Raw genomic sequence first — 57671 nt, forward strand, 5'->3', positions numbered from 1 at the left:
GTTCGAGCGCGAGCACCCCGGCCTCGACCGGCAGGTCCTCGAAGAGAACGGGTTCGACGCGCTCGCCGGTTTTCCTGGTGGCGACCCAGACCTCGTCGGCGAGCGCCATCGCGACGTCGTACTCGAGCTGTGAGGCCAGCGAGCGCGCGGCGCTCGCGTCGAGGTCGGGTTTGTTCTCGACGGCGACGATCCGCTCGAGCCAGTCAGGGTAAGGCCACCTGCGACGGATCTGGATGCGGTTTCCGTCTCGACGCGTCTCGAGGACGCCGCGATCGTCGGCGCGGTGGATCGCCTCGCGGACGTACCGCCAGGGGTAGCCCGGGTGGGGCAGGGCGTCGCGGTAGTACGTCCACTCGTCGGGCGCGTTCCGGACGACGTGTAACAGGTCGCCGTCGAGGCGCTTCGGGCCGAACTTCGAGCGGGCGCGAAGACCCTCGAGGTCGCACTCGAGGACGAGCGTGTCCCAGCGGCGGCGTTTCGTGCCGAGCTGTCGGGCGACGAGGACCGTCCGGTCGCCGTCACCGTCGGGTGGCCACTCGCGTTCGGCCCACCGACACGCTCGCAGTTCGAAGTGGAACTCGGCCGAGTACCGGGTCACGGCCGAGTTTGGACGTCGAGCGAAAAAACGCGTTCGATCAGATCGGCTGCGCTGCGCCCGTCGAATCGGATCGCGTCGTCGGACTCGTTTTCGCGAAGGCGAGACCGAACATCCTGCAGATCGCCACGTACGAGTAGAAATACACCACCGGAACGAGCACTATCCCGACGATAGTCATCGTGAGAAGCGCCATGACGACCCAGGCGATCACGGCGATGACGATCGGCAACAGCACCGCCAGAAGGTACTCGAAGCTCAGGACGACCGACTTGATGACGCCGAAGTCGAACGCGCCGTTGATCGAACCCGTGTGCGCGTAGTTCGTCAGCGCCGCGGGGACGACGTAGTAGATGACCAGCATCAGCGGGATGAACGTCAGCATGGTCACGAATCCGAGCCCCGCGAGTACGCCGCCGCCGTCGCCACCGATCACGCCACCCGCGCCGACGAGGGTGAACACGACGACCATGTAGATTACGAACGGGACGAACGAGTAGACGATACTGATGACGGTAGCGACGAGACCCTTGACGAAGAGATCTCCCCACTCTTCGAACTCCGGAGGTTCGTCCGCGCCGTCGACCGTCGTCTCGAGGACGCGGACGAGATAGCCCGCCACGAAGAACGCGGGTATCAACAGAAACGACAGGAGTCCGAGGACCGATCCGATGATCATCCGCCCGATCCAATCGCCACGTACTGGGTAGGAAAGTCCATCTTCTAGCATGAGTGTACGATCAACCGAGGATACTGTATACTATTAAAACTATTTATGTTGGTAACTTAACCCCCTGGAGAGGACGTCGAAACGGCGTTCCCGACGACTCGACAGCTGACGAGAGCGGTGACGAACGCGAGCGCCGGCACCGCGAGCGTTCCGACGACGGTCAACAGGCTGACCACCGCAACGGCGAGAAAGACGAGCGGAACGACCTGGAGAACCGCGAGCGCGAGGAAGTACTCGCGGCCCACGACGGTCGAAACGAGCGCGCGACGGTCGAACGCCGCGCGGAACCGTCCGGTTTCGGCGTATCGCGCCAGCGCCGCGGGGAGTGCGTAGTAAAGCGCACACGCGAACGCGACGACGGCCAGCGAGACGAGCGCGGCGAACAGTGCGGCGACGATGCTCACCCCCCATATCAGCGTCTCGTGGCCGCCGATCGCGGGGGCCAGTCCGGACAGCCCGTAGTACCCACCGACGCCGAACGCCACTGCCAGCGCGCCACCCGCGATCACCGGAGCGAGGAGGTAACACAGCGTGATCCCCAGCGCGACCAGCCCCGTCGTCGCGAGCCCCCGCCAGGTTCGAAACGCCGGGGGCTCCGATCGTCCCTCGAGCGTCGCTGCGAGCGTTCGAACGCAGTATCCGGCGAGAATCAGTCCCGGGACGACGAGGATCGATCCGAGAACGAGGACGCTGCCAATTGCGGTCCGCTCGAGCCACGGGCCTCGAGTCGGATACGAGAGCGGGTCGTCGAACATCCGAACGTCTCGAACGTATGGTTACAGACGGCCCCGATAAACGCTTCGAGGTCCCGTCGCGATCGTTCTCCGGGCGGTCCGGAGCGGAAAGTCGCCGAACCGACTCGAGCGATCGACCGCCGCGATCGGTTCGAACCCGACAACCGCTCCGCTGTGAGAACGGCCGCCGTCGACGCCGCGCTACCCGCGAGAAGTGTTAGTCGTCTCCCTCCTCGCGTTCGTCGAGAAACTCGTGGGCCTGCTCTAAGATCTCTCGCGGGCCGTCCTGGGTGACGGTGTTCACCGCCTGTTCGTAATCGCGCCACTGCAGGTCGCGGTGTTCGTGGGAGAGTTCCGCGCTCGCCTCGAACGATTTCGCGATGAAGAGGTGAACGGTCTTGTGGATGGTCGTTCCGTTCGCCTCGAAGACGTAATCGTAGTCCTCGCGAAAGCCGTCGAGTAACCGAAACTCCTCGATTCCTGCCTCTTCCTTTACTTCGCGGATAGCCGTCTGCTGTAGTTCTTCGTCTCCTTCGACACCGCCCTTCGGAAACTCCCAGTCGCCCGGGCGGCTCTTGAGTAGAAGATACTCGCGCCGGCCCCGCGTGTCGCGGAAGAGGATCGCGCCTGCGCTCGTAGCTTCGACTGCCATTAACAGGACTAATAGATACGACGTTAAGAGAATATCGGACTGTTCGTCATCCGTATACTGCTTCCCGAGGAGAATTACACGAATTTATCAATTGGCGGCTCGAATCCGACCGTTGACGAACGGACGGCGACGGCTTCGGTCGCCGGCGGCTCGCGCGCCGGCAGAGTGGGGGGACTCGCCGTCACCGTCGCCCCATCTCAGCAACTTTTTACGCGCCGACCGTGGACGTTGGACAACGAATCCATGACCTTCGTCACCCGTCTCACGCTCCAGAGCGGCGATCGAGCCGCGCTCGACGGCATCGTCGACGACATCAAATCCACCGCGGAACGAAAGGGGGCGGCGCTGAAGGGACCCCACTCGCATCCACCCGAGACGATCTCGGTTCCCCAGCACTGCCGGCTTCACGGCGACGACGAGCGTCGGTTTTCCTCCTGGCAGTACACCGTCTTCACCCGCGAACTCGAGATTCACGGCCACGACAACCTCGCGCGGAACATCGCCTCCCAGAACTTTCCCGACTCGGTCCACATCGAAGCCGAGGTCGAACAGATTCACGGCGCCGGCCGCAGCAACTGACGAACGTCCGTCGGATCGACTCCGGCGCGGGTTCGACGGTTGAGTCGGTTCTTGCGGCAGCGTCGATCCGCGTTTCGCGTCGATGGCGTTACGTGTCAGGGCCGCGTCCGTCCCGACGATGACGACCGACGATCTCGTCTCGTTTCGCCGCGATCTGCACCGACGACCGGAACCCGCCTGGCGGGAGTTCTACACCACGGCACGGATCGTCGAGGAACTCGAGTCCAGACTCGACCTCGACGAACTCCACGTCGGGCCGGAGGCGATCGCGACCGACCACCGGCTGGCCGTTCCCGACGACGTCGAACTCGACCGGTGGTACGAGCAGGCCCGCGAGACCGACGTCGACGAGGCGATCCTCGAGCGCCTCGAGGGGGGATATACGGGTGCCGTCGCCGTCCTCGAACGCGGCGACGGACCGACGGTGGGGCTGCGCGTCGACGTCGACGGACTGCCGCGCGAGGAGTCCGACGATCCGGACCACCTGCCCGCAGCGGAGGGGTTTCGATCGGAACACGAGGGGGCGATGCACGCCTGCGGACACGACGCCCACGCGACCATCGGCGTCGGCGTCCTCGAACGGATCGCCGACGGCGATTTCTCGGGCACGCTGAAAGTGTTCTTTCAGCCCGCAGAGGAGGTCATCGGCGGCGGCAAGGCGATGGCGAACCGCGAGCACGTCGCCGACGTCGACTACCTGCTCGCGGTTCACGTCGGCCTCGACCATCCGACCGGCACCGTCGTCGCGGGAATCGACGGCTTCCTCGCGGTCTGTCACCTCGAGGCGGAATTTTCCGGCGAGCCGGCTCACGCGGGCGGCCACCCCGAACAGGGGAGAAACGCGGTCCAGGCGATGGCGACGGCGGTCCAGAACCTCTACGGCATCCCGCGGCACAACGACGGCAAGACGCGAGTCAACGCGGGGGTCGTCGAGGGCGGCAGCGCGGCAAACATCGTTCCCGAGCACGCTCGCATCGTCGCCGAAGTGCGCGGCGAGACGACCGACCTCATGGAGTACGTCCGCACCCACGCCAAGCGGATCGTCCGAAGCGCGGCCGAGATGCACGACTGCGAGGTCTCCTTCGAGACGGGTGCGGAGGCTCCGAGCGCGACGAGCGACGAGGAACTGGTCTCGCTCGTCGCCGACGTCGCGGGCGAGACGACCGGCGTCGAGACCGTTCTCGAGCGCGACGAACTCGGCGGCAGCGAGGACGCGACGTTCCTGATGCGCGAAGTACAGCAAAACGGCGGTCACGCGGCCTACGTCGGCGTCGGCACCGACCACCCCGGCGGCCACCACACCTCGACGTTCGACGTCGACGAGGAGAGCATCGGTCAGGCGGTCGACGTCCTCTCGAAGACGATCGAACGGATCGATCGGGAACGACCCTGACGGTCGTCCCGTTTCAGCGGGTCGGAACCGAACCGGCGGACGAACGCTGCGGTCCGGAGTCGTCGTTCGATCGGATACTTATTTTTCCATCGAGACGAGTCGTTCGAACGACATGCGTTCCCCGCAGCCTCCCTCCACCCCGTACGAGCCGCGGCGACTCGAGGTGGGGTCGCCGTGACGTCGATCCGCACCCGCGCCGGCCTCCTCGCCCGCACCGCCATCGCCGCCGGCTGCTGTCTCGTCCTCTCGAGCGCCGTCGTCGGCGCGGCCCTGCTGCTCGTCGCCGTCCCCGTCTACGCGGGAACTCGGTACGGCGTGGAGACCCTTTCGTCGCCGGCGTTCCGGCCCGACACCGACGCCGGCCTCCTCGCCGAACCGCTCGCCGGGGCGTTCGTGGTCGCGATCGCGGTCACCTGCCTGGTCGCCGTCGAACTGTCGCTTCGAACCGTCCGCACCGCCCGCGAGCGCGGAGCGCCGGCCGGCGCGCTCGCACAGGGGGCCGTCGAACTCGCGTCGTACGTGCTGTTGCTCTCGTCGCTGCTGCTCGCGCTGGCCGTCCTGCCGTTTTTGCGGTCGACGCTGCCCGAGCCCGCGTTCGCACTCCTGGTCCTGTTCGGCTCGTTCTACCTGCTGACGGTCGGTTACGCCTGGGCCGCCCACGAGTGGCTCCGCTCGCGCGACGCGGACGACGAGCGAACGACCGGCGGCGGCTACCTCGTCATCGGCGTCTTCGCCGTCGGCTACCTCAGCGCGGCCTACTGGTCCGGGTTCGGCTGGCTCGTCGTCGTCGCGCTCGGCTGGCTCGTCCTCGGCTCGGTCCTCGCTCCCGACCACGTCGACCGGGTTCGAGACGCCGTCGAGCGCCGCGCCGCCGAGAGCGCCGAGGAGGAACCCGTCGATCCCGACGACGTCTACGGCTTCACGGACGAAGTCGAACGGATTCGCGCTCGGCTCCGGCGGGCGCGGGGTCCGCGACCGGCGGTCCTCGCGGCGGTCGGTGCGCTCGTCGTACTGGGCGGGGGCTACTGGGCGGCGACCCGCGTTTCGACCGGGGCGCTCGCCGCCTCGCTGGCCGCCGTGAGCGCCGTTTCGCTCGTCGGCGTCCACGCCGGCGGCGCGATCCGCGCGGAGTTCGCCGGCGACACCGCCGTTCTCCGCGAACTCGAGGGTCGATTCGACCTCGAGGCGCTCGCGGCGGGCGAGCCTGCGGATCGGACCGTCGGCGCGAGCGGGCCAGCCGATGCCGAACCGACTCGCTCGTCGCTGGCGTCCGTCGTGACTCGACTCGCCGGGCAAGCCGATCTGCCGGCCCCCGAGATTCGGGTGCTCGAGCGCGACACGCCGGTCGCGCTGACGGTGGGCTACCGACCGGCCGCGTCGACACTGGTCCTCTCCCGGGGGCTGATCGAGACGCTCGAGAGGCGCGAACTCGAGGCCGTCGTCGCCCACGAACTCGCCCACGTCGCCAACCGGGACGCCGCGGTGCTCACCGCGCTGTCGGCACCCGGAGCCGTCGCGCGGCTCTCGCGCAGCCGGTACGGCTACAACCCCGTCGTCGCGCCGCTCGCCGCGTCGGTTCGGCTGGCGAGTCGCTGGTACGTCGCCCTCGTCGCCCGCGGGCGGGAGTACGCCGCCGACGACGGCGCGGTCGCGATCACCGGCGATCCGGCCGCCCTCGCCGGCGCACTCGAGACGCTGGACGACGACCTCGAGCGTCGTCCGACGACGGATCTCCGCGAGCGGGATACGGCCGCCGCGTTCGCCATCGTCCCGCCGCCGTGGGAGGAACACCCCTTTTTCGACCGGACGCGACGGTTCGTCGCGCGAACGATCTTCGGGACCCATCCGCCGACGAAAACGCGCGTCGACCGGCTGCGGACTCGAGTGTGATTCGGGCGTCCCGATACACTCGAAACAGGTGGCCAGGAGGGGCGGTCGCCGCAACTCGCGGCGACCGTCGTGACTCGGGGGAGGGCAGGCGGTCGGCCGATAACGACCGCGAGCGAGTAAAACGAGCGAGCGGGCCGACGACCGATGTGGAGGACGCTACGCGTCCGGAACGGAGGGAGGAGTGCTTTTGATCGACATTTTGCCGAGGGACGGCGCGTGCGATGCGTTCGTCGCTCGCGCCAGACCGCAGCGCAAAAGGTCGGTTCTAGTACTTCGGATCGGCACCGGTCGTCTCGTAGACGGCCTCCATCAACTCGTCGCGTCGGTCCTGCCAGGCGGCGAATCCGTCGGGACTCGAGGGGTAGTCCTCGTAGTGTTCGAGCAGGTCGTCCGCGCAGCGTTTCGTCTTGTAGAGGTTCCAGATGGTTCCCCAGTGACCGCGGCTTTTGAGCAAGGCCTCGAGTTTGAGCTTCAACCCGACGTCCGTACTCCCCGAGTAGAGCGCCTCGGCGAGTTTGTCGCCGGGCATCGCCGCGAGCAGCCCCATCAGGTCGTCGACGTCGACCGCGGTCGAGAGGATGTTGTAGACGTCGAGTGCGGCGTAGCGCGCCCCGAAGTGGTCCATCACGCGCTCGTTGTACTCCCAGAGAACGTCTTCGCTCGGATCGCCGGACTCGATCGCCTCGACGACGCGTTCGGCGGCGTACTTGCCGGCGTAGGCCGCACCGGCGATGCCGCCGCCGGTGGTCGGATTGACGTGGCCCGCGGCGTCGCCGACGGCCACGTACCCGGGGTGGACGGCCGAGTCGTACGGTCGTCGCGTGGGGAGCGCGGCGCCGAGTTTGTCGTCAACTTCGGCTCCCTCGAACTCCGGCCGGTTCTCGAGGTCGCGTTTGAGGTCGTCGACGAGTTTCATCGGCTCCTCGGTCATCTGAAAGCCGAGTCCGGCGTTGATCTCGGTCTCGGTCCGCGGGAAATACCAGAGGTAGCCCGCCGCGCGCTCGGTCGGCTTGAACACGAGGGCGTCGTGCCACTCGACCGGCTCTTTTACGTGAACGATCTCGCGGTAAGCCGAACAGAAGTGGGAGTAGGTGACGTTCGTGTCGAACGTGGAGTGCTCGAAGTCGACGTGGTCCTGAAGCACCGACAGCGAACCTGCGGCGTCGATCACGACCTCGGCCTCGTACGCGATCGGATCGCCCTTGCGGATCGCCTCGACGCCGGTCACGCGGCCGTCTTCGGTCTGGCGGACGTCGGTGACGACCGTGTCGTAGTGAATCTCCGCGCCGGCGTCGGCCGCGCCGTCGATGATGCGGCGGCCGTACTCCCAGCGATCGATGACCGCGAGTTCGCCGGGGACCGGAATCTCGAGGACGGTGTCCTCCTGGGGAATCTCGAACCGGCCGTGGTCGACGTCGGTGTTGGTGAACGCCGGTTCGATCCGCGATTTGGGGATCGACTCGGGGAAGGCGTCGGCTCCTTTGAGCGCGTCCCCGCAGGCGATGTGGCCCGCCTGCTCCTCGGACTTGCGTTCGACGACGACGACGTCGTACCCCTCGCGTGCGACGGTCGCCGCGGCGTAACAGCCGGCGGTTCCGGCACCGACGACGACCGCGTCGACCGATCGGGTTCCGGTCGAAGCGGCGGACCCCGACTGCTCCTGTGTACTCATACCCACACTGTCTATACCCCGGGGAGAAAACGTTTTATGGTCGATTCGAACCGTCCGGCCGAGCGGAAACGTCGAATCGCGGTCACGACGTCCCGCGGGTGTGCTCCGTCCGCGTTCGAATCTCGCCGCCCTGCGGATCCGCACTCTCCCCCGAGCGACGCTCGGTTTTCCTCGAGTCTCGGTCACCGCTTTGTTCGGGCCTCGAGGAACGCCGGTCCGTCAGGTTTCAAACGGTTTACTGTACGTCATTTCCGGCGCACCCGCGACACGGGCGCGGGTGCACCGGTACATCGGTACAGTAATCCGTATCAGTCCGCCGGCGGGACGAGCCGAACGACGGGCGCGTCGTCGGCGTCCACCGCGACGTAGAGCGCGCCGGTGTCGGGGGCGGCCGCGACGTCGCGAACGCGCCACCCGCGGTCGGCGAGCAGCGGATCGAGTTCCTCGACGTCCCCGCCGTCGACGTTGAATCTGCCGAGGTACTGGCCGGCCAGATTTCCCACGAAGAGGTCGCCCCGCCAGTCGGGGAACGCGTCGCCGTCGTAGAACGTCGCGCCGGCGGGCGGGAAGCCACCGGAGGTGCACTCCCAGTAGTAGACGGGGTCGACGACGTCCTCGCGCTCGTGGGGTTCGTCGCCGATCGGGTCGGCGGTCCCGTACTCGCAGTCGTACCCCGCGATCGGCCAGCCGTAGTTGCCCCCCGCCTCGAGGACGTTGATCTCGTCGCCGTCCTGCTCGCCGTGTTCGCTCTGCCAGATCTCGCCGGTTTCGGGGTGGACGGTCATCCCCTGGGCGTTGCGGTGGCCGTAGCTGAAGATCGCGTCGCCGGCCTCCGCGTCGTCGTCGAACGGATTGTCCTCGGGGACCGAACCGTCGGCTTCGAGTCGGAGCGTGGTGCCGAGGTCGTTCGTCGGGTCCTGTGAGACGTGATCCGGGCCGAAGTCGTCGAGCTGGCGATCGCCGACGGTCGCATAGAGCGTCCCATCGTCGTCGAAGACGACGCGGGAACCGTAGTGGCCGTCCGAATCGACGAACGGCTCGGCGACGTACAGCACCTCGAACTCCTCGAGGACGCCTTCCTCGCGATCGAGTTCGCCCCGGCCGAGGTGCGTGGTCGACTCGCCGTCGTCGTTCGACGCGGCGTACGTCAGGTAGATCCACGGTTCGTCGGGAAACTCGGGATGGACGGCGACGTCGAGCAACCCGCCCTGGCCGGCGTCGTGGACGGTCGGCACGCCGTCGACGGCCGCGCTCGAGCCGCCCTCTCGATCGACGACGGTCAGTCGTCCCTCGAGTTCGGTGACGAGCAGCCGGGCGTCGTCCGGGAGAAACGCGAGCCCCCACGGCTGGCTCAGTCCGTCGACGACGGTCTCGAGGTCGAATTCGTCGGGATCTGATGGACCCGAAAGGGGAGTGACGCAGCCGGCGGGCACGAGGGAACCGACCGCGACGCCACTTTGCAGGAACGCTCGACGCGTCGGACCGCGGTTCGAGCCGGTCACAGGGGATCACCCGTCACCACTCTTTCGGCGGTGTGGCGCTTGACGGTTGGGGTGGACCGGGGTGAACGATCGCTCTCGAGTCATACGGTCTGCTATGAGTCTGTACCGGCCGATCGCAGAACGGTGGACGATCGACCGGTAATCAGTCATAGCAAACCGTATCAGTGTGTACTCGGCCTCCCCGGCCTCGAGGATGTGCGTTTCGTGAGATGCCGTGATGCGGATCGCTGTAACGAGTTACCGGTGAGGCCGCAGACGAACCGCGGCCCACCGGTACTGACTTCCAGCAGTCAGTATCAGTCGGTACGACGGCCAGATTCGATCGGCGCTGACCGCCGCGGTTCGCCCGCGAACTCGAGCATCCCGCCGGCGGCGACGCAGTCGGGACAGTACGTCCGACCGACGGGCCGGTATCGGCCGGCGAGTTCGGCACACGGCTCGACGACGAGGTGGATCACTCGAGCCTCCGGGATCGACTCGTCACACCGATCACAGATCGTCGTCGGACGATCGGTGTCCGTCGCGTCGCCCGGATCGTGCCGGGAACTCATCGGCGAATCCTCTCGAGGCGCGTGCTGAGGACTGCAGCGGGAGGATGGCCGTTCTCGAGGATCGGTCGGTGGTCGATGGCGATACGACGCTGTCGTGCGAGACCTTTTTGTCTCGGTGGCAGGAACGTAAGCATGGCAACCGGGTGAGAGCTTGGAAGCCACACGCTTCGGGTGTCACGACCACCCGGGGCATTTCGTACGCATGCCCCCGCGTCCGCTTTTGGAGTCGCGCGGCTTCCATCGTGACAGTCGTTCTGAAGGATAATATAATTAGTGGATGTGGTCGGAAGAACACCAATCAAAGAGGGAGACAACGGATAGTAGAGCCGAGCGACGGGGTTCAACGCCGAGATGGTGAATCAACCGTAGACATTTTTCGTCCGAATTTTCGTCCTATCCAACGGGACAGATCCGTAATAAAGAGTTTTAGTCCGCTCTTTCGTACCGACACCCATGACGGAGTACACGATCGAGTTCGTCGGGACGGGCGAAACGATCACGTGTTCGGAAAAGGAGACGATTCTCAGCCGGTGTCTCGAGGAGGGGATCGCCCAGGAATACTCGTGTCGGGTCGGGATGTGTCTGGCGTGTTCGGCCGAAATCCTCGAGGGCGAGGTCACCCAGCCCGCCGCGCGAGCGTTCACGGACGAGGAAGCCGAACACTACGCCCTCACCTGCATGGCTCGCCCGCAGTCGGATCTCAAGCTCGAGCGCGGCGTCTACCCGCCGAGCATCGAGGGGAACCTCGAGGCCGAAGGCGGCGAGACTGCGGCGGCCGACGACTGAGGCGGCGAGACTGCGGCGGCCGACGGCGTCGATCTCGACTTCCGACGGCCGGGTCGTGCGTGAGCGACGCACGACCGCGGTATTCGCTTCTTTGCCGTCGTCGACGACCGCGTATGGACCGACGGCTCTCGAGACGTGGCGCGCTGGCGATCGCGGCGGCCGGAATCGCCGGCTGTCTCGACGGCTCCGACGCGGGTACCGGCGTCTACGACGGAAACGGCGAGGGAAACGCCTCGGCGGCCGAGGAGATGACGGCGACTCCGGACGAGGATTCGATCGCGAACTCGCCGGTACCGATCCGCGACGAGCAGTTGCCCGTCGAGTACGGACTCGAGTCGCTCCGAGAGGCGGTCGTCAGGGGCGTCGTCCCGCGGGACGCCATCCCGTCGATCGACGATCCCGAGTTCGAACCCATCGACGACGTGGGCGACCGGATCCGAGACGACGATCCCGTCTTCGGCGTCCGAAGGGGAACCGATGCGAAGGCGTACCCACAGGCGATCCTCGTCCACCACGAGATCGTCAACGACGAGGTCGGCGGCGATCCGGTCGCCGTGACCTACTGTCCGCTCACCGGAACGGCGATGGGGTTCGACCGCGGTGAGACGACGTTCGGCGTCTCCGGTCACCTGCTCAACAGCAACCTCGTGATGTACGACCGCGCGAGCGAGACCTACTGGCCACAGATGCTCGCCACCGCGATCGAGGGCGACCTCGAGGCGGCGTCGCTCGTCGAGTTCCCGGTCGTCTGGACGACCTGGGAGCGATGGCGGAGTGCGCACCCCGACTCCGTCGTTCTCACCGAGGAGACGGGCTACGCCAGGGATTACGACGCCGATCCCTACGGATCGTACAACCCCGTGACGGGGTACTACGGGGAGGACAGCGACTGGATGTTCGATCCGCTCGAGGCGGACGACGGCCGTCCGCCGAAGGAGGTGCTCCTCTGTTCGCGGCCCGCGGACGGTCCGCTCGCCGTCTCGCTCGAAGCGCTTCGCGAACGCGGCGTCTACGGAATCGATCGCGGCGATCGTGACTACCTCGCGGCGTACGATTCCGAACTCGACGTCGGGTACCTCTACCGAACGGACGACGCCGAAGCCTTCGGCGCGGACGACGGGACGGTGATCGGACCGGACGGCGAGCGTCACGACCCCGGTGAGCTGCTGCTCGAGGCGGTGTACGCTTACGACGCCATGTGGTTCGCCTGGAGGGGGTTCTATCCGTCGACGAGCGTCCATGACTGAGTCCGGGCTCCGGAACGCGACGTGGAGACGCCTCCACGAGACCGCGGCGGCGAGTCTGTTCGCGCTGGGCCGAACCGACGGACTCGTCGTCGCGATCGTGACCGGGACGGGCTACCTGCTGGGATTTCTCTGGGCGACGAACTCGTTGTCCGCCCGCTTCGGAGCCGGCTTCGGCTGGCGTCTCGTCGACGATCCGTTCGCCCGCGCGCTCGAGCGACGGGGGCCGACCTCGTTCGAGCCGGTCGCGGTCGTCGACGCCGGAATCGCGACGGTGCTTCTCGGGCCGGTCGACCTCGCGATCGGGTTCGGACTCTCCGCGCTCGTCGCGCTCAACGTTTCGCTGGCGTATCTCGCGCTCGTCCAGCCCTCGTCGTGCGGAGTCGGTGCCGGAATGGGAATGGCGGCCGCGGTGCCGGCGTTGCTGTCGGGAAGCGTCTGCTGTGTGCCGGTCGTCCTGCTCGTGCTCGGAATTCAGGCCAGCGCCGCGTTGTTGACGGTGCTTCCGTGGCTCTTGCCGCTGGGTGCGGCGCTGTTGGTGGCCAGTCTCGTGTTCGTCGCCGGAAAAGTCGATCCAGGTAATGGACTCTGAACCGAACCACTAGTCGACGAAGTCGATGTCGTCGCCCATCTCGGGCTGGACGGCCTCGCCCTCACCGTCGGGGCGTCCGTAGATCTGGGGCGACTGGACGCCGGTGACGACGATCATCGTGCGCATGCTCCCCTCGAGCGTCTCGTCGATCGAGGTGCCCCAGATGATGCGCGCGTCGGGGTCGATGCGGTCGTAGATCTCCTCGACGACGCCCTCGGCTTCTTCGATCGACATGTCGTTGCCGCCGGTGACGTTGACGAGCGCGGAACTCGCCCCGGAGATATCGACGTCGAGCAGCGGCGACCGCAACGCGGTCTTGACGGAATCCTCGGCTTTGGCTTCCGAGTCGGACTCGCCGAGGCCGATCATGGCGACGCCACCGCGTTCCATCACGGTGCGGACGTCGGCGAAGTCCAGGTTGACGAGGCCGGGTTTCGTAATGAGTTCGGTGATTCCCTTCACCGAGCGCATCAGCACCTCGTCGCTGACTTTGAACGCCTGGCGGACGGGGAGCTTTCCGACCGAATCGAGCAGCCGGTCGTTGGGGACGACGATCACCGTATCCGAGACGTCGCGCAGACGCTCGAGGCCGGCTTCGGCGTTCGTCCGGCGTACCTCGCCTTCGGCGGTGAACGGCGTCGTGACGATCGAGATTGTCAGCGCGCCGGCCTCGCGGGCGGCCTTGGCGACGACCGGTGCGGAGCCGGTTCCCGTGCCGCCGCCGAGTCCCGCCGTGACGAACACCATATCGGAGCCGTCGATGGCCTCGTAGATGTCCTGCTGGCTCTCGAGGGCGGCTTCCTCGCCGACCTGCGGGAGCGAGCCGGCGCCCCGGCCGCCGGTCTTCTCTTCGCCCATCAGAATCTTCGTGTCGGCTTCGATCTCCACGAGGTGCTGGACGTCGGTGTTGGCCGCGACGAGTTTCGCGCCGTGGATACCCTCGTCGTGCATGCGGTTGATCGTGTTCCCGCCCGCGCCGCCGCAGCCGACAACGGTGATGTCGGTCTGGAGATCCTGCAGGACGTCCTCGAGTTCCTCGTCGGTCATCGTCCCCGTCTGTCGGTTCCCGTCGCCAGAAGAACCGTCCGCCGACTGGCCGTCGTCGGGGGCGGCCGTCGGTTCCCCGTCCTCGGCCTCGTCGATGGCGTCGTCGATGAGTGAGTCCATTCTTGCGAGCCTCTAACGGGCGGAGCATAATTACCTTTCCCCTACACGTCAGCCGCGCGTCTGACGTATTATTGAAATATTACCTATCAGATACCATATATCAGTCGAGCGAGCGCACGATGGAGGTATTACGTAATTACCATTCCAACGCAGACAAGTCAGATGGGAAACCGACGCGTTCGGCGCGTGAAAACGCTCCGCGGAGTGATAGTTTCTCCGTCGACGGTGACCGACTCTCCCTCGGCGAGCGCGCCGAACTTCGGCCCCTCCGGGACGCCGGCTTCGCGGGCCAGTTTGGGATCGAACGCGAGATCGTCGACGACGACGGCCCCGTCCTCGCGCGTCACGGTTTCGTACTTTCGCTCGAGGACGGCGGCGAGCCCGTCGACGATCGCCTCCCGCGCCGCTCGAGCGGCCGCAGCCGGGACTGCGGCCCGCGCGCCGACGCGGCTGCCGCCGTTTTCGGTCGCGAACGCGACGCTCTCGCGCTCGACGAGCGATCGAACGCGGTCCGGATCGACGCTCTCGGCCGCGTCGACGAGCTCCGTAGGCAGGTCGACGAGGGCGATCGATTCCTCGCGTCGGTCGCCGAATCGAACGCCGTCGTCGACGGTGCCGAGGTCGGCCTCGACCGCGTCGGCGAGCGAACGCGACCGATCACCGACCTCGCGCACCCAGGTTTCGCTCACGACGCGGTAACCCAGTTCCTCGATAACCCCCTCGAGTCGCGGTCGGTCGCCGTCGAGTAGCGCGATCTCGGCGTCGCTCGTCTCGAACGCCGACTCGATCACCGAGCGGCGCGTTTCGGGATCGCCCATCGCCTCGAGCGACCAGTCGGCCGCGACGTGGCCCACCGCCCACGGCGTCTCGCGGACGACCCGCTCGAACCGCGGAACGTAGTGGTTGCCGCCGAAGCCGACGAGCCGCTCGCGGTGGTGGGAGTCGACGTCGCGGAGTTCGAGGATCGCGCGAGCGACGGCCGCCGCACCGGCCGGATCGTCCCACTGTTCGTCGCCGCTTCCCAGTTCCGCGAACAGCGACGGACAGCCCACGTCGGTCGGCCCGTGGTGGGTACACTCCAGTCCGACATCGTAGCCGTCGGGCGCGTGCCGGTCGAAGGCCTCGAACAACCGGGCGAGCGCGTTCGGGGAGGCGTCCGCGAGGTCGTAGTCGTCCCCGCCGTACTCGGCCGGTCCGAAGTTACCCGTGAAGTGGCCCGTCAGCAGCGGTCCCGTCTCCCCGGAGTGTCGGGACGCGAAGACGAGCAGGTCGGGATCGTCGAACGCTTCCGCGGGACGCTCGAGTTCGAGGTGGAGGTCGGCGAACGAACGGAGTTCGATCCCTTCGGTTCGGTAGTAGGTCCCGCCGCCATCGGCGTCGGCGCGGGCGTCGTCGGTACGCGCCTCCCAGGAGACGAGGTCGCGGAGGTGATCGCAGACGTGGACCGAGGCGCGGTCGGCACGGCTCTCGACGATCGCGAGGTCGCCCATACCCCTGGTCGGACGCCGGGAACCGTGAGGCTATCGACTTCGAGTCCCGGCCCGTCGCCGAGACTTCGAGAAGTGGTTTCGATCCCATAAACACGTGGCGAGAGCTACGGCCGACTATTCCCTCCCCCGGAGCCATACATAATGATAGATAATGGTGGTATTGATGGCCGGATCGCCGTCGGACGGTAACGGGCCGGACGGGGGGTGTACCAACGCGGGGGAAAACGGGCCGCTGGCCGACGTCACGTTCGACGTTCGAAATCTGGTCGGGCTGTTACCCGAGTACGCCGTCGCCGTGCTCGATTCGGACGGCCGCGTCGCGGCGTGGAACGAGAGCGCAAACCGGCTTACCGGATACGACGAGAGCGAAATCGTCGGCGAGCACTACCGGACGTTCTTTCCCAAACACGTTCGGGCGTCGGATCGTCCCGAACGGCTGCTCGAGCGCGCGCGAGCGGACGGTCGGGCCGAAGACGAGGGGTGGCGCGTCCGTCGCGATGGTCGTCGGCTGTGGGTCGTCGAGGTGATCGTTCCCATTCGGAACGAAGACGTGCAGGACGATTCGGACGGTTCAGACGGCGAGATACGGGGGTACGGGTGGTTCGTCCACGACCGCACCGAACAGCGAGAGCGCCGACGCGAACTTCGCGCCGAGAAGGCGTTCGCCGAGAGCGTCTTCGAAGCGCAGCCGGACATCGTCTACGCGTTCGACGCGAACGGGAACTTCCTCGAGTGGAACGACCGCGTCGCCGAGGTGACGGGGTACTCGGACGGGAAACTGGCCGAGATGAACCCCCTCGAGTTCATCGCACCCGATCACCGCGGTCGGTTCGCCGCGAGCGTACAGCGGTTGCTGGGCGACGACGAGTTCGTCACCGCGGAAGCGGACCTGCTCACCGCGGAGGGGGATCGAATCCCCTACGAGTTCAACAGCGCACGGATCGTCGATCCGAACGGCGACGTGCTCGGATTTACCGGGGTCGGACGCGACGTCAGCGATCGAAAGGCGCGCGAACGCGAACTCGAGCGGCTCGAGCGACTCAACGCGGTCGTCCGAACCATCGACGAGACGATGGTGACGGCCGAGACGCGCGCGGAGGTCGAAACCGCAGTCGTCGACGCGTTCGTCGCATCGGACGCCTACCGGTTCGCGGTCATCGGGCGGACGGACGCGAGCGTCGCCGACGGTCGAACGGAGACCGCAACGGCGGTGGATCGATCGATCTGGACGCCGAGGGCGTGGGCGGGGATCGACTCGAGCGCCCTCGACGAACTCGCGTCCTTCGTCGACCCGCCCGACGACGGTCCGGATCCGCCGCCGATCGAAACGGGCGCGGTTCGGCGGTACCGATCGCTTCACGACAGCCCCGTCGATCGGTGGCGGACCGACGCCCGCGAACGCGGGTACGGATCCGTCGCCGTGGTTCCGATCGCCGCCAGCGACCGGACGTTCGGCGTGCTCCTGATCGCCGCCGTCGAGTCCGCGGCTTTCGCCGATCGAGAGCGGGAAGTGTTGCGGGAGTTCGGCGGTACGGTCGGCCACGCCATCAACGCGATGGAGGTCCGCAGACTGCTCTACACCGACACGGTGGTCGAACTCGAGTTCGAATCGACCGACAGAAGCGACGTCTGCATCGATCTCTCGAGCCGAGCGAACTGTCGGCTGACGGTCGACAACGTGCTTTCGCTGACCGACGAGGAGTTCGTCTACTACGTCACCGCCTCGGGGTGCGATCCGGAGCGCGTCGACGAGCTCGCCCGCGAACACGAGGCGATTCGGGAGTTCCGTTCGATCGAAGTGGTGGACGACGAGAGTCACCTGGAACTCGTCGTCTCCGGACCGACCATCCCCGGATTACTCGCGGATCACGGCGCGCGACTGCACTCGCACGTCGTCGACCGCGGCGACTCGGAAATCGTCGTCCAGCTCAGTCCCGGCGGGGAGGTTCGCGGCCTCGTCGACGCGATCACGGAAACGTACCCGGAGACGGCGCTGCGGTCGAAGCGATCGGTCGATCGACCGGTCGAGACGTCCGGCGACTTCCGACGGTCCGTCGAAAAGCGACTGACGACCAAACAGCGACAGGCGCTCGCCGCGGCCTACTACGCCGGCTACTTCGAGTGGCCGACGAGAAACACCGACGCCGGCGACCTCGCGGATCGCCTCGGCATCGCGCGACAGACGTTCCACCAGCACCTCCGGGTCGCCCAGGCGAAGCTCTTTACGGCGTTTTTCGACGCGGAACCGAACTCGAGCGTGTCGCCGCCGGACGGCGGCTAACTCCGGGTACCACCGGCTGGTACCAGACAGCGCTGGTACAGTTCTTACACCGCGCGATCATCTCTAACGTGTAATGAGTTCTCCCCCCGGCGACGAATCGAGTACGACCGTCGCGTTCGACGTCCTCTCATCACCCGTCCGGAGACAGTTGGTGAGCGCGTTGCTCGAGCGGGCGGAGTCGACCGACTCGCGAACGGACGTCGAGTCGACGTCGATCGACGAACTCACGACCGACGTCGCGAGCGCCCACCACGGCCATCCGATCGTCACCGACGATCAGTGGAGCCAAACGCGCGTCTCGCTCGTTCACGCACACCTTCCCCGGCTCGAAGAGCGGGGACTCCTCGCGTGTGAACCCGGCGGCGACGGGATCACGGTCGCGCTCGAGGATCACCCGCTGCTCGAAATCGGGTGGGTTCGGACGCTTCTCGCGGATCCGACGGGGGGATCGATTCGCGAAGAGGGGGTGCTGAACCGGACGCTCGATTCGCTCCGACCGCCTCGCGGCCGAACCACGTGCGCCGCGCTCGCGAAGCGACGCGACGCCGTTCCCGTCGTGGACCTGGCTGCGATGGTGGCTGCGACCGAAGCCGACGCGGACACGCGACTCGTCGACGTCTCCGAGACGGACTGTCGCGCCGTGGCGACGACGCTCGCACATCGGCACCTGCCGGCGCTCGCGAACGCCGGCGTCCTCGAGTACGACCGCGACGACGAAACGGCGGCGATCGACCCCGCCGCGCCACAGTGGCGAGCCGACTGGCTGCTCGATAGCCCGCTCGGTTCGGTCGCCAAGCAGCTTCGACCGGCGCTCGACGAGTCCGGCGACCGATCCGCCGGCGGCGGCGTCGGCCGGAGGACGAACGGCGTTCCCCCGAGCGTCGGCGAGACCGAATGCCGCACGATCGACGGTGCGGTGAACGTCGTCGCACACAGCCAGGAGATCGTCGACGACGCCGACGAGGAACTGTTCGTCATGGCCCCCGACGACGACGTGTTCCAGCCCGGCTGTCTCGAGCGGTGGCGCGCGGCCGCCGAGCGGGGCGTCGACATCTACGTTGGATCGCACTCGCCACGACTCCGGGACACCGTTCGAGCGACCGTTCCGGACGCGACCGTCTGCAAGCCCCAGTTCGACTGGATCAACGTTCCCGTCGAGAACATCCACCACGGTCGGGTCGTCTTCGCCGACCGCCAGCGCGCGATGGTCGTGACGATCGACGAGTCGCGCGGCGACCGACGCGTGACAGCCATCACCGGAACCGGTGAGGAGAACGCGCTCGTCCGGCTCGTGCGAGAGCACGTCGGGCCGCGACTCGATCGGTTACACGGCGGCGGCGAGCAGACGTCGCTGCTACCGATGTAAACGAGGTCGGACTCGAGCGCGTCGCGTTACGGGAATACGGGCGAAAGCCCACGGCTTTCGCCGTGTGGAAGACATCAGGGAAACAGCAGATAGACGAAGACGACGTAGCCGACGATCAGCACCGCCCCGTCGAGTTTCGAGAGCCGTCGTCCGTGGGCCATCATTCCCACCAGCACCAGGGTGAACGCGAGCAGAACCGGGAACTCGAACCGGAGCGTCTCGGGGGAGACCGAAATCGGCGTGATCAGCGACACGATGCCCAGCACGGCGAGAACGTTGTAGATGTTCGAGCCGACGACGTTTCCGATCGCGAACGCGGTCTCGTCGCGAAGCGCGCCGACGACCGACGCGGCCAGCTCCGGCAGCGAGGTGCCAAGCGCCAGGACCGTGAGGCCGACGAACAGATCCGAAAAGCCGAGCGCCGACAGCAGCGTCGTGCCCCCGGAGACGAGCCACCGCGACCCGACGACCAGCGTGACCAGTCCCCCGAGAACGAGGGCGATATCGCGGGCGTCGACCCCCTCGTCCGCCTCCGGTTCGTCGACCGCCGGTGCCGGATCCGCACCGACGTAGTACAGCAGATACGCCGTGAAGCCGGCCAGCACCAGTAGAAAGATCGTCCCCTCGAGTCGACCGATCGTTCCGTCGGCACCGAGAACGACGAGCAGGATGGCCGCGAACACCATGAACGGAACGTGCCGGCGCATGACCGTCTCGCTCACCGAGAGCGGCCTGATGAGCGCGGCCAGACCGAGCACCAGCCCGATGTTCGCGACGTTCGAGCCGAGAACGGCTCCCAGGCCGATGTCCGTCGACACGTCGAGCGCACCGATCGTCGCGACGAAGAGTTCCGGCGCGGTCGTCGCGAACGCGATCACCGTGACGCCGACGGTCGCCGCCCGAAGTCCGATTCCGACCGCGAGCCGGCCGGCGCCGGCGACCAGCAACTCGGCACCGGCGTAGAGGGCAACGACGCCGGCGGCCAGCAGGAACAGCGCGAAACCGACCCCGGCGGACATACGCCCGTCTACTCGAGAGCGTCGTAAATACGGTTCGCTGTCCGACCGCCGGTGGATCGACGCGTCCTCGACCCGCGACCGCTACTCGAAGGTCGCAAACCGGTCGTCGTATTCGAACTCGATGCGACGGCCGCTCGTCGAAGCGCACCGCTCACGGCGAGAGTCGACGACCGCGAGAACTCGCACGATCCCGTCGTATCTACACCTTGTGACCAGAGGCACGTAAACGAACGACGATCGACCCGCTCGTGCAGGGGAAGAATAACGCGTATAATTATATAGTTTTATTTCCGACAACTGAAGGTGAACGACGAGATCGAAACGTGGATCGACGAACACGAGGAGGAACTGATCGACTTCCTCGTCGAGTACATCGGCTACCGGTCGCCGACGGGGGACGAACGCGCGGTGCAGCGAACTCACGTCGAACCGTTTTTCAGAGACGAGATGGCGTGGGACGACGTCTCGATCGTCGACGTCTCGCCCGATTCCGATCGGCCGAACGTCAACGGTTACCTCGCCGGGAGCGGGGAGGGTCCGGCATTGCTCTTCAACGGCCACTCCGACGTGGTCGACGTCAGCGATGAGGCCGAACGCCGGTGGACGACCGATCCGTGGGACGCAGTCGTCGACGACGGTCTCGTCTACGGCCGTGGCGCGAACGACATGAAGGGGCCGAACACCGCGATGATATGGGCGATCAAGGCCGTCATGGAGTCGGACGTCGAGCTTCGCGGCGACCTCACGCTGAGCATCGTCGTCGGCGAGGAGCTCAACGAACAGCAGTACGGTTCGATCCCCGCGACCAACGCGTTGCTCGAGATGGGCCTCGAGGATCCGTTTTGTATAAACGGCGAGCCGACGAGCAACGAAGTCCACGTCGAGAGCGCCGGTACGTTCGACTTCCGGATCGAGATACCCGGCAAGGAGATCCACACCTCCCAGAAGAACCTCACCAGGTATCCACAGCGCCGCGGTCTCCCACAGGGATCGGCCGTCGGCGTCGACGCGTCGATCCACCTGACCGAGGTGCTCGAGAAACTCCGGAAGCTCGAACACCAGTGGAACATGCGCTACGACGCCGGCGTGTACGGCGGCGGCGGAACGCCCGTTCCGACCGACCGGCAGGGGCTCGGGCCGATCGGCATCAACTGCAGCATTATTCGGGCGGGCGAGTACGTCGCGTCGCTTCCCGGATCGGCGACGATCGAGGGACACGTGTTCTATCCGCCGGGCGCCGACGTCGATCGCCTGTGGGGCGAGATCAACGACGCGGTCGAGAGCGTCGCGACGACGAGTGACTGGCTGCGGGACCATCCGATCGAAACGTCCTGGAAAGAACACGTCGACTGGCCGCCGTTCGAAACGCCCCGCGATCACCCGGCCTGTCGGACGCTGGGTAACGCGATTACGTCGGTGACCGGTTCGGAACCGATCTACTCCGGATTCAAGGCGGTCTGTGACAACGCGTACGTTCAGCGCGAGTGTGGCGTCGACGCCGTCAGCTTCGGACCGGGGAACGTCCTGATGGGTGCTCACGGCCCCGACGAACGCGTTCCGATCGATCAGTTGCTCGAGGCGACGAAGGTGTACGCGTCGACGATCGTCGACTACTGCGGCTGACCCCACGACGCGACGGATCGGGGCGTCGTCGCGAACCGCCGGAGCCACCGTTTCCGAAAGGCATAATCGGGCGCTGGCCTCAGTACTGGCAATGAGTCACCAGCTTCCGGACGTGCAGGCGACGTCGCCCGACGTCACCGTCGGCCTGAGCCAAGTCGGCGTCACCGGCGTCGAGAAACTCGTCAAGATCGCCCGCGACGGCAAGCGCCCGCTCGTGTTCACCGCCGAGTTCGAGGTGTTCGTCGACCTCCCGGCCTGGCGCAAAGGCGCCGACATGAGCCGAAATATGGAGGTCATCGACGAAATCCTCGAGGACGCGACCCGCGAGGAGGCCTACCGCGTCGAGGAGGTCTGCGGCGAGGCCGCCGAGCGGCTGCTCGGCAAACACGAGTACACCTCGAGAGCCGAGGTCTCGATGGCCGCCGAGTTCATGCGCCGCGAGGAGACGCCGGCGACCGACCGCGAGACCCAACACACCGTCGACATCGTCGCCTCTGCGACGGCGACCGACGAGGGTACCCGCGAGGAGATCGGCGCGACCGTCACGGGGATGACGGTCTGTCCGTGCTCACAGGGGATGTCGGCCGCGCGGGCAAAGCAGACGCTCGAGGAACTGGGCGTCGAGGAAGAAACAATCACCGAGTTTCTGGATGAGGTCCCACAGCCGGGCCACTCCCAGCGCGGTCACGCCACGCTCACGGTCGAAGCCAGCGGCGACCCGGACGTCGACCTCAACGACGTCATCGACGTCGCCCGCGACGCGATGAGCGCGCGAATCTACAATCTCGCCAAGCGCCCCGACGAGGACCACATGACCTACGAGGCCCACGCCGACGCCAAGTTCGTCGAAGACTGCGTGCGCTCGATGGCTGAGGACGTCGTCTCGGAGTTCGATCACCTGCCCGACGACGCCGTGATCACGATGAAACAGTCGAACGACGAGTCGATCCACCAGCACAACGCCCACGCCGAACGCGTCGTCGAGATGGAGACGCTGCGCGAAGAAGTCGACGGCGAGCAGTAATACGCACCCCCAGAGCGTATTTCCCTGTGAAATAGTCGCTTCCATCTGAAAGCGATCGTGGCGAAGCCGAACTCGGTCTTGCAACTGCAGACGACCACGGCTCTGAGACCGTGTTCAACCCGACGGAGACTGGAACGATCGAAGGAGAATCACGGATACCGTCTCTGGCACCCACATCAACAACGTAACGGTCCACCTCGACAGCGATGACGTCGCCGGACTCGAGTACAGTGAACCCATAGTATAAAGTATTTAACGTGTGACCAACACGCTATTTTATGCACAGAAGAGCCTACTTAAAATCGATCCCTCTTGCAGGTGGCGCATTTGGAGCCGGTTGTTCAATGTCAGATGATTCTGAAATAGACGTTTCAGAAGTCGATTTGAATGAACTAGCCGAATCACGGCTAGGTGATCCATCAACGATCGGAGAGCCACCTTACACCGAGACAGATCTCGAACCCCCAAGTAGTACCACTCCTGCAGTTGCGACCAAAGTGGGTACCGGAAATCTGATTCATAATGTATATATCATTTCAGAAGACTCATCATCAAAATCAGTTGAAAGTGAACTTCTGGTCGATTCTGAATCCATCCACTCGAAATCAGCTGATATTGATATATCCACTTTTATTTTTTACACATTCACACAATCGTCTGATTTTAAAATAGAAGTGAGTTCAAATGACAGTGTGGACACCTTGGATGTGAGAAGAGACTTTGTCGAATCAAGGCTGGCTGGTAATGGCGATCCAACGAACTCATTCCAGTTTTTTGTTATCACGGACAATGGAGAGCCACTAGAAAGCTATTTTGTAGATACCTGATACTGTATCGATTATCGTACTATTGTTCATTCTATTAGATCAATACATATTCTTGATATAATCTTTATCAGATTGTTAGCCAGTTGTTTCGATATGACTACAGGAATCGCTGCCATCACGATCGCTTAGTACTGAACGGTCGGAAAATAAACGTACACTAATCCCACCGGCTAAAGTAATTGATGCGATATTACCATTCACAGGAACATTCTCTGGACAAGGATGCAAAATCCAGAACGTATTGGTGAATGTCAGCTGCAACGGTGAGCATTGCTTCTGCTTGTTCTTCACTGGCAGGAGCTTCCCGGTAGTACACGTCTGCTCAATTTTGAGCCCAGTGCTCGGCTAACCGGTCCCCGAATTCAGGACTGAATAAGTTGACCGCTGCAGCCCTCTTGTATACTTCTGTGTGGCCATATCGAAGATCTTCGGGCTCTGCATATCCTCGCTCCAATAGGAACGCCTGAATGCTTCTTTCAATGGCGACAAACGATGCTTCAATGACAACGGTGTAGTAGCCATTCTGTTCCTGCAGTGTTCGAGCCGCTGTGAGCAATCGGCAGGCCTTTCGAAGCTGAACTGTAGTTTCATCTCGCGTATCAAGCCCAGCTTCTACGTTTTGCCCACGTGTATCTCGAAATGCGTCTTCAGCGGCCGATAATGATTCGTCGACGTAACTATTGTCCATCGGTTAATACCTCATCTTTGATCTCTCGAAGCTTCGGAGAGTCCTGAAGCGTAATCCCCTCAGCAAAGATTTCGTGAAGTCGGTCCCCGTACTGATAGGCGGTGTCGACCGACTCAACGAGTACCTGGAAACTATACCGATCCCCATCGTAGCGCTGATCACGAAGATCATCGACAGTCTCGTGAGCAATTTTTTGTGCCGTCGCTTGGTTTCCCTCAACGAGCACAAAACAATCGATGTCGCTTTTCCGATCAGCCACTCCACGAGCGACACTCCCGAAGATAACGATGCCACAGATATCGTCTATTGCCGCAGTGAGCTCAGCCATCAACTCCCGGACAGGTACATGAAAATCTGGTTGAGGGATAGAAAGAACGGGATCCTCGGGTTTATTGAGCCGATCAGTATTAACACTCACAACTCGTTTTGGGCCTTCGTAAGCAGTCTCGACGAGGTCTAGACCCTCCAAGTCCTCTACTGCTGCAGAGACGTTTTTGTGGGAAGTGTCGATAATCCGGCCTAGCTCCCGAATACCGTAGGCCGCCCACGGTGAATCAGCCAACACAGCGAGAACATCTGCTGTCGCTTTTCGATTAAATGCCTCTGGACGTCTGACCGGAACTGAAATCGATACTGTGGCCCCAGAGTGGGAATTCTTACTATCCATGGGAACTCATAATACCCACGAATAAATAATGCTGCTGATTAAAGGGTTTGCGAGGGAGAATTTACAAGCTCACTAGAAAATCGATATTCTCAACACTCGATCGAAAGACGGAGTGCTCTAGTCGCAGCCACGGGTGAATAAAAGCCATACCGAGGTCCGATCAACGTAAAACAGCGGCTTCTCAGAAACATAGAATCGACTACCAATCGGTTTATAATAGAAATTCAGAAAGCAGTTCTCAGTCTATCCAGAGACTTTTAGAAGAATAGCAATGGTAAATAACTACTGGACGTATTAAAATTCCAACGACTCCGCATCCTCCCACCGGGGAACGAACTCCTCGTGAACGCTCGCGGCGAACTCCGGATCCTTGAGGTCGATCATGCCGAACGCGTCGCCCGACGAGAGCGGGTTCGGTACCTGGATACACACTTCCGCGTCGTCGATGAGGTTGAACGAGCCAGTCACGTCGTCGTTCGTCCGGACGTCGAAGTCGTCGCGCGCCTGGAGCACCGCCCGGTAGCGCTCGCCGACCTTCTCCGAGAGGGACGCCACCATGTCCCGGGTCATCAACACGTCGACCGAGACGCCGCGGTCGAGCGCGTCCTCGAGTTGAGCGGTGACGGCCTCGCTTACGGTCTGCATGTCCCGTTCGGGAACCGGATCCGCGGCGACCATTACGATGTGGTCGTCGGCGGCCGCGAGTCGCTCTAACAGGAGGTCGACCGTCTCCTCGGGACCGACGGCGGCGGTCCAGAACTGCTCTTCGATCGGATCGGCCGCGTCGAGTTCGTCCGAGAGGTCGTCGACGATCGCCTCGTACTGTTCGGCCTTCTCCTCGAGCTCGCGTCGCTTGTCGTCGAGGAGGCGATCCAGCGCGGTCGCGGGCTCGACGGCGACGTACTTCTTCGGTCGACTCGCGGTCTGGCTCCGGACGAGGTTGTACTGTTCGATGCTGTTGAGCACGTCGTAGATCCGTCCCATCGGAACGTCGCTCGCGCGGGACAACTCCTTGGCCGTTGTGGGCCCGGTGTTCAGCAGCGCTCGATACGCTCGAGCTTCGTACTCCGAGAGCCCGAGGTCCCTGAGACTGGCCATACGCGAACGAAGCGACCGGAGAAACATAAACGCTGTGGTAGTTTGATCGTCCGTACAGTTGTCACGGAAGAGGGCCGAAATCACTCGAGAACGGACTGAAGTCGCTGGCTCAACTGCTCCGGAGTTTTGGCCGGGTCCGAGCGCCGGTCGCCGCGCTCGATCAGGGCCGTTCCCGGCTCGACGTCGTCGATCGCCTCGGGTACGACGACCTTCTCGTGATCCGCGATCCGTAGCGCGCCGCGGTGGAGATCCGACCCCGGCTCGTCGCCGACGCGAACCACGAGCGGTCCCCCGAGCAGTCTGGCGGTCGCCGTCGCGTACCGCGCGACCTGAACGCCGAGACGGTCGCTCGCTCCGGCGAAGTCCGCGAGCGTCTCGCGCGCGACGATTCGATAACGGTCGGTTCCCGTGAGCGCCGCCAGATCGATCAGCGCGTCCGCGAACGCGACGTTCGAGTCCAGCGGTCGCAGGGGGCGCTCGAGGAGGCCAACGCCGCGTTCCGGTCCGTCGACGAACGAGTCGCCGTCTCGAAGGCGCTCGATCGTCGCGTCGGCGACCGAAGTCGCGTCCGCGAGCGGTTCGCGCCCGAGCGTGCTCGCGGCGGCGGTCAGGGCGGCGAGAACCCGCGCCTGGTTCGCGAGCAGACAGGGCGGCTCCGACGAATCCGAGCCGTCGGCGTCGGCATCTCTGCGATCGTCCCCGTTCGACGAGCCGACGTCGCCCTCGAGCGTTCCGTCGTGTGCGTGGGCAACCACTCCACCTTCGAGGAGGTCGGTGCGCAGCGTCTCGAGCGCGCGTTCGGCGTACCGACGGGCGCGTTCGTCGTCGGTGTAGGCGTAGTAGGTACACAGCCCCTCGATCGCGAGCGCGTTCGGCCCGGCGAGGACGACGTCGTCGACCGGCGGCTGCGCGGCGGCCGCCCGGTCGGTCGCGTCGAGGCCGTGGGCCGCGTCCTCCCCCGGTGCCTGGCTGTTCGCGAACGCGTCGACTTCGTCGTTCCAGAGCGTCGTCGTCAGGTACTCGATCGTCCGCTCGGCGGGTTCGCGGTACGCGTCGCGACCGGTGTGGAGGTAGGCGTTCGCGAACGCCCGCACGAGCGCCGCGTTCGAGTCGAGCAGCTTCTCGTGCTGGAGTCCGGCCCAGTCGCGCTCGGTCGCAAAGCGATAGAAGCCGCCGTCGTACTCGTCCAGCAGGTTCGCGCCGACGGCGTCGAACGACCGCAGTGCCATCTCTCGATCCCGCTTGAGCGCGAACTCGAGCGCGTCTGGAAGCGGGAACTTCGGACTCCCGCCCCAGCCACCGGCGACCTCGTCGTACGTCTCGGTCAGCTGTCCCAGCATCGCCGCCTCGACGTCGGCCGTCAGCTCGCCGGCGGGCGGATCGTCCTCCCGAAGCGATCGGGGAACCCTGGCTGCGCCGGGTCCCTTCGTCTGCCACATGGTCCGCACGCTGTCGAGCACCTGGCGCATGCCGTCAGGACCGAGATAGCCCGCTCCGGTGAGAACGCGCCCGTTCGGCGCGAGAAAGACCGTCGACGGAAATCCGCCCATGTTGTACCGGTCGCGAACGCGAGGGTGGCGGTCGACGTCGACGCGCACCGGAACGAAGCTGTCGTTGACGTTCGCCGCGATCCGCGGCTCCGCGTAGGTTTCGTCGTCCATCGCGTGACAGTGTTCACACCACGTCGCCGTGAGCGAGAGCAAGACGGGAACGTCGGCCACCGACGCCTCGTCGAAGGCGTCCTGACCCCACTCGCGCCACTCGACGCGCGTTCGATCGGTCATAGTCGGATCGTGGTGAGTGGGGAGCGTAAGCCCTTCGCTCGCGGCCGTCGGCTCGAGCGACGAGAGTAAAGGGTTTTCACCATCGGTCGGCTATATCCTGCCATGCTCCGGTGGATCTTCGCGCTGTTGCTCATCCCGTTTCTCGACGCGGTGATCCTCGCGATCGTCGTGAGCCAGACCGACGTGATCGGCTGGGTCGGGATGGTCTTGCTCGTCGTGCTGACCGGACTGGTCGGCATGTTGCTCGTCCGCGCCGAGGGGAGACGAACGCTCAGGAAGATACAGCGATCGCTCGCGGAGGGGACGCCGCCGACGAACCAGCTCGTCGACGGCGCGCTTTTGATCGCCGCCGGAGCGTTCCTGCTCACGCCCGGGCTGGTCACCGACGTCATCGGTTTTCTGCTCGTGGTTCCGCTCACCCGAATTCCCATCCGCGCCGGCCTCAAACGCTACGTGATCGTCCCCTACGCGGACAAAAAGACAAACGGGCTCGCGAGCGGTGTCGTCTGGACCTACGGCTTCCCCGACGAGGGACAGCCGGCCGGGACGTCCGCTGGTTCCGGATCGAGCAGCGGAGAGACGTACGATCTCGGCGACGACGCCTACACCGTCGACGGCGACAGCGACTCCTACACGATCGATTTCGGTACCGACGGCGACTCGAGTCGGTCGGGAGATTCCGACGAAACCGACGACGATCGGTTCGCTCGGTAGCGGTTCGCACGCCATCGTCGGAAAGAAACGCTTAAACCTACCACCCGGCAACTGGAGGATGCGAAGCGGGCCGATAGCTCAATCAGGTTGAGCGCCACTCTGATAAGGTGGAGGCTCTCGGTTCAAATCCGAGTCGGCCCATACTTCTGGGGGAGCAAACTCGCGAGCCCCGAATGTGGAATCCGATCGAATTTGAACGACGGGAGACGCACGATCACGAGCGAAGCGGATGAGACCGTCTTCGGTGGCTCAGATCCGGGTCGGGCGGCTCTTGCGATTCGTAGGCGGCCGACACCGCTTGCAAGACGACTTCGTCAGTCGGAAACGGCGTCCGCGCGGACGAGCGTGACTCTCGTTCGCGTTCCGTTCGGGTAGTTGCCTTCGACCTTGAGGGTGGCGTCGAACGACTCGAGCAGGATCGTCACCAGGTACAGTTCGACGCCCATCCCCGACCGGCCGTCGAAGCAGGCGCTCGGTTGGACGAGCGATCGCTTCTGGGCGTCGGGGACGTCGACGCCGTCGTCCGCGATTTCGACGATCACGTCTTCGGCAGTCGCATCGACGACCACCACGTGCGGCGTTGATCGGTCGGAGTGGTCGACGGCGTTCGCGAGGAGGTGTTCGAACACCAGCCCGAGCATGGGAGAGGCGTGTACGATCACCGGACCCTCCACGTCGTCGCGTCGATCGACGGCGATCTCGACGTCGCGTTCGCGGCGGAGTTCCCTCACTTTCGCGTCGAGGACGGCGTACAGGTCGACGGGCTCTCGTTCGACGTCGGAAGCCGAGATGACGTCGATCACCGCTGCCGCCGTGTCGGTGAGATCGACGGCGTGCTGGGCCGCGTCCAGGAGCATCTCGACAGCGCGTTCGTCGTGTGGATCGACGCGACCTCGAAGCTGATCGGCCAACCCGACGATCATGCTCACGTCGTTTCTGATGTCCTGTCTGACGATGCGGTTCAACAGCGCGAGTCGATGATTGCGATCGACGAGTGTGCGCTGGTTTCGCGACCGCTCGAGAGCGTATCGGAGCGTGCGCAAAATCGTCTCGCCGGTGACCGTCCCTTTAGAGAGGTAATCCTGCGCGCCGCGTTGAATAGCGTCCACACCGGTGTCCGTCTCGTTTTGGCCGGTCAACACGACGATCGGAACGTCCGGTGCGTGCTCGACGAGGCGTTCGACCGTCTCGAGTCCGCGGCTGTCCGGGAGCATGAGATCGAGGAGAATGACGTCCGGCGGAGCCGTCTCCACCCGCTCGAGTGCGGCGACGAGCCGGTCGACGTGATGGATCTCTCGGATCTCGATGGGCTCCGAAGTTCCCTCTCGGGCGAGATCGGACTGTCGTTCGCGTATCAGTCGCTCGACGAACCGCGCGTCGTCGTGGTGATCCTCGACGAGCAGTAGTTCGACGTCGGTCTCGACGACAGGCCTTCCACTTTCGCCTCGTGTCGGCACGTGGTGGACGACGAGCTCAGTTCGTGTAACCGATTCGGTTTCGTTCGACGCGAAGTACTGATCGATCTCCCGCCGACCGCGGTCGTGACGTGAACGGGGACAACGGTCGGTGTTACCGACGCGCCGTCAATAGTTATGTGAATTCACCGAAAATGATCGCCATGATCCGCCACGACGACGCCCTCTCGCCGGACGACCACGTTGCGCTCGACGTTCTCTCGTTGCTCTCGAAGAAGTGGCACCCCGTCGTTATCGTCGTCCTCACCCGCCACGGTCCGATGGGCTTCAACGACCTTCTGGAGGCGATTCCCGACGTCTCCGGAAAGGTGCTCACGGATTCACTCGAGGCGCTCTCCGACGCTGGACTCGTCGAACGGCACGTCGTCAGCGAGTCACCGCTTCGAGTGGAGTACGAACTGACGAACGCTGGAGACGACATGCGACCGATCTTCACGTCGCTCACGACGTGGGGGAGGCGACACCTCGGATCGGCGACGCCAACGGTCTTGGTCGCGGACGCAGACCGGCGACTCACCGAGCTGTACGGCGACTGGATAGCCGACCGGTACGCCGTCTTGCGTGCGCACGACGGTGACGAACTCGAGACGCACCTCGCGGGCGACGTCGACGTCGTCCTCTTGGACGATGGGGTCCCCGGCGTCGACACCGGTGCAATCCTCGAGGCGGTGGGGGAAACGGCCCGGACGATCCTCCTCGTCGGCGACCGTCCCGGCGTGGACCTGCTCGAGCTGGGCTGCGATGACGTCCTCCGGAAACCGATCGTCCGCGAGACGGTCCTCGAGACGATCGACGGCCAGCTTGATCGACGGGGTGGGACCGCCGATCAGCGCGAACGCGCGGCCCTGGCTGCAAAACTCTCGTTTCTCGAGACGATTTACCCGCCCGAGCGCCTGGCAAGGGCCGACGCCTATCTCCGGGCGGAGGATCGACTCACCGAGCTCGAGGGGTAGGTTACCCCGCAGTTACCTGCCCAGTGACCGTTCGGTTAGCGCGACTTTATCGACGCCAACTGTATTTAGCGGATTATGTATACGCGGGGCCAAAACGTACAAGTACGAATACAGCTCTTTGCAGTCCTTTTTTCGCTCCTGCTGGTCGGATCAGTGCTGATCCCGTTCGCTGCGGTGGGACAAGCCACAGGGGAAATAACCGACGAACCCGAGTCTCCGATACTCGAGATCGGAACCTTCGAAGAGCAGTTCCCGGATGGAGAGGTCGGCCACGAGTACGGCCAAATTACAGTCACGGTCGAAGAGGTGGCCGGCGTCGAAACCGACGGTCTCGAGGTCCAGTTGACGCTGGTGGTGTACGCGCTCGGGGACGGAGCGGTGCTTTTCGACGAGACGATCGACGACAGAGAGCTTCAGGGAGAGTCGGACACCTTCGCCTTCGACGTTGGCTCGCTCGACGTACCCGGTAGTTACGAGGCGTACGTAACGGTTCGCGACGACACGGACGACGACACGGACGACGTCTATCGCTCGGTCACGTTCGAGGTCGAAGCCGACGTCGAGGCGCAACCATCGGGAACGATCGAACTCGAGGATCCGATCGTCGAGGATCAGACGGAGTTTACGGTCGCCTACGCGTTCGAGAACACCACCGACGAAAACGCGACGATTCTCGCCGGCAGGGAGGACGCACAGCTCGAGGACGTCGTGGTCGCGACCGTCGAAACGGGCGGATCACTCGCGATCGACGTCGAAGACGTGGGCGGAATAAGCGCGAACGACGAGATCGTGGCTATGATCTGGGACTCGAATCCGCTGGAAGGCGACGGAAGTGTGCGGTCGTCCGTCGATGGAACCGCGGAATCCGAGTACGAAGAGCCACGCGTCGAGTTTGAACCGCTCGATACGGATACCGTCACGGTAAGCGCACGTGACGGGACGAATCTGAACGTCACCGAGGTGACTCTCGATCGCAACGAGGTCCAAACCGGTGAGAGCGTAACGGTGACAGCCGTGGTCGAAACGGGCGAGGTCGGTCACCACGTCGTTGGCCTCGAGGTCGACGGTGACGTCGTGGACACGGAGACGGTCGGAAGCGACGACGTGCCAGAGGTGGAGACGGAAGTCGAGTTCACGCACGCGTTCGAAAAAGCGGGAACGTTCGCGGTGTCTATCGACGGCGTCGACGCCGGAACCGTCACCGTTCTCGAGAGCGCCGACGTCACGATCTTCGGAGCCAGCGTGAACCAGTCCCGACTGCTGGTCGACGAGCCGGCCGCGATTAGCGCCAACCTGTACAACAGCGGCGACGTCAGCGGCGACGTAACGGTCGAGTTGCGCATCGAGGGCGAACGCGTCGGTGACGTCCCCCTCGAGAACGAGACGATCGCGGCCGATCCTGGAATCAGCCGCGATGCAGTGGCGTTCGAGTGGACGCCGACCGCATCCCAGCTCCCCGAGGGGGAAAACAGCGACAACGTCACGATCAGGCTCAACGATCTGATCGTCGAGACGTTGCCGCTCGAGAACCAGTACTCCGACGTCCAGGTGATCGCCGCCTCGGCTTCGAAAGTCGAGGTCGTCCAGGGCGAGTCGTTCCACGTCGTCGGCAGCATCTATCAGGCTGGCACCATCGACGGTCCCGAAGACGTCTCGCTCAACGCGACTCACCAGGACGGCGGTGAGACGCACCGGCTCAACGTCTCGGAAGACGTCGGGCTCGCGCCCGGCTTCTACCACCTCGGCGCGATCAACCTCTCGGCGAGCTTCGACGAGGAACTCGGGCCGGGCACCTACGATCTCGAGCTCGGCGATCGATCCGCCGGCGAGATCGAGGTGATCGAAGCCTACTCGGACGTTCAGGTGATCGCCGCCTCCGCATCGCAAGACGAGATCGTCCAGGGCGAGACGTTCCACGTCGTCGGCAGCATCTACCAGGCTGGCACCATCGACGGTCCCGAAGACGTCTCGCTCAACGCGACTCACCAGGACGGCGGTGAGACGCACCGGCTCAACGTCTCGGAAGACGTCGAGCTCGCACCCGGCTTCTACTACCTCGGCGCGATCAACCTCTCGGCGAGCTTCGACGAGAAACTCGAGTCGGGAACCTACGATCTCGAGCTCGGCGATCGATCCGCCGGCGAGATCGAGGTGATCGAAGCCTACTCGGACGTTCAGGTGATCGCCGCCTCCGCATCGCAAAGCGAGGTCGTCCAGGGCGAGTCGTTCCACGTCGTCGGCAGCATCTACCAGGCCGGCACCGTCGACGGTCCCGAAGACGTCTCGCTCAACGCGACCCACCAGGACGACGGTGAGACGCACCGGCTCAACGTCTCGGAAGGCGTCGAGCTCTCACCCGGCTTCTACCACCTCGGCGCGATCAACCTCTCGGCGAGCTTCGACGACACCCTCGAGCCCGGCGCGTACGACCTCACCCTCGGCGATCACGACGTCGGCGAGATCGAGGTGATCGCCGCCGAGTCGGACATCCAGGTGGTCGCCGCCTCCGCATCGCAAAGCGAGATCGTTCAGGGCGAGCCGTTCCACGTCGTCGGCAGCATTTATCAGGCCGGAACCATCGACGGCCCCGAAGACGTCTCGCTCAACGCGACTCACCAGGACGGCGGTGAGACGCACCGGCTCAACGTCTCGGAAGACGTCGAGCTCGCACCCGGCTTCTACCACCTCGGCGCGATCAACCTCTCGGCGAGCTTCGACGACACCCTCGAGCCCGGCACGTACGATCTCGAGCTCGGCGATCGAACCGCCGGCGAGATCGAGGTGATCGAGGCCTACTCGGACGTTCAGGTGATCGCCGCCTCCGCATCGCAAAGCGAGGTCGTCCAGGACGAGTCGTTCCACGTCGTCGGCAGCATCTTCCAGGCCGGCACCATCGACGGTCCCGAAGACGTCTCGCTCAACGCGACCCACCAGGACGGCGAAGAGGTCGTTCTTACCACGAGCGACGAGGTCTCGCTGCAACCGGGGTTCTATCACCTCGGTGCGATCAACCTCTCGGCCTCGTTCGATCCCGCCGAAGTCGAATCCGGTGATCCGAAGCCTGGTACGTACGACCTCTCGCTCGGCGATCGCGGCGTCGGCGAGATCGAGGTGGTCGAAGCCTACTCGGACGTTCAGGTGATCGCCGGGTCCCTCTCGGAGATGAACGTCACGCGGGGAGAGTCGATCTACGTGACCGGCAGCATCTATCAGGCCGGGACCGTCGCCGGACCGGAGGACATCGCACTGAACGTCTCACCGACCGATAGCGAGGAGGTGCACACGCTCAACGTCTCGACGGGCGTCGAGCTCGAGCCCGGCTTCTACCACCTCGGCGCGGTCAACCTCTCCGCCGAATTCGACTCGGATCGGTTCGACGCCGGAACGTACGACGTCACGCTCGGCGACCACGAGATCGGAACGATCGGCGTCGAAGAGTCGCCGTCCGACATTCGGGTGATCGCGGCCTCGGTCTCGGAGATCGAGGTGCTCGAAGGCGAGGAGTTGTACGTCACCGGCAGCATCTACCAGAACGGGACGGCCAACGGCGGCGGCTCGTTCAGCGAGGACATCCCGTTGACCGCGACGCTCGAAAACGGGGACGGCGAGCCGATCGAACTCGGCGTTGCGGAAGACGTCGAGCTCGCACCCGGCTTCTACCACCTCGGCGCGATCAACATCTCGTTCGTGATCGACGATCCGGGTACCTACACGCTCACGCTGGGCGATCACGACGTCGGCGAGATCGAGGTGGTCGCCGCCGAGTCGGACATTCGGGTGATCGCCGCCTCCGCATCGCAAAGCGAGGTCGTCCAGGGCGAGTCGTTCCACGTCGTCGGCAGCATCTACCAGGCCGGCACCATCGACGGTCCCGAAGACGTCTCGCTCGACGCGACCCGACAGGGGACTAACGAGACCGTCACGCTCAACGTCTCGGAAGACGTCGAACTCGCACCCGGCTTCTACCACCTCGGCGCGATCAACCTCTCGGCGAGCTTCGACGAGGAACTCGGGCCGGGCACCTACGATCTCGAGCTCGGCGATCGATCCGCCGGCGAGATCGAGGTGATCGAAGCCTACTCGGACGTTCAGGTGATCGCCGCCTCCGCATCGCAAGACGAGGTCGTCCAGGGCGAGTCGTTCCACGTCGTCGGCAGCATCTACCAGGCCGGGACTATCGACGGACCCGAGGACGTCGCGTTGACCGCGACGCTCGAAAACGGGGACGGCGAGCCGATCGAACTCGGCGTTGCGGAAGACGTCGAGCTCGCACCCGGCTTCTACCACCTCGGCGCGATCAACATCTCGTTCGCGATCGACGATCCGGGTACCTACACGCTCACGCTGGGCGATCACGACGTCGGCGAGATCGAGGTGGTCGCCGCCGAGTCGGACATTCGGGTGATCGCCGCCTCCGCATCGCAAAGCGAGGTCGTCCAGGGCGAGTCGTTCCACGTCGTCGGCAGCATCTACCAGGCTGGAACCGTCGACGGTCCCGAAGACGTCTCGCTCAACGCGACCCACCAGGACGGCGGTGAGACGCACCGGCTCAACGTCTCGGAAGGCGTCGAGCTCTCACCCGGATTCTACCACCTCGGCGCGATCAACCTCTCGGCGAGCTTCGACGACATCCTCGAGCCCGGCACGTACGACCTCATCCTCGGCGATCGCGACGCCGGCGAGATCGAGGTGGTCGCCGCGGAATCGGACATTCGGGTGATCGCCGCCTCCGTATCGCAAGACGAGGTCGTCGAAGGCGAGCCCTTCCACGTCGTCGGCAGCATCTATCAGGCCGGGACTATCGACGGACCCGAGGACGTCGCGTTGACCGCGACCCGACAGGGGTCCGACGAGACCGTCACGCTCAACGCGAGCGAGGACCGTACGCTGCGTCCGAACGTCTACCACCTCGGCGCGATCAACCTCTCTGCGACGTTCGAGACGGGTCAGGCTGGTTCGTACGACCTCTTTCTCGGAGAGACGCCCGCCGGAACGCTCACCGTTGGCGAACCGAGCGTCGAGATCACCGCCGTCGACGTCCGGGGACGCTCGAGCGGTCTCGATTCCGGCCTGGAATACGCGAACGAAACCGCCGCCGTCGAGGTGGCGGTCGAGTCCGACCTCCCGGTGCAGGACGTGAGCGTGTTCGTCGACTCCCTCGAGACGAACTATCTCGTCGAGGTCGATGCGGGCCGCGAGGCCGGGGACGCGTGGTCGGCGTCGGTCCCGCTCGAGGAGCTGCCCGACGACGGCGCGTACGCCATCTCCGCACTCGCTCTCGACGAATCCGATACGGCGGGATCGCTCGAGGCGGACCGAACGCTCGTGATCGACCGCGAGGAGCCGTCGCTGGCGGTCAGCATCGAGGACGTCACCGGTGACGACGCGACGGTCGTCGTCGAAAGCGACGAGCCACTCGCCGGCGTTCCCGAGGTGAAAGCGACGTTTACGGGCGACGGCGGTTCGTCCGAGTCCGCAGCGGTGACGATGGATCCCGCCGGAGCGGGTGCGACGACGTACACCGGAACGATCGAGTTCGACGAGTCGGGGAACTACAGCGTCACGGCCACCGCCACGGATCTGGCCGGGAACGTCGGTGAGGACGACGCGTCGGCGGTCGTCTACACCGGATTCTCGCTCGCGGACGAGACGATCACGATCGAGGAAACCGGAACGACGATCGACTTCCACGTCGCCGACCAGGCGGTGACGTCCGACGATCTGTTCCTCGCGTTCTCCGAGAGCGCGGTCAACGCGAATCTGGACAGCGGGGAACTCGGCGTCGGGTTCCTGTCGGCGGAACTCGACGATCTCGTCGACTCGTGGTTCGAGGACGGAACGGTCGAGGGGGCGACGATCTCGATGCCGATCGACGAGGGCGAACTCGCCGACGGATACGCGGCGGACGACGTCGGCTTCTACCACTACGACGAGCAGGACGCTAGCTGGGACCCCGTCGAGTCGACCGTCACGGGTCCGGCCACCGATCCGACGCTCGTCGCCGACGTGTACGGCTTCTCGACGTACGGAGCGATCGTGATCGACGACGAACCGCCGACGATCACGGCAGACGCACCCGTCGACGGGCAGACGTTCGACGCCGGCACCGAAACCGTCCAGCTCCGCCTCGAGTACGACGATCCACGCTCGGGCATCGACGTGGGCTCCGTTCGCCTCGAGGTCGACGGTGACGATCGGACGCACCACGAGAACACGTCGATCACTTCGTCGGCCGTCGAACACGCGTTCGCCGTCGAGGACGGGAGCGACTACGACGTCCGACTGTGGGTCTCCGACGAGGCGGGCAACGAAGCGACGCACGCCGTGGCGTTCGAGATCGACGAGGACGCGACCGGCTCGTCCGGCGGCTCGCCGTCCGGTTCGGCGGGCGGTCAGACGCCGCCAACCGACGACGAGACCGCCACCGGCGGTGGAGAGACGCCGGAGAGCGACGACGGGACAGGGATCGTCGACGGCGGCGAAACGTCCCCGACCGACGACGGAGGGGCGTCCGGGTCCGTCGACGAGACGGTCACCGACGACGGCGGCGAAGCGACCGCTAGCGACGAAGCGACGACTGAAACCGTCGGCGAATCGGACACGGTTCCGGGCTTCGGGGCCGGAATGGCCGCGCTCGCGGTACTCTTCGGCGTCGTCGTCCTGACGCGTCGGTCCGGTATTCGGCGATAATCGGTCGCGTCGATACGTCCACACGGAATATATTTTACGGTGCTCTTCATTCAGAGAGACGTGACTTCGGAGTTCGCGACGGTACACGCGGTGAGCCTCGTACTCATCGGGCTCCTGAATCTCTCGCTTGCCGCGTTGGTCCTCCGGACGCGAACGAAAGCCGACGTCCTGCCGTTGAGCGCCTTCCTCGGGGGGATCACTCTGTGGACGATTCCGCAGGGCATCCTCCTCGTCGAAACGAATCCGACGGTCGGACTGGCGCTGTCGGTCGTGATCAACTCGGGCGCGGTCATCATGGCGACCGGGCTCTTTCACTTTGCACTCGCGTACACGAGACGAACCGACTGGCTCCGGCCGGGGCGACTCGGCCTCGTGTACCTCTGCACCTGCGCGTGGCTCGCGATCATCTGGACGGACCCGCTTCACAACTGGATGCACCAGCCGATGGAGTACACGCGGATGCTGTTGCCGGTCGTCGAGTACCAGAACGTCGGCTACTGGCTCTACGTCTTCTGGAACTGGTCGCTTTCTGCCGGCGGCATCTTCCTGTTTTTCCTCGAGTACGTCGACGCCCGCGGCAGCGGCGTCTACCACAGACAGGCGAGGCTGGTCGTCCTGGCCCCGTTGATTCCGGGGACAGCGAACGTCCTCGCGTTCAGCGGAGTGACCGAGATCAACTACTCGGTCTGGGGGTTCGGCGCGACGGGGATCCTCATCGCCGTCGCCCTCTACCGGTATCGGTGGCTCGACCTCGTCCCGATCGCCCGCGACACCGTCGTCGACGAGATGCGCGACGGTTACGTCGTCGTCGACGACGAACGACGGATCGTCGACCGCAATCCTGCGGCCCGGTCGTTGCTCGAGGACGAGCAAGCGGTCGGAAAACCGATCGGCGACGTCCTGCCGGAGTGCGTCGCGCTCTTCGAGGGAACGACGCGGGAGTTGACGTTCGACAGAAACGGTGCGATCGTCGACGCGAGCGTCTCGGCCGTCGGCGACGAACGAACCGACGGAGCCGTCTTGATGCTCCGAGACGTGACCGACCAGCGCCGAGCGGAAATGCGCTTTCAGGCGCTCATCGAGAACGTCTCCGACGTGGTCACGGTAGTCGACGAAGGCGGGATCGTCTCCTACGCGAGCCCTTCGATCGAGGGCGTTCTGGGATACCGTCCCGACGAACTCGTCGACGGATCGCTGTTCGAACTCGTCCACGCCGACGATCGATCCGACGCGACCGACGAGTTCGCCGACCTGTGCGATGAGCCACACGCAGAGGCGAGATTCGAGTACCGACTCCGCCACCGCGACGGCTCCTGGGTCGTCCTCGAGGGAGTCGCGGTCGACCTGCTCGACAACGACGTCGTCGGCGGCGTCGTGATCAACTCCCGCGACGTCACCGAACGAAACGCCCGGGAGCGGGAACTCGAACGGACGAACCGCCGGCTGGAGGAGTTCGCCGGCGTGATCAGCCACGACCTTCGAACGCCGCTCGGCATCGCCCGGAGGTACGTGCGGTTCGCCGAGTCCTCCGGGGACCGGGAAGACTTCCAGGCGATCCGCGACGCTCACGAGCGGATGGATCGGATGATCACGAACCTGCTGACGATGGCGCGCGCCGGAACGACGCTGACGGAGCCGTCGCCGGTCGAGATCGAGTCGGTCGCCGCCGACGCGTGGGACGTGACGAGAACCGAGAACGCGGCACTCGAGTGCGATCTCGCGGACGGCTGGACGGTCGTCGGGGACCGCGAGCAGCTGATTCACGCCTTCGAAAACCTCTTTCGCAACAGCGTGGAACACGGTCCGACCGACGACCGAAGCAGGATCCGCGCTGGGAACGCAGCCGCCCGGGCCACTCCACGCGGCTCCCGCGACACTCCGGGAGACGCCTGCCGGCGCGATGGGCCCGCCGTGACCGTTCGGATCGGTCACCTCGAGGAGGATCCCGACGGGGGGTTCGTCGTCGAAGACGACGGCGTCGGTATCCCGCCGGAGCAACGCGATCTGGTGTTCGAACGCGGACACACGACGAGTCCGGACGGAACCGGTTTCGGACTCGCGATCGTGCGCGACGTGATCGAGGCCCACGACTGGCAGATCGAGATCGTCGACGGCGTCGACGGCGGCGCCCGGTTCGAAATCCGCACCGCCTAGCGACCGCCGACGTTCCCGCGGGTCGCCGACGGCCGACGCGGTTTCGAGGACGAACGCGTGGCGGCCGCAGTCATCGACGAGTCCCGAACCGATAGAACGCACCGGAAACGGTTTCGCCGAGCGGACGCATCGTCCGAGGCGATGGTCGAACTCGAAGAGCGGGTGATCGAGGCCGTTCGCGACGAGATCACGACCGATATCGAGCGCCGGGAGCCGCCGCTCGAGCCGGTGTTCTACGCGATCACGGGGAGTCACTGTTACGGAACGTCCGGCCCGGACAGCGACCTCGACGTCCGGGGATTCCACTGCGCCGAGGGGATCCGGTACGCGCTGTCGGAGCCGCCGGCGGAGCAACTCGAGTTCGTTCGACGGATGCGCGTCGACGGCGTCGGCGAGTTCGATCTGGATCTCGTGAGCTTCGAGCTTCGGAAGTTCGCTGCGCTCGTTCGCGCGGGAAATTTCACCGTCGTCGAGTTCGTCTGCGAGGGGCCCGTCGTGCTCGATTGGGCCCCCGGTCGCGTCGCCGCGCTCCGATCGCTGATCCGGTCGCAATCGACCCCGGCAGTCGCGCGGAGCTACCTGGGAATGGCTCGAGGGACGTACGAACGCGACGTGCGCGGCGACGAAACGCGGCCGACGGTCGATCGCTTCCTGTACGTCCTTCGGGGCGCTCTGGGTGCGAAACACGTTCGAGAGCACGGCTCCGTCGAGCCGCGTCTGGATCGCCTCGCCGAGACGGTCTCGTCGGACCCGGACCTGATCGGCGACCTCGTCGCGCTCAAACGAGCGCACGGCGACGTCGCGCCGTCGCCCGATCTCGAGCGGCGGGCGACCGACGCGATTCGACGGGAACTGGCCGACCTGGACGACGAGCGGCGCTCGACCGGGCCGGAACCCGAGTTGCGAGCCGACGTAGACGAGTGGATGATCGCGACGCGTCGCGAGACGGGAACGCTTCTCGGGGCCGTCGGTCGGAAATCCGGTGCCGACGACCGGCGGTGACCGACGTTGCCGCGACGTCGCGGTTCGTTCGGGTCGATCCCGGCGCAGTCGTGGAGGTACGTCGTCCGACGTCGGTTTCGCGCCCGCTCCGGTCCGGCGCGTCCGTCACGGATCCGTCGAAGAGGTGGTCGGATCGAGTTGGAGCCCGGACGGACGGTCGGCCGCGACGTAGACTTTCCTGACGCCGGCATCGTGGAGGTCGGTCCCGCACGCGCCGTCGCGGATCGCGCGGCGAACCCCCGGCGGATCGTCCACGGTCGCCCCGGCGACGACGTCGACGCCCGCCTCGAACAGCGGTCCGGGGAGGAACGACGCCGTCGCGCCGACGACGACGACCGTCGCCGACGCCGGCGCGGCCTCGAGGTATCGGCGAACGCCGCCGTAGACGAACGCGGAACCGGTCAGGAAGACGACTTCCGCGCCGTCCATCGCCCGCCCGGCCGCCGACGGCTCGAACGTCGACGCGCGGACCCCCTCGGGCGTCTCGAGGTCGTCGACGGGAACGCGCTCGACGACGCGAACGTCGACGTCGTCGAACTTCCGAAACGCCGGTCGAAAGAGCCCGACGGTCGCGATCGTCCCGACGGATGGATCGAGCAGCGCCATCGGATCGCCGGTCCGCCACTCGAGAAAGGGAGCCGAAGCGGCGTTCAGCGTCGCGATCGCGACCGCGCGATCGAAGCGGTCGGCGGGGTCGACGTGGACCCACGGATCGCGACCGTCGGACGCGCGATCGGAGCCGAACGCGTCGATGGTCTCGAAGACGCTCTCGAGCGTTCGGGCGGTCGGTTCGCCGGCCGCGCGGCGTCGGTCCGGCGACTCGTCGTCTCGAGGCTCGCGAGGACGGTGTGCCAGCCCGGCGAGTCGCCCGTCGGTCTCGTCGCCGGCGAGTTCGACCAGGATCGACGACGCGCCGACGGTGACGTCCGCGAGCGAGACGTCGGCGAACGCGTTCGCTTCCCGCAGTCGATCGCGGACCGCCGCGAGCAGCTCGTCAGTCATCCGCGGTCGCCCCCGTTCGTTCGCGCCGACGGCGGTCGTACTCGTAGCCGACCGGACCGTCGAGGCCGCGTCGTTCGATCTGTCGGGCCGCGGCGGCGAGGTCCTCCGGACCGACGAAGCCGAACAGGGCGTCGACGTACGGAACGCTCGCGGCCATCCCTCGCGAACTGGGTTCGAACGCGGGTGACGTCGCGAGCGGATTCAACCAGACGATCGAGTCTGCCCGATCGGCCAACCAGGTGATACCGTCTTCGAGCAGCTCCGGCTCGCCCACGTCGAGTCCGTCGCTGACGACGACCACGACGGTCCGGCGGTCGACGGCGTCCGGGTGGCGACGACGGAGCGTCTCGAGCGCCGCGCCGATCTTCGTGCCGCCGCCCCACTCGACCCGTGCGTCACGGAGTGCCGCGGCGGGATTTCCCCCCGATCGTTCGAACTCGGCCGTCGCGTCCACGAGATCGGTGTCAAACAGGAACACGCGAGCGTACCTCGCGCGACGTTGTACGTGTTCGGCGAAGTGTAACAGCACGCTCCGGTCGATCGTATCGAGGACGGAGCCGCTGACGTCGACGAGAACGCAACAGCGAAGCTCCGTGGGCGTCGGTTCCCGCGCCGGCAACTCGAGCGGCGCGCCGCCGGTCGCGAGACTCGCCCGAAGCGCGCGTCGTGCGTCGACGGCCGCGCCCGAGGACGCGGGACGACGCCGTCGGCCCGGGATCGTCGCGAGGGCGTCGACGAACCGGTGGATCGACGCTCGCTCGCCGCTCGAGAGCCGGTCGAGTTCGGCGTCGACGAGTCGGCTCCCGCCGACGGGACTGTAGCGGCGGGCGCTCGACTCCTCCGCGTCGGGACGGTCCCCGGTCGCGCGCCGGCGGTCAGTGGCGATCCGGACCTGGGGAGCGGGACCGGGCCCATCCTGGCCGTCTACGGTCGACGGCGTCTCGGCCTCGGGAAGGAGCTGTGGCTCCTCCTCGCGACCCGAACCCGCGTCCGCGGGGTCGCCGTCGGCGTCGTCGGTTCCAGTCGTCCGGTCACGCCCGTGGGCGGTGGCGATCCGTTCGAGACCGGTCCTGAGACGGTGCCAGAACTGCGGAAACGCGTCGTCGAACGCGTCTCGGTCGGCCGCCTCGGTGACCAGCGTCGCGCGAAGCGCGGCGTCGACGCGCGACTGCTCCGAGAGGCCGACGACCGAGAGCGTTCGAGCCGCCTCGAGCGGCCCGGTCGTCGGCACCGAAACGCCGTTTCTCCGGAGGACGGTCGCGAGCCACAGGAGTTCCGTGAGGACGTGCCGTCGGGCAGCGACGAAATCGGGGACGCCGTGATCGGATCCGGTCGCGGCGTCCCCGAACCGGTTCGAGGCGGCGGTCGCCGTCCGAGGATCGTCACCGCCTCCGGCGCTCGAGCGGTCGCTGTCGGTCGAACCGCGAGCGGTCGTCTCGGCGGAGTCACCGGAGTCGGCGTCGTGAGGGGAAACCATCGTGAGATCGTCGGAGTTCGTCAGTCCTCGAGGCGATCGCGGGCCGCCGCCGCGGCGTCCCGAAGCTGCTCGAGGAGTTCGGTGTCTACCCGGTCTACGTCCTCGGCCTCCTTAAGCAGACAGCCGATCGTCCGCTCGATCTCCCCGGCCGAGATCGAAGCGGCGGCGCTGGACTCGCCACCGGCGTCCGCCGACTCCGCATCGGCCGAATTGCTCTCGCGCAGCCGGGCGACCGCCCGCGCCCAGTCGAGCGTCTCCGCGACGCCCGGCTGTTTGAGAAACGCCTCTTCGCGAAAGCGCTCGACGATCGCACACACCTCGGCGGCGACGACCGCGTCGAGTTCGGGAACCTTCCGTCGGACGATCTCGTACTCGGTCTCGAACGAGGGTGGTTCGACGTAGAGATACAGACAGCGTCGTTTCAGCGCGTCGCTGAGCCCTCGGGTTCGGTTCGAGGTCAGAATGACGATCGGCGGATGCGACGCGGTGACCGTGCCGAGTTCCGGAATCGAGACCTGAAAGTCCGAGAGTACCTCGAGCAAGAACGCCTCGAACTCCTCGTCGGCCCGATCGATCTCGTCGATGAGCAACACCGGCGGCCGATCCGTTCCCGGCCTGAGCGCCCGCAACAGCGGACGCTCGAGCAGGAACTCCTCGTCGAACACCGTCCCCGGTTCCTCGCTCGCCTCGGCGCGATCTGCCGAGTCGACGTCCGCGGTAGCGGTGGGACCGTCACCGCCCGCGACCGTCCCCTCGTTCGCCTGGATCGCGAGCAGCTGTTTCGTGTAGTTCCACTCGTACAGCGCGTTCTCGGCGGTCAACCCCTCGTAACACTGCAGCCGGATCAACTCGGTGTCGAACGCGGCCGCGAGCACCTTTCCGAGTTCGGTCTTGCCGCTGCCGGGCGGCCCCTCGACCAGCAGCGGGCGCTCGAGTTGCAACGCGAGGGAGACCGTCGTCACGGTCGCGGCGTCGGCGACGTAATCTCGCCGTTCGAAGCGCTCGCGGAGGTCGTCTTCCGAAAGCGACGCGGGCGCGGTCGGGTCGGAACCGGTCATGGCGTCGAGGCGGCCCCGTTGGGGACGTCGAGGTGTGATTCGGGATCGCTGTCGAACGAGTCGACACAGCCGGGACAGCAGAAGTGGTACGTTCGCCCGTCGTGTTCGCGACTCGCCGGGGCGTCGGCCGGATCGACCGTCGCGCCACAGACCGGATCGACGGCCGGGTCGTGACTCGAGACGTCCGCTACCCCGTCACTCCCCTCGCGCTCCGACTCCTCGGGCGCGTCGTGGGCGTCGCACGTCGGCGGCGTGTAGTTCCCGGACGTGCCGCCGACCGTCGCACGAACGTCGACCACCTCGGCGAGGACGCTCGCGGCGATCTCGGCGGGAGTGTACGCGGACACGTCGACGCCCGCCGGATTCGTCACGACCTCACGGACCGTCGTCGGATCGCACTCGAGCAGGGACGCCGCGCGCTCGATCACCTCGGTCGCCCGCGTCCCGCTGGCGACGAGGCCGACGTACAGCGCATCCGCGAGCACCGCCGCCGCGACGCCGCGGGCGTCGAAGCCGCCCATCGACGCGACGACGACGATCGGCTCCCCGTCGACGGCGTCGGCGATCGCGTCCGGATCGGTCGAAAAGCGAACGGCCGTTCCCGCCGGCAGGTTCCCCTCGAGGCCCTCGTCGCCGTCGGCGGCGACGATCGTCACGTCGAAGGTTAGCTCGCCGGCGAGCCGGGCGAGCGACCGCGAGACCGGCGAATCGCCCACGATCAGGAGGTCGGGGGCGGTGTTGACCGGCTCGACGAACACCTCGAGAACGCCCTCGCTGTGACAGCGCATGGGAAACGTCTCGAGGCCGGCGCGGTCGATCCGGTCCGGATCGGGCGCGATCCCCAGTAGTCGAGGTTCGCCGCGTTCGAGCGCCGCCTGAGCCTCCGCGGAGACGACGGACTGGGCACAGGAGACGCCGCCGATCCAGCCGTGAAGCTCGCCGTCGGCGGTGATCACGGCCCGGTCGCCGACGTTGGCGGAGACAGGCGGCTCCCGACGGACGATCGTCGCCCGCGCGTACGGTTCGCGCCGGTTCGTCAGTCGTCGCTCGAGCGTTTCGACGTCGGCGGTTCGGCCGTCGTCGGATTCGTCGCTCGGTTCGTCGCGTGGTGTCGTGTCGTGTGTCATTCGTCGGTGGGCGGTGTGTCGTCGATCGTGAACGTGCGGTGTCGGTTCGCGAGCGGGCGAGGCGTCGGTCGGCGGCGGCCCCGTCGGATCGGCGACGACCGATCGCGGCCGCGGAGGTCGACCGACGATCAGTCGTCGTCGGTCACGCTCTCACCCGCGTCGCCGGCGAGTTCGAACTCGAGGTTCTGGGCGGGACGTCGTTCGAGTCCCGCCTCCTCGAGGTGTTTCCAGACGACGTCGGGCGTCATGGGCATCTCGACGTGGCTGACGCCGGCGTGGGCCATCGCGTCGACGACCGCGTTGACGATCGCCGGCGGCGAGCCGACGGTCGGCGACTCGCCGACGCCTTTCGCGCCGATCGGGTGGTGGGGCGACGGCGTGACGGTGTGGCCCGTCTCGAACTCGGGGATCTCCATCGCCGTCGGCAGCAGGTAGTTCATGAAGTCCCCGCCGGTGACGTTGCCGTTGTCGTCGAACGTGATCTGCTCCATCATGGCGGTTCCGATCCCCTGTGCGAGCCCGCCGTGAATCTGCCCTTCGATGATCATGGGGTTGATCCGGTTGCCGCAGTCGTCGACGGCGACGAACTTCTCGAATTCGACCTCGCCGGTTTCGCGGTCGACCTCCACGATCACGACGTACGAGCCGAACGGATACGTCATTTCCGGTGGGTCGTAGTAGTTGACCGCCTCGAGTCCCGGCTCCTCGCCTCCCGGGTGGTTCATGTACGCGCCGGCGGCGATCTCCGTGACCGTGACCGAGCGCTCGGGCGCGCCGGCGACGTGGAACTCGCCGGACTCGCGGTCCCACTCGACGTCTTCTTCGGCGGCCTCGAGTTCGTTCGCGGCGATCGACTTCGCTTTGTCGCGGATCTTGCGCGCGGCGATAGCGGTCGCCGCGCCCGCGACGGGCGTGCTCCGGGAGCCGTAGGTACCGAGCCCGTACGGATCGGTGTCGGTGTCGCCGTGTTCGACGACGACGTCGTCGACGTCGATCCCCAGTTCCTCCGCGACGATCTGGGCGAACGTCGTCTCGTGGCCCTGGCCTTGGGTCTGCACGCCGACCCGGAGCGTCGCCTTCCCGGTCGGGTGGACGCGGATGTCGGCGGAGTCGAACATCTCGACGCCCGCGATGTCGCAGGACTTGCCGGGGCCGGCGCCGACGACCTCCGTGAACGAGGAGATGCCGATACCGAGCAGTTTGTCGGCGTCCTCGTCGATTCGGCGTTGCTGTTCGTCGCGATAGGCCTCGTAGTCGGCCATCTCGAGGGCCTCGTCGAGCGCCGTCTCGTAGTCGCCGGAGTCGTAGTTCCAGCCGGTCGGGCTCTCGTAGGGGAACTGGTCGGGCTGGATGAAGTTCCGCCGTCGAACGTCCGCCGGGTCCATCCCGAGTTCGTCCGCGAGCACCTTCACCATTCGCTCGACGAGGTAGACCGCCTCGGTGACCCGGAACGAACAGCGGTAGGCGATGCCGCCCGGCGCGGTGTTGGTGTAGGCCGCCGACAGCGAACCGTAGGCCGTCTCGACGTCGTACGAGCCGGTGAAGATGTTGAAAAAGCCCGCCGGAAACTTCGAGGGTTGGGCCGCCGCGTTGTACGCGCCGTGGTTGGCGAGCACGTCGACTCTGATCGCCCGGATCTCGCCGTCCTCGGTGGCGGCGATTTCGCCGTTCATGTCGTAGTCGCGGGCGAAGCCGGTCGACTGGATGTTCTCGGAGCGCTCTTCGATCCACTTCACCGGCCGCTCGAGGACGTACGACGCCGCCGCGGCGACGACGTAGCCGGGGTAGATCGGCACCTTGTTACCGAAGCCGCCGCCGACGTCCGGGCTGACGATTCGGATCTTGTGTTCCGGGATGCCCGACACCTGCGCGAACAGCGTCCGGTGGATGTGGGGTGCCTGCGAGGTCATGTGGACCGTCAGCTTGTCTTTCCCCGGATCGTAGTCGCCAACGGCGCCGCAGGTTTCGATCGGAGCCGGGTGGAGACGCTGGTAGAACATCTCCTCTTCGACCGTCACCGCCGCGTTCTCGAACGCTTCGTCCGTCGCCTCCTCGTCGCCCGTCTCCCAGTCGAAACAGTGGTTGTCCTCTTTGCCCTCGATGTCGTCTCTGATGAGCGGCGCGTCGTCTTCGAGTGCCGTCTCGGCGTCGACGACCGGCTCGAGCACGTCGTAGCTGACGTCGACCTTCTCGGCCCCGTCTTTGGCCGCGTACCGGTCCTCGGCGATGACCGCCGCGACCTCCTGTGACTGGAACTTCACCTTGTCGTTGACGAGCACGTCCTGGGTGTCGTCCATCAGCGTCGGCATCGTCGCCAGGTCGTACTCCAGGAGGTCGTCCGCGGTCAACACGGCGACGACGCCGTCGAGCGCCATCGCACGGGAGCCGTCGATCTCCTCGATTCGGGCGTGGGCGTGGGGGCTCCGGACGAGTTCGCAGTGGAGCATCCCCGGCTTTTTCACGTCGTCGACGTAGTTGCCGCGGCCGGTGATGAACCGGCGGTCTTCCTTGCGGGAGACCTCCTCGCCCATGCCGCCGCGACCGTGACCGCAGTGTTTCTCCGGCTGCGGACCGCCGTCCTCGGAGTGGTGGTACTCTCCGCCCGCCGAGTTCTCGGGATCGCTACTCACGGGACTCACCTCCGTCAGCTCCGGCCGCCGGTCCGCCACAGCAGTTCTCGAGGCCGCAGTCGAACGCGGCGTCCGACCCGTCGGTCGCGCTCGCGTTCGAGGCGCGATCGGGAATCGAGGTGCCGCCGTCGGCGGCCGCCCGCGCCTCGAGTTCGTCGGCCGCGTACTCGATCGAGCGGACGATGTTCTGGTACCCCGTACAGCGACAGAGGTTGCCGCTGATCGCCTCGCGAATCTCGTCCTCGTCGGGGTCGGGGTTCTCGTCGAGCAGCGCCTTGCCCGCCAGGATCATCCCGGGGGTACAGTAGCCACACTGCAGGCCGTGTTCCTCGTGGAAGCCCTCCTGCAGCGGGTGCAGGTCGCCCGCCGACTCGGGGAGTTCCTCCATCCCCTCGACGGTGAGCACCTCGCTGCCGTCGGCCTGGACGGCGAAGGTGAGACAGGACTTGATCGGTTCGTCGTCGACCAGGACCGTACAGGCCCCGCAGTTTCCGGTGTCGCAGCCGATGTGCGTGCCGGTCAGGTCGAGGTCCTCTCGGATCGCGTGGACGAGCAGCCGCCGCGGCTCGACCTCGATCGTGCGTTTCGTTCCGTTGACCGTCAGCGTGATCTCGCGTTCGTCGGTCATGGTGTCACCGTCCGGACGACGCCGGCGCGCTCGGCCGCGTCGCCGAGCGCCCGTTGGGTCAGTACGTCGACCATGCGTTCTTTGTACAATGCGTCGCCGTGTTCGTCCGACTCGGGGTTCGACTCGTCGGCCGCCAGCTCGCCCGCGCTCTCGAACAGCTCCGGACTCGGACGCTCGCCCTCGAGGCAGTCTTCGGCCTCGCGCGCTCGAGCGTTCGTGATGTCGACCGCGGTCAGTCCGATCCCCGCGGTCTCGATCCGGCCCTCGTCGTCGAAGACGAGCCGCGTCGCGACGCCGGCCATCGCGTAGTCGCCGGTCTTGCGTTTCAGCTTGTGGTAGGCGCTGCCCTCGCGGGTCGCGGGCGTCGGCACCCGGACTTCGGTGACGAGTTCGCCATCCTCGAGCGTCGTGTCGTAGGGCAACAGGAAGAACTCGTCCGCGGGGATCACCCGTTCGCCGTCGGGGCCGCGTGCGACGACCTCGCCGTCGTGAGCCAGCAGGACGCTCCCCCAGTCGCCTTTCGGATCGGCCTGGGTGATCGAGCCGACGACGGTCCCTCGGTTGCGGATCTGCGGGTCCGCGACCAGCGGCGCGGCGTCGGCGAAGCTGCCGTAGCGGTCGGCGACGACGTCCGCCTCCTCGACGTCGGCGTGGCGCGCGAGCGCGCCGAGTCGAAGGGAGTCGTCGTCTTCTTCGAGGTAGTCGAGTTCGTCGATGCCGTTGATGTCGACGATCGTCTCGGGACGCGCCAGCCGGAACCGGAGCATCGGGACGAGGCTCTGTCCGCCCGCGAGGATCGTCGGCCGCTCGAGGCTCTCGAGTAAGCTGACCGCCTCGTCGATCGTCGACGGTTCGTGGTGTTCGAACGGTGCGGCTTTCATAACAGGTTGCGGAGTCGGTCGGTGACGCCGGCGTCCGCTCGCTCGTCGACGTCGGTCATCTGCTGCTCGATGCTGCTGAAGAAGTCGTTGACGATCTTGTCGGCAACGGGTTTGATCACCCGCGAACCCAGCTGGGCGATCCGTCCCGAGATGTCGGCTTCGGTCCACCACTCGATGCGCGAGCCGTTGCCGGTTTCGTGTTCGCGGATTCGCATGCCCGAGGTCATGCTGAAGCTGCTCGAACTCGCGTTGCCGCCGCCGGAGGCGATCATCTCGAAGTTCTCGTCGTCGCGTTCGTCGATCGTGACCGTCGTCTCGAAGCGGGGCTTGACGCTGCCGACGCCGATCTGCATCAACGCCGCGTACCGTTTGCCCTCCTCGAACGCGCGGTCGGCGACCACCTCCGGGTCGGCATCGGGAAGCGTCTCGAGATTCTCCTCCGGCTCGTACTCGTCGAAGTTGAACTCCTCGTCCATCGGGACGATGTACCGACACCCCTTCAGGGAATCCCGTACCGCGACCGGATCCGACAGCACGATCCACGCCTGCTCCGGCGGGACGTCCTCGAGTTCGAACTCGCCCTCGAACTCCATCAGCGAGCCCTCCCGTTCGGCCGCTCGAATCGCGTGCGTCTCGCCGTCATCTTTTATAACCCCTTACTATGAGCATGCTATTACCACGATCAATCATTTCGGATAGCACCGTGATAAAGGTTCCCCTGCCACACACTCGCACGGGAGTGGGCGACGGGGGCTCGGCTCGTGATTCGAGGGACCGTCGGAATCGATGCCGAGAAACGGCGCGCACGTCCTCGTCTCGAGGCCGCGACTCGAGCGATTCGGGACGAGGATACCGCTCGGAGCGGTCCCGTCTCGAGGAAAACGACCGACCGCACCCGACGGTATCCGTTACGCCGGGCCGTCGGACGCCTGCTTTCGAACGACGATGTGACCGTCCTCGACGTGCCACTCGACCCGGTCGCCTTCGCCGACGTCGAGGAAGTTACGAACCGGCTTCGGAACGGTCGTCAGGTTCTTCTCGGAGATTTTCGTATCGGTGAGACGTCCCATCGCCGCTACGTTGGTTCGTAGCGCCTACATAGGTTTCGCTATACGTCGGTCGCGGTCATCCCGACGACCGCCAGCGGTGTGCGCCGCCGTCGGACGCCCGATCGAAGTCGAGATCGTACCGGTCGGACTCGATCAACACCGGGCCGGGAACGTAGCAGTCCCGCCCGTCGAGTTCCTCGAGCAGGCCGCGGTCGGCCATCGTCGAGAGCACGTCCCGGACCGTCCGCTCCTTGCCGGGGATCAGGTTCGCCTCCTCGACGACGCTCTCAACGTCGACCCGCCCCTGTAAAAATGCCAGCCGAATAGCCGCAACCCACGACGGCTCTCGCCGCAACTCCCGACACATGGGCCAACGAATGGGTGAGACGGTATTATAATTTCTGGTAGGTACGGTGCGGATTCTGTGAGATCGGTGGTGTTTACCGTCGTCGAAGCCGTCCCGGGGGAGTGCAGGTCCGACCGCCGGACCCGCTTCCCCGTCAAAACGCGCACAGGTCCTCGAGAACGGCCTCGGCGCTTCCGTCGTCGACGAACTGGCGGGCGCGCTCGAGGCCGTCCTCGAGCGTGTCGACGTCTCGGCGGGCGTACATCCGCAACGCGCCGTTGAGTGCGATGGCGTCCGCGAAGTGATCGTCGCGCTCGCCGGCCAGCACTTCCTCGGTAATCGTCGCGGAGTCGCCCGTGACGTCGTCGACCGCGAGGTCCTCGCTTTCCATCTCCATTCCGTACTCTCCGGTTTCGATCTCGTAGTCCTCGAACGACTCGTCGTCACCGCTCGAGGCGTCCGGACGCGCCCACTCGGCGACTTTCGTGTAGCCCGGACGGATGTCGTCGTACCCTTCCATCCCCTGGAAGAAGATCGCCCGCGAGTAGTCGAGTTCGTCGCTCGCCTTGATCAGGTCGGTCAGTTTCTTCGCGAACGCGAGGTGATAGAACGACCCCAGGTGGACGTCGGCGTTCGCGGGGTTGGCGACCGTCTCGATGGTGTTGACGAACGTCCGCACGCCCATCTGATCGCGGCGGTCGTAGAGGTCCTGAATCCCGGGGTTGAACGCAGGCTGGTAGTAGAAACCGAAGCCGGTCTCGTCGACCATCTCGGCGCTTTCTGCGGGCTCGAGTTCCGTCCGCACGCCGAGTTCGTCGAGCACGTGTTTGTACGCCGTCGCCTTCTGGGTCGGGACGCGGTCGCCGGAGTGGACCACGATCGGCGTTCCGGCCGCGGCGGCGACGATCCCGGCACCGACGCCGAGAACGGCGGAGGTGTGCTTTCCGTCGTAGTTCGCCCCGCAGTCGACGGGGTCGCAGTCGGGTTCGGCAGTGACGACCGACTCCTCGCGCATGACGTCGGTGTAAGCCGCGAGTTCCTCCGGCGTGTTGCGCTTCCAGCGATTGGCGAGCCAGAACGCGCCAAGCGTCGTCGCGTCGGGTTCGCCCGCGAGAATCCGCTGGAACGCCTCCCGGGCCTGCCCGCGGGTCATGTCGTCGGCCGACTTGTGTCCCGAGCCGACGACCTCCGTCATCAGCCGTTTGAGCGGCCACTCACCGAACTCCTGGGTTGCCTGAGCCATACCCGACAGTTGGGATGGACGGCGCAAAAACGTCCCGCTTCCGGCGTCGATCGATCCCGGCAACCGGCGGCTCCGCCGGAACCGAATCGGCGGTGGACGCGACCGACGGGGTGAACTGATACGGTTTCCTGTCCGTCAGTTCCGGCGCACCCGCGACCCGGGCGGCGGGTGCACCGGTACATCGGCACGGCAATCCGTATGACTCACAGCTCGATCGCCATCATCACCTCGTCGATGTACTCGTCGTCCAGCTTGTAGTGGTTCTCGCGGCTCGCCTCGATCGTCCAGCCGCGGTCCTCGAAGAACGCGATCGCCCCCTCGTTGGTCGAGGGAACGCTCTGGTACACCTTCTCCTGGCCGCTCGAACGGGCCCACTCGAGGGCCCGCTCGAGCAGTTCGGTTCCGATTCCCACTCCGCGGTAGACCTCGAGGACGCCGACGGTGAGTTCGGTCGTGTGGCTCAGCTTCTCGAGTTTCGGGACGTGAAGGTGGGCCCAGCCGACGACGTCGCCGTCGACCGTCGCCACGAAGAACATCCGCGACTCGAGGTCGTTGTGGCGCAACAGCACGTCCTCGTGGTCGAGTGCGTCCGCGACGGACTCGGCTTCGATGTACGTCATCTCCTCGACCACTCGCCGGATCGCGCCCACGATTCCCGTAAGGTCCTCCTGTCTTGCGGGCCTGATCGTCACCTCGACCTCGTCGGCCGAGAACCGCCGACGGTCGTCCTCGAGGTCGACGGCGATCCGCAGGGTGCCGTCCGCTCCCTCCTCGAGGTAGCCGTCCCGCTTCAAAATTGCGACGCCGTGGCGGAACGCGCGGGCGTACTGCGGATCGCCGGGCGGGTCGTCCGGAAACAGCTCCCGGCGCGCTCGCTCGGCGTCGACGGCTCCGTGTGCCTCGACGTACTCGTAGATCCGCTCGCGTTCGTCCCCGTCGATCGAGATCGGCTCGGTCAACACCATGTGTTGTGATAACAACATCCACAGCAATAATTGTTTTCGTACCGAGGGGTCGTCGAGGATACCCGGGAACGCAGTCGGGAGCAGTTCGGGATTCAGGTCGTGGGTCGCCGGGACGTCTCGTCGCGACCGGTCTTCGGTCCGGCGACCCGAAAACGATACCTACCGAACCTCCCTAGGGCCGGCAATGAGCAGCCTGTCGGGGGACTGGCGCGAGGCCATCGACGACGTGGACGCGGCGATAATCGACGGCTACCAGAGCGGTCTGGCGATCGAACGCCGGCCGTTCGAGCGGCTCGGACGGGAACTGGGAATCGACGAATCCGAAGCCCTCGAGCGCGTCGAGCGACTCGTCGACCTGGGAATCGTCCGTCGGTTCGGTGCCGTCCTCAATCCGCCTGTGATCGGCTCGTCGACGCTGGCGGCCGTACGAGCGCCCGAAGAGCGGTTCGACGAGATCGCGGCGGTCGTCAACGAGTACCGTCAGGTCAACCACAACTACGCCCGCGACCACGAGTGGAACATGTGGTTCGTCGTCACCGCCGGTTCGCGGGAGGTCCGCGACGACATTCTGGCGGAGATCGAACGGCGGACCGGCTGTGACGTGCTCGCTCTCCCGATGCGCACCGACTACTACATCGATCTCGAGTTTCCGGTCGTCAACGCCGACCGGTTCGCCCGCGAGTCGCTCGCGGACCGAACCGACTCGTCCGCGACGCGGATCAGCGAGGACGCCACCGGCGATCTCTCCGATTTCGACGCCAATTTGCTGCTTTCGATCCAGGACGGCTTTCCGCTGTCCGCGACGCCGTACCGGGAGATCGCCGACGACCTCGAGACGGACGTCGAGTCCGTGCTCGAGACGCTCGATCGCCTGCGGGAAAACGGCTGTATCAAGCGCATCGGTTGCGTCGTCAACCACGTCGTCACCGGCTTCGACTCGAACTGCATGGTCGTCTGGGACGTCCCCGACGACGAACTCGACGCCCGCGGCGAACGCGTCGGCGCGCTTCCGTACGTCACGCTCTGTTATCACCGTCCCCGACGACCGGGACAGGGGTGGCCGTACAACCTGTTCACCATGATTCACGGCCGCGACGCCGACGCCGTCGACGGGAAGATCGACGAACTGGCGACGGAGCACCTCCCGGTCGACCACGCCCGACTCTACTCGACGGAGACGCTGAAGCAGACGGGCGCGCGCTACGACGACATTCTGACGGGCTGATCGGAGCGGAGATCCGCCACGACGCACCGACGGTCCCGATCGAGAACGAATCGAGACGACCGCTCGCGCGCTACTCGCCGCGGACCGACACCGACTCGAGGAGGATCTCCTCCTGCGGCCGGTCGTCCTCGTCCGTGTCGACGCTTGCGATGTCGCGGACCACGTCCATTCCGTCGGTCACCTGCCCGAAGACGGCGTGGTTGTCGTCGAGGTGGGGCTGGGCGTCGAGCGTGACGAAAAACTGCGAGCCGTTCGTGTCCGGCCCCGAGTTGGCCATGCTCAGGACGCCGGCGTCGTCGTGGCGCAACTCGTCGTGGAACTCGTCGTCGAACTGGTAGCCGGGGCCGCCGCGACCGGTTCCCGTCGGATCGCCGGTCTGGATCATGAAGTCCTCGATGACGCGGTGAAAGAGCACGTCGTCGTACAGTGGTTCGCCCTCGATCTCTTCGCCCGTCTCCGGGTCCGTCCACTCGCGTTCGCCCGTCGCGAGGCCGACGAAGTTGTCGACTGTTCGCGGCGCGCGCTCTGCGTACAGTTCCACCGCGACGTCACCCGCGCTCGTGTGGAGCGTCGCGGTCAGGTCGTCGCTGCTGTCCGGGCCGGAATCGGCAGCGGCGTCGTCCGTTCCGCCGCGCGACTCGTCGCCATCGTCGGCTCCGTCCGTCGATCCATCGCCGCCGCTCGAACAGCCCGCGACGAGCGTTGCAATTCCCGTGACACCCGATGCCAGTAGCGTTCGTCGATCGATACCGTCGCTGCGTGCGAGGGATAAATAACGGTAGTGATTCGAGCCGGACTTGCGCCGACGTCGATCGGCGTCGGTTCGCAGTTCGGCGTCGGTTCGAACCCGATCGTTACTCGTACTCGACGGAGACCGACTCGAGAAGGACGTCCGTTTTCGGCCGATCGTTCGCGTCCGTGTCGACGCTTGCGATGTCGCGGACCACGTCCATCCCGTCGGTCACCTTTCCGAACACCGAGTGACGATCGTCGAGGTGGGGCTGGGCGTCGAGCGTGATGAAAAACTGCGAGCCGTTCGTGTCCGGCCCCGAGTTGGCCATGCTCAGGACGCCGGCGTCGTCGTGGCGCAACTCGTCGTGGAACTCGTCGTCGAACTGGTAGCCGGGACCGCCACGACCGGTTCCCGTCGGATCGCCACCCTGGACCATGAAGTCCTCGATGACGCGGTGAAAGAGCACGTCGTCGTACAGCGGCTCGCCCTCGACCTCTTCGCCCGTCTCCGGGTCCGTCCAGGTCTTGCCGCCGGTCGCGAGGCCGACGAAATTATCGACGGTTCGCGGCGCGCGTTCGTCGTAGAGTTCGACCTCGATGTCGCCCTCGCTCGTGTGCAGGGTCGCAGTAACGTTGCCCATACGCAGGCGACGAGGGGGCGACTCAAAACGCTAGTGGTCTCGAGTCGACGCCGTGGACGACGGCGACGGCGAACCGGATCGCCGATCGCGAACCGAAGCGGTGCACGTGCCCCCCGCAGGTACATACCGCCGGGGAGCGAACGATCGGCCATGAGTTTCGGTTCGCACGCGACCGAGGAGGTGTCGCTCGCTCGATTGCCGTCGGGGATCGAGCTTACCACGACGATTCACACCTATCGCGGTCGAAACCCCGACGACGGACCGACGCTCTACGTACAGGCCGCCCAGCACGGCCGGGAAATCAACGGGACGGAGGTTCTACGGCGGTTTCACGACGAACTGCCGCTCGACTCGCTGACCGGAACCGTAGTCGCCGTCCCGGTCGCGAACCCGTTGACCTTCGATCGGGTCACCTACACGACGCCGGAGGCCTTCGACAGCGTCAACCCGAACATGAACCGAATCTGGCCGGGTGACGAGGACGGAACGCTCCACCAGCGGATGGCGGACCGTCTCTGGTCGTACGCCGGTCGAGCCGACGCCATCGTCGACCTTCACACCGGAAGCCCGGACATGCTCGCACACGTCGTCTTCCGCGAGGGCGACGACCGATCCCGAGCGCTCGCCGAGGCGTTCGGCACCGACCTCCTGCTCGCCGAACCCGCTGACGACGACGCGACGGACGAGTGGCACAGACGCGACTTCGCCGGGAAGCTTCGAGTCGCCGCCTCCGAGGAGGGAATCCCGTCGATCACGCCCGAACTCGCTCACAACAAACAGATCGTCGAAGAGGCCGTCGAGGACGGCGTCGACGGTCTGCTCGACGTGTTACGATTTCTCGAGATGCTTCCGGGCGACGTTCTCGACCGAGAGCAGACGAACGCCCGAAACCACCTCGGACAGGTCACCGCAGACGACTCCGGACTGTTCCGACCGACCCCGTCGCTCGAGGTCGGCGTCTGGGTCGAGGAGGGAACGGAGCTCGGAACGGTGTACGATCCAGCGACTTACGAGACGCGCCAGGTTGCGCTTGCTGACAGAGCGGGCGTGCTCTATGCGCTCACCAGGGAGGCAACGGTGAACGCCGGCGATCAGCTGGCGAGTATCGCACTGGTCGAATCCGAGTGACGAACGCGTACCGAGCGAGCTCGCCACTCAGCACGGCGGCCGTTCCGAAACGAACCGGTACGAGAGGAGCCGATCGTCTCTGATGACCGCCATCAGGATGTCGCCTTCGCCGACGGTTTCGAACTCGTCGACGGAGACGACGAGCTGATCGACCAGCGTACACTCCTCCTCGAGCAGGAGGACGACGTGCTCGCCGTCGACGATTCGATCGACGACGGCGACGTATCGGGTCGCCCCCTCGGCCACGGTGTCGGGCGGGTCCGACTCGACACAGCGGTCGTCGTTCGCGGACTCTGGTCCGTCGGTGGGTCGCTCCTCGGCCGCCGCTGCGGTCGATAGCGCGGTGACGCCGACGGAACCGAGCGTCCAGAGCACTGTGCGTCGTCGAAGCCGGGTTCGATTCGACATACCGCACTTGGACCCGCCATCCGATATAAACCCGCGTTCGGTTCGACGGATCCGTCCGAAACGGTCGCCCCGAAGCGAACCGGTGTACTCTCCGCGATAGAATAAGAAATAAAATAATTATATAGAATGATCAGAAAGGATAGATTAATGCGCTCAGTCGCGCGCTCATCGAAAGTTCCGATATCCTTC

Annotated in this window: 48 protein-coding genes and 1 tRNA gene (1 of these 49 only partly in view); 19 read left to right on the plus strand and 30 right to left on the minus strand. The window is 65.7% G+C overall.

What is annotated here, in order from left to right; all coding sequences use genetic code 11:
* The 4 genes from EA472_RS02555 to EA472_RS02570 form a co-directional block, all read right to left on the minus strand.
* Nucleotides 1-598 carry the 5' portion of a DUF5787 family protein gene (locus EA472_RS02555; protein ID WP_124189927.1) on the minus strand. Its footprint begins 446 nt before the window's first position, so only the first 598 of its 1044 coding nucleotides appear in the window; it begins with the start codon at nucleotides 596-598; its stop codon lies beyond the left edge, outside the window.
* A 37-nt stretch (nucleotides 599-635) separates the two neighbouring features.
* Nucleotides 636-1274: a DUF4013 domain-containing protein gene (locus EA472_RS02560; protein WP_243637752.1), complete on the minus strand. Its 639-nt coding sequence runs from the start codon at nucleotides 1272-1274 to the stop codon at nucleotides 636-638.
* A 107-nt stretch (nucleotides 1275-1381) separates the two neighbouring features.
* Nucleotides 1382-2080 carry a DUF4013 domain-containing protein gene (locus EA472_RS02565; protein WP_124189929.1) on the minus strand — a complete coding sequence of 233 codons (699 nt, stop codon included), beginning with the start codon at nucleotides 2078-2080 and terminating at the stop codon, nucleotides 1382-1384.
* 196 nt (nucleotides 2081-2276) lie between these two features.
* On the minus strand, nucleotides 2277-2711 hold the full coding sequence (locus EA472_RS02570) for a bis(5'-nucleosyl)-tetraphosphatase (protein ID WP_124189930.1): 435 nt from the start codon (nucleotides 2709-2711) through the stop codon (nucleotides 2277-2279).
* A 243-nt stretch (nucleotides 2712-2954) separates the two neighbouring features.
* On the opposite strand from EA472_RS02570, the gene EA472_RS02575 reads away from it, so the two are divergent.
* The 3 genes from EA472_RS02575 to EA472_RS02585 all read left to right on the plus strand — a co-directional run bounded on the left by EA472_RS02575 (nucleotide 2955) and on the right by EA472_RS02585 (nucleotide 6573).
* Nucleotides 2955-3290 carry an uS10/mL48 family ribosomal protein gene (locus EA472_RS02575; RefSeq protein WP_124189931.1) on the plus strand — a complete coding sequence of 112 codons (336 nt, stop codon included), beginning with the start codon at nucleotides 2955-2957 and terminating at the stop codon, nucleotides 3288-3290.
* 118 nt (nucleotides 3291-3408) lie between these two features.
* Nucleotides 3409-4683, plus strand: a complete 1275-nt coding sequence (locus tag EA472_RS02580; protein WP_124189932.1) for an amidohydrolase — start codon at nucleotides 3409-3411, stop codon at nucleotides 4681-4683.
* A gap of 174 nt (nucleotides 4684-4857) precedes the next feature.
* A complete protein-coding gene (locus EA472_RS02585; RefSeq protein WP_124189933.1) occupies nucleotides 4858-6573 on the plus strand; it encodes a M48 family metalloprotease in 1716 nt (571 codons plus the stop codon).
* A gap of 265 nt (nucleotides 6574-6838) precedes the next feature.
* Here the strand turns inward: EA472_RS02585 and EA472_RS02590 are convergent, their stop codons facing one another.
* The 3 genes from EA472_RS02590 to EA472_RS02600 form a co-directional block, all read right to left on the minus strand.
* Nucleotides 6839-8245 (minus strand): geranylgeranyl reductase family protein, encoded by a 1407-nt coding sequence (locus EA472_RS02590; protein ID WP_124189934.1) that lies wholly within the window; start codon nucleotides 8243-8245, stop codon nucleotides 6839-6841.
* A 308-nt stretch (nucleotides 8246-8553) separates the two neighbouring features.
* Nucleotides 8554-9747, minus strand: a complete 1194-nt coding sequence (locus tag EA472_RS02595) for a PQQ-dependent sugar dehydrogenase (RefSeq protein ID WP_124189935.1) — start codon at nucleotides 9745-9747, stop codon at nucleotides 8554-8556.
* 296 nt (nucleotides 9748-10043) lie between these two features.
* Entirely contained in the window at nucleotides 10044-10298 is a 255-nt protein-coding gene (locus tag EA472_RS02600; protein WP_124189936.1) for a hypothetical protein, read from the minus strand.
* A 453-nt stretch (nucleotides 10299-10751) separates the two neighbouring features.
* Here EA472_RS02600 and EA472_RS02605 point away from each other — a divergent pair, with 453 nt between their 5' ends.
* The 3 genes from EA472_RS02605 to EA472_RS02615 all read left to right on the plus strand — a co-directional run bounded on the left by EA472_RS02605 (nucleotide 10752) and on the right by EA472_RS02615 (nucleotide 12920).
* Nucleotides 10752-11084: a 2Fe-2S iron-sulfur cluster-binding protein gene (locus tag EA472_RS02605; protein WP_124189937.1), complete on the plus strand. Its 333-nt coding sequence runs from the start codon at nucleotides 10752-10754 to the stop codon at nucleotides 11082-11084.
* A 113-nt stretch (nucleotides 11085-11197) separates the two neighbouring features.
* Complete coding sequence (locus tag EA472_RS02610) at nucleotides 11198-12331, plus strand: DUF3179 domain-containing protein (RefSeq protein ID WP_124189938.1); 1134 nt, start codon at nucleotides 11198-11200, stop codon at nucleotides 12329-12331.
* A complete protein-coding gene (locus EA472_RS02615) occupies nucleotides 12324-12920 on the plus strand; it encodes a hypothetical protein (RefSeq protein WP_124189939.1) in 597 nt (198 codons plus the stop codon). The genes EA472_RS02610 and EA472_RS02615 overlap by 8 nt, the downstream gene beginning before the upstream one ends.
* Before the next feature lie 9 nt (nucleotides 12921-12929).
* Here the strand turns inward: EA472_RS02615 and ftsZ are convergent, their stop codons facing one another.
* Both ftsZ and EA472_RS02625 read right to left on the minus strand, forming a co-directional pair.
* A complete protein-coding gene (ftsZ, locus tag EA472_RS02620) occupies nucleotides 12930-14087 on the minus strand; it encodes a cell division protein FtsZ (protein WP_124189940.1) in 1158 nt (385 codons plus the stop codon).
* Nucleotides 14088-14245: 158 nt separating this feature from the next.
* Complete coding sequence (locus tag EA472_RS02625) at nucleotides 14246-15577, minus strand: D-aminoacyl-tRNA deacylase (RefSeq protein WP_124189941.1); 1332 nt, start codon at nucleotides 15575-15577, stop codon at nucleotides 14246-14248.
* A gap of 163 nt (nucleotides 15578-15740) precedes the next feature.
* Between EA472_RS02625 and EA472_RS02630 the strand changes: the two genes are divergently transcribed.
* Together EA472_RS02630 and EA472_RS02635 are read left to right on the plus strand one after the other, a co-directional pair.
* Entirely contained in the window at nucleotides 15741-17858 is a 2118-nt protein-coding gene (locus EA472_RS02630; RefSeq protein WP_124189942.1) for a bacterio-opsin activator domain-containing protein, read from the plus strand.
* Between the two features lie 73 nt (nucleotides 17859-17931).
* Nucleotides 17932-19224, plus strand: a complete 1293-nt coding sequence (locus EA472_RS02635) for a DUF7344 domain-containing protein (RefSeq protein WP_124189943.1) — start codon at nucleotides 17932-17934, stop codon at nucleotides 19222-19224.
* 74 nt (nucleotides 19225-19298) lie between these two features.
* On the opposite strand, the gene EA472_RS02640 is transcribed toward EA472_RS02635, so the two are convergent.
* On the minus strand, nucleotides 19299-20243 hold the full coding sequence (locus tag EA472_RS02640) for a calcium/sodium antiporter (RefSeq protein WP_124189944.1): 945 nt from the start codon (nucleotides 20241-20243) through the stop codon (nucleotides 19299-19301).
* 303 nt (nucleotides 20244-20546) lie between these two features.
* Here EA472_RS02640 and EA472_RS02645 point away from each other — a divergent pair, with 303 nt between their 5' ends.
* From EA472_RS02645 to EA472_RS02655, 3 genes are all read left to right on the plus strand, one after another.
* The gene (locus tag EA472_RS02645; RefSeq protein WP_243637753.1) at nucleotides 20547-21866 is read left to right on the plus strand and encodes a M20 family metallopeptidase; all 1320 of its coding nucleotides are present in this window, start codon (nucleotides 20547-20549) and stop codon (nucleotides 21864-21866) included.
* Nucleotides 21867-21957: 91 nt separating this feature from the next.
* On the plus strand, nucleotides 21958-22890 hold the full coding sequence (gene mptA, locus EA472_RS02650) for a GTP cyclohydrolase MptA (protein ID WP_124189946.1): 933 nt from the start codon (nucleotides 21958-21960) through the stop codon (nucleotides 22888-22890).
* A gap of 278 nt (nucleotides 22891-23168) precedes the next feature.
* Nucleotides 23169-23717 (plus strand): hypothetical protein, encoded by a 549-nt coding sequence (locus EA472_RS02655; protein WP_124189947.1) that lies wholly within the window; start codon nucleotides 23169-23171, stop codon nucleotides 23715-23717.
* Nucleotides 23718-24039: 322 nt separating this feature from the next.
* On the opposite strand, the gene EA472_RS02660 is transcribed toward EA472_RS02655, so the two are convergent.
* The 4 genes from EA472_RS02660 to EA472_RS02675 all read right to left on the minus strand — a co-directional run bounded on the left by EA472_RS02660 (nucleotide 24040) and on the right by EA472_RS02675 (nucleotide 27954).
* Nucleotides 24040-24405, minus strand: a complete 366-nt coding sequence (locus tag EA472_RS02660) for a hypothetical protein (RefSeq protein WP_124189948.1) — start codon at nucleotides 24403-24405, stop codon at nucleotides 24040-24042.
* On the minus strand, nucleotides 24395-25072 hold the full coding sequence (locus tag EA472_RS02665; RefSeq protein ID WP_124189949.1) for a nucleotidyltransferase domain-containing protein: 678 nt from the start codon (nucleotides 25070-25072) through the stop codon (nucleotides 24395-24397). Before EA472_RS02665 ends, EA472_RS02660 begins: the two co-directional genes overlap by 11 nt.
* 294 nt (nucleotides 25073-25366) lie before the next feature.
* Nucleotides 25367-26170 carry a TrmB family transcriptional regulator gene (locus EA472_RS02670; RefSeq protein ID WP_124189950.1) on the minus strand — a complete coding sequence of 268 codons (804 nt, stop codon included), beginning with the start codon at nucleotides 26168-26170 and terminating at the stop codon, nucleotides 25367-25369.
* A gap of 80 nt (nucleotides 26171-26250) precedes the next feature.
* Entirely contained in the window at nucleotides 26251-27954 is a 1704-nt protein-coding gene (locus EA472_RS02675) for a DUF255 domain-containing protein (protein ID WP_124189951.1), read from the minus strand.
* Between the two features lie 102 nt (nucleotides 27955-28056).
* Here EA472_RS02675 and EA472_RS02680 point away from each other — a divergent pair, with 102 nt between their 5' ends.
* Nucleotides 28057-28668 carry an FxsA family protein gene (locus tag EA472_RS02680; RefSeq protein WP_124189952.1) on the plus strand — a complete coding sequence of 204 codons (612 nt, stop codon included), beginning with the start codon at nucleotides 28057-28059 and terminating at the stop codon, nucleotides 28666-28668.
* Nucleotides 28669-28735: 67 nt separating this feature from the next.
* A tRNA-Ile gene (locus tag EA472_RS02685) sits at nucleotides 28736-28809 on the plus strand.
* 173 nt (nucleotides 28810-28982) lie between these two features.
* On the opposite strand, the gene EA472_RS02690 is transcribed toward EA472_RS02685, so the two are convergent.
* Nucleotides 28983-30125 (minus strand): ATP-binding response regulator, encoded by a 1143-nt coding sequence (locus tag EA472_RS02690; RefSeq protein WP_124189953.1) that lies wholly within the window; start codon nucleotides 30123-30125, stop codon nucleotides 28983-28985.
* A gap of 161 nt (nucleotides 30126-30286) precedes the next feature.
* Here EA472_RS02690 and EA472_RS02695 point away from each other — a divergent pair, with 161 nt between their 5' ends.
* The 4 genes from EA472_RS02695 (at nucleotide 30287) to EA472_RS02710 (ending at nucleotide 40942) form a co-directional block, all read left to right on the plus strand.
* Nucleotides 30287-31096, plus strand: a complete 810-nt coding sequence (locus tag EA472_RS02695; protein WP_124189954.1) for a winged helix-turn-helix transcriptional regulator — start codon at nucleotides 30287-30289, stop codon at nucleotides 31094-31096.
* Nucleotides 31097-31270: 174 nt separating this feature from the next.
* On the plus strand, nucleotides 31271-37786 hold the full coding sequence (locus EA472_RS02700) for a hypothetical protein (protein ID WP_124189955.1): 6516 nt from the start codon (nucleotides 31271-31273) through the stop codon (nucleotides 37784-37786).
* A gap of 60 nt (nucleotides 37787-37846) precedes the next feature.
* A complete protein-coding gene (locus EA472_RS02705) occupies nucleotides 37847-39940 on the plus strand; it encodes a histidine kinase N-terminal 7TM domain-containing protein (RefSeq protein ID WP_124189956.1) in 2094 nt (697 codons plus the stop codon).
* 141 nt (nucleotides 39941-40081) lie between these two features.
* Nucleotides 40082-40942: a nucleotidyltransferase domain-containing protein gene (locus EA472_RS02710; RefSeq protein ID WP_124189957.1), complete on the plus strand. Its 861-nt coding sequence runs from the start codon at nucleotides 40082-40084 to the stop codon at nucleotides 40940-40942.
* 105 nt (nucleotides 40943-41047) lie between these two features.
* Here the strand turns inward: EA472_RS02710 and EA472_RS22745 are convergent, their stop codons facing one another.
* From EA472_RS22745 to EA472_RS02770, 12 genes are all read right to left on the minus strand, one after another.
* On the minus strand, nucleotides 41048-41944 hold the full coding sequence (locus EA472_RS22745; RefSeq protein WP_207891106.1) for a Rossmann-like domain-containing protein: 897 nt from the start codon (nucleotides 41942-41944) through the stop codon (nucleotides 41048-41050).
* Nucleotides 41937-43421 (minus strand): VWA domain-containing protein, encoded by a 1485-nt coding sequence (locus EA472_RS02720; RefSeq protein WP_124189958.1) that lies wholly within the window; start codon nucleotides 43419-43421, stop codon nucleotides 41937-41939. The genes EA472_RS22745 and EA472_RS02720 overlap by 8 nt, the downstream gene beginning before the upstream one ends.
* A 20-nt stretch (nucleotides 43422-43441) precedes the next feature.
* Nucleotides 43442-44479: an AAA family ATPase gene (locus tag EA472_RS02725; protein WP_124189959.1), complete on the minus strand. Its 1038-nt coding sequence runs from the start codon at nucleotides 44477-44479 to the stop codon at nucleotides 43442-43444.
* Entirely contained in the window at nucleotides 44476-45606 is a 1131-nt protein-coding gene (locus EA472_RS02730; RefSeq protein WP_124189960.1) for an XdhC family protein, read from the minus strand. Before EA472_RS02730 ends, EA472_RS02725 begins: the two co-directional genes overlap by 4 nt.
* Nucleotides 45607-45734: 128 nt before the next feature.
* Complete coding sequence (locus tag EA472_RS02735; RefSeq protein ID WP_243637754.1) at nucleotides 45735-48236, minus strand: aerobic carbon-monoxide dehydrogenase large subunit; 2502 nt, start codon at nucleotides 48234-48236, stop codon at nucleotides 45735-45737.
* Nucleotides 48229-48864 carry a (2Fe-2S)-binding protein gene (locus EA472_RS02740; RefSeq protein ID WP_124189961.1) on the minus strand — a complete coding sequence of 212 codons (636 nt, stop codon included), beginning with the start codon at nucleotides 48862-48864 and terminating at the stop codon, nucleotides 48229-48231. Before EA472_RS02740 ends, EA472_RS02735 begins: the two co-directional genes overlap by 8 nt.
* On the minus strand, nucleotides 48861-49745 hold the full coding sequence (locus EA472_RS02745) for an FAD binding domain-containing protein (RefSeq protein WP_124189962.1): 885 nt from the start codon (nucleotides 49743-49745) through the stop codon (nucleotides 48861-48863). Before EA472_RS02745 ends, EA472_RS02740 begins: the two co-directional genes overlap by 4 nt.
* Nucleotides 49742-50338 carry a CoxG family protein gene (locus tag EA472_RS02750; RefSeq protein ID WP_124189963.1) on the minus strand — a complete coding sequence of 199 codons (597 nt, stop codon included), beginning with the start codon at nucleotides 50336-50338 and terminating at the stop codon, nucleotides 49742-49744. Before EA472_RS02750 ends, EA472_RS02745 begins: the two co-directional genes overlap by 4 nt.
* A 315-nt stretch (nucleotides 50339-50653) precedes the next feature.
* Nucleotides 50654-50815: an AbrB/MazE/SpoVT family DNA-binding domain-containing protein gene (locus EA472_RS02755; RefSeq protein ID WP_124189964.1), complete on the minus strand. Its 162-nt coding sequence runs from the start codon at nucleotides 50813-50815 to the stop codon at nucleotides 50654-50656.
* Nucleotides 50816-50870: 55 nt separating this feature from the next.
* Nucleotides 50871-51161, minus strand: coding sequence for a hypothetical protein (locus EA472_RS02760; protein WP_124189965.1), 291 nt, complete (start codon nucleotides 51159-51161; stop codon nucleotides 50871-50873).
* 133 nt (nucleotides 51162-51294) lie between these two features.
* A complete protein-coding gene (locus EA472_RS02765) occupies nucleotides 51295-52383 on the minus strand; it encodes an anthranilate phosphoribosyltransferase (protein ID WP_124189966.1) in 1089 nt (362 codons plus the stop codon).
* Between the two features lie 203 nt (nucleotides 52384-52586).
* Nucleotides 52587-53348: a GNAT family N-acetyltransferase gene (locus EA472_RS02770; protein WP_124189967.1), complete on the minus strand. Its 762-nt coding sequence runs from the start codon at nucleotides 53346-53348 to the stop codon at nucleotides 52587-52589.
* A gap of 184 nt (nucleotides 53349-53532) precedes the next feature.
* Here EA472_RS02770 and ahbB point away from each other — a divergent pair, with 184 nt between their 5' ends.
* The gene (gene ahbB, locus EA472_RS02775; RefSeq protein ID WP_124189968.1) at nucleotides 53533-54573 is read left to right on the plus strand and encodes a siroheme decarboxylase subunit beta; all 1041 of its coding nucleotides are present in this window, start codon (nucleotides 53533-53535) and stop codon (nucleotides 54571-54573) included.
* A gap of 70 nt (nucleotides 54574-54643) precedes the next feature.
* Here the strand turns inward: ahbB and EA472_RS02780 are convergent, their stop codons facing one another.
* On the minus strand, nucleotides 54644-55153 hold the full coding sequence (locus tag EA472_RS02780) for a peptidylprolyl isomerase (RefSeq protein WP_124189969.1): 510 nt from the start codon (nucleotides 55151-55153) through the stop codon (nucleotides 54644-54646).
* A gap of 274 nt (nucleotides 55154-55427) precedes the next feature.
* Nucleotides 55428-55946 carry a peptidylprolyl isomerase gene (locus EA472_RS02785; protein WP_124189970.1) on the minus strand — a complete coding sequence of 173 codons (519 nt, stop codon included), beginning with the start codon at nucleotides 55944-55946 and terminating at the stop codon, nucleotides 55428-55430.
* A gap of 150 nt (nucleotides 55947-56096) precedes the next feature.
* Between EA472_RS02785 and EA472_RS02790 the strand changes: the two genes are divergently transcribed.
* Nucleotides 56097-57074, plus strand: coding sequence for a succinylglutamate desuccinylase/aspartoacylase family protein (locus tag EA472_RS02790; RefSeq protein WP_124189971.1), 978 nt, complete (start codon nucleotides 56097-56099; stop codon nucleotides 57072-57074).
* 27 nt (nucleotides 57075-57101) lie between these two features.
* Here EA472_RS02790 and EA472_RS02795 read toward each other — a convergent pair whose 3' ends face one another.
* A complete protein-coding gene (locus EA472_RS02795; RefSeq protein ID WP_124189972.1) occupies nucleotides 57102-57482 on the minus strand; it encodes a hypothetical protein in 381 nt (126 codons plus the stop codon).
* Nucleotides 57483-57671 lie beyond the last annotated feature (189 nt).

The sequence above is a fragment of the Natrarchaeobius oligotrophus genome (assembly GCF_003841465.1).
Lineage (GTDB): Archaea > Halobacteriota > Halobacteria > Halobacteriales > Natrialbaceae > Natrarchaeobius > Natrarchaeobius oligotrophus.

Excerpts from the sequence above, each read along its gene's own strand:
- EA472_RS02560 (WP_243637752.1), bottom strand. The coding sequence starts at position 1,274 with ATGATCATCGGATCGGTCCTCGGACTCCTGTCGTTTCTGTTGATACCC.
- EA472_RS02565 (WP_124189929.1), bottom strand. The coding sequence starts at position 2,080 with ATGTTCGACGACCCGCTCTCGTATCCGACTCGAGGCCCGTGGCTCGAG.
- EA472_RS02570 (WP_124189930.1), bottom strand. The coding sequence starts at position 2,711 with ATGGCAGTCGAAGCTACGAGCGCAGGCGCGATCCTCTTCCGCGACACG.
- EA472_RS02575 (WP_124189931.1), top strand. The coding sequence starts at position 2,955 with ATGACCTTCGTCACCCGTCTCACGCTCCAGAGCGGCGATCGAGCCGCG.
- EA472_RS02580 (WP_124189932.1), top strand. The coding sequence starts at position 3,409 with ATGACGACCGACGATCTCGTCTCGTTTCGCCGCGATCTGCACCGACGA.
- EA472_RS02590 (WP_124189934.1), bottom strand. The coding sequence starts at position 8,245 with ATGAGTACACAGGAGCAGTCGGGGTCCGCCGCTTCGACCGGAACCCGA.
- EA472_RS02600 (WP_124189936.1), bottom strand. The coding sequence starts at position 10,298 with ATGAGTTCCCGGCACGATCCGGGCGACGCGACGGACACCGATCGTCCG.
- EA472_RS02605 (WP_124189937.1), top strand. The coding sequence starts at position 10,752 with ATGACGGAGTACACGATCGAGTTCGTCGGGACGGGCGAAACGATCACG.
- EA472_RS02610 (WP_124189938.1), top strand. The coding sequence starts at position 11,198 with ATGGACCGACGGCTCTCGAGACGTGGCGCGCTGGCGATCGCGGCGGCC.
- EA472_RS02615 (WP_124189939.1), top strand. The coding sequence starts at position 12,324 with ATGACTGAGTCCGGGCTCCGGAACGCGACGTGGAGACGCCTCCACGAG.
- ftsZ (WP_124189940.1), bottom strand. The coding sequence starts at position 14,087 with ATGGACTCACTCATCGACGACGCCATCGACGAGGCCGAGGACGGGGAA.
- EA472_RS02625 (WP_124189941.1), bottom strand. The coding sequence starts at position 15,577 with ATGGGCGACCTCGCGATCGTCGAGAGCCGTGCCGACCGCGCCTCGGTC.
- EA472_RS02630 (WP_124189942.1), top strand. The coding sequence starts at position 15,741 with ATGGCCGGATCGCCGTCGGACGGTAACGGGCCGGACGGGGGGTGTACC.
- EA472_RS02635 (WP_124189943.1), top strand. The coding sequence starts at position 17,932 with ATGAGTTCTCCCCCCGGCGACGAATCGAGTACGACCGTCGCGTTCGAC.
- EA472_RS02640 (WP_124189944.1), bottom strand. The coding sequence starts at position 20,243 with ATGTCCGCCGGGGTCGGTTTCGCGCTGTTCCTGCTGGCCGCCGGCGTC.
- mptA (WP_124189946.1), top strand. The coding sequence starts at position 21,958 with ATGAGTCACCAGCTTCCGGACGTGCAGGCGACGTCGCCCGACGTCACC.
- EA472_RS02655 (WP_124189947.1), top strand. The coding sequence starts at position 23,169 with ATGCACAGAAGAGCCTACTTAAAATCGATCCCTCTTGCAGGTGGCGCA.
- EA472_RS02660 (WP_124189948.1), bottom strand. The coding sequence starts at position 24,405 with ATGGACAATAGTTACGTCGACGAATCATTATCGGCCGCTGAAGACGCA.
- EA472_RS02665 (WP_124189949.1), bottom strand. The coding sequence starts at position 25,072 with ATGGATAGTAAGAATTCCCACTCTGGGGCCACAGTATCGATTTCAGTT.
- EA472_RS02670 (WP_124189950.1), bottom strand. The coding sequence starts at position 26,170 with ATGGCCAGTCTCAGGGACCTCGGGCTCTCGGAGTACGAAGCTCGAGCG.
- EA472_RS02675 (WP_124189951.1), bottom strand. The coding sequence starts at position 27,954 with ATGACCGATCGAACGCGCGTCGAGTGGCGCGAGTGGGGTCAGGACGCC.
- EA472_RS02680 (WP_124189952.1), top strand. The coding sequence starts at position 28,057 with ATGCTCCGGTGGATCTTCGCGCTGTTGCTCATCCCGTTTCTCGACGCG.
- EA472_RS02695 (WP_124189954.1), top strand. The coding sequence starts at position 30,287 with ATGATCCGCCACGACGACGCCCTCTCGCCGGACGACCACGTTGCGCTC.
- EA472_RS02710 (WP_124189957.1), top strand. The coding sequence starts at position 40,082 with ATGGTCGAACTCGAAGAGCGGGTGATCGAGGCCGTTCGCGACGAGATC.
- EA472_RS22745 (WP_207891106.1), bottom strand. The coding sequence starts at position 41,944 with ATGACTGACGAGCTGCTCGCGGCGGTCCGCGATCGACTGCGGGAAGCG.
- EA472_RS02720 (WP_124189958.1), bottom strand. The coding sequence starts at position 43,421 with ATGGTTTCCCCTCACGACGCCGACTCCGGTGACTCCGCCGAGACGACC.
- EA472_RS02725 (WP_124189959.1), bottom strand. The coding sequence starts at position 44,479 with ATGACCGGTTCCGACCCGACCGCGCCCGCGTCGCTTTCGGAAGACGAC.
- EA472_RS02730 (WP_124189960.1), bottom strand. The coding sequence starts at position 45,606 with ATGACACACGACACGACACCACGCGACGAACCGAGCGACGAATCCGAC.
- EA472_RS02740 (WP_124189961.1), bottom strand. The coding sequence starts at position 48,864 with ATGACCGACGAACGCGAGATCACGCTGACGGTCAACGGAACGAAACGC.
- EA472_RS02745 (WP_124189962.1), bottom strand. The coding sequence starts at position 49,745 with ATGAAAGCCGCACCGTTCGAACACCACGAACCGTCGACGATCGACGAG.
- EA472_RS02750 (WP_124189963.1), bottom strand. The coding sequence starts at position 50,338 with ATGGAGTTCGAGGGCGAGTTCGAACTCGAGGACGTCCCGCCGGAGCAG.
- EA472_RS02755 (WP_124189964.1), bottom strand. The coding sequence starts at position 50,815 with ATGGGACGTCTCACCGATACGAAAATCTCCGAGAAGAACCTGACGACC.
- EA472_RS02760 (WP_124189965.1), bottom strand. The coding sequence starts at position 51,161 with ATGTGTCGGGAGTTGCGGCGAGAGCCGTCGTGGGTTGCGGCTATTCGG.
- EA472_RS02765 (WP_124189966.1), bottom strand. The coding sequence starts at position 52,383 with ATGGCTCAGGCAACCCAGGAGTTCGGTGAGTGGCCGCTCAAACGGCTG.
- EA472_RS02770 (WP_124189967.1), bottom strand. The coding sequence starts at position 53,348 with ATGGTGTTGACCGAGCCGATCTCGATCGACGGGGACGAACGCGAGCGG.
- ahbB (WP_124189968.1), top strand. The coding sequence starts at position 53,533 with ATGAGCAGCCTGTCGGGGGACTGGCGCGAGGCCATCGACGACGTGGAC.
- EA472_RS02785 (WP_124189970.1), bottom strand. The coding sequence starts at position 55,946 with ATGGGCAACGTTACTGCGACCCTGCACACGAGCGAGGGCGACATCGAG.
- EA472_RS02790 (WP_124189971.1), top strand. The coding sequence starts at position 56,097 with ATGAGTTTCGGTTCGCACGCGACCGAGGAGGTGTCGCTCGCTCGATTG.
- EA472_RS02795 (WP_124189972.1), bottom strand. The coding sequence starts at position 57,482 with ATGTCGAATCGAACCCGGCTTCGACGACGCACAGTGCTCTGGACGCTC.